This window comes from Alsobacter sp. P4_H11 (genome assembly GCF_056400925.1).
Genome location: NZ_JBFUKI010000010.1, coordinates 56,469 through 113,800, shown reverse-complemented (window position 1 = coordinate 113,800; position 57,332 = coordinate 56,469). Strand labels below are relative to the sequence as shown.

Below are 57,332 nucleotides of genomic sequence, written 5' to 3'. Positions count from 1 at the left end.
TGCTTCCGGCCGGGGTTGACCCGGACGGCGCGCTCACGCTCGCTGGCCGCGTTCTCTCGGGCGTGGCGCCCGGCGCCCAACTCGCAGGCGAGGCCGTGACGCTGGGCGTGCGGCCCGAGCATGTCGGCCTCTGCGCCGCCCCCGACGCCGACGCCACCGTGGCGGTGGATCTCGTCGAGCAGCTCGGCGGCGAGACGTTCCTGTACGCGTCCGGCCCGGACGATCTCAAGCTCACCATCCGCCTCGACGGCCAGGTCGGCGTCGGGCGCGGCGATATCCTGCCCGTGCGGTTCGACCGCGCGCGCCTGCACGTGTTCGACGCGGCCGGGCGCGCCCGGCCTCTCGTTGCCCCCCGGAGTCCCGCATGAAAGCCCTGACCCGCGCCCGCTATGCCGGGCGCGACGGCGTCTACGCCGTGTTCGCGCTCGACCATGGCGTCGAGATCCGCATCGGCCTTCTGGAGCCCGATCTCGGCCGCATGCTGATGCGCCGCAACGGCTTCTATCGGCTCGACCGCGGCTGGACGGTCGCGCCGGACGGCGGCGACGTGCCTTACGAGGGTCGGCCGCGCGATAACGTCTCCGGCTTCTCGTGCCCTGCCGCGAGCGTGACGGAACGCGACGGGGGCGTGGTGACGCTCGCAGGCGATCGGCTGCGCGCCGAGGTGACGCTGGAGCCCTTCGGCGTCGCCTGGTTCCGGGCCGGCGAAAGCGCACCCTTTCTGCAGGACCGCCGCACGCAGGCTTACTTCGTGTCGCGCAAGACCCACGCCTTCGTGCATCACGTGGAGCGCCATGAGCACGACCGGCATTACGGCCTAGGCGACAAGGCCGGGCCGCTGGACCGAACCGGCCGGCGCTTCCGCATCGACGCCGTCGACCCCTGCGGCTTCGACGCCGAGCTGAGCGACCCGCTCTACAAGATGATCCCCTTCGTGATCGTGGCCGGGCCGACAGGCGCGCACGGGATCTACTACGACAACGTCGCCACCGCCGAAGTCGACCTCGGGGCGACGCTCGACAACTACCACGGGCTGTTCCGCTCCTACCGCGCTGATGACGGCGACCTCGACGCCTATGTGTTCGCCGGGCCGGGCGTGCCGGACGTCGTGCAGGCCTTCTCGCGCCTCACCGGCGGCCACGCCTTCGGGCCGCTTTGGACGCTAGGCTTCGCCACCACCTCCATGGCGATCGCGGACGCGCCGGACGCGCATGCCCGCATCGCCGACTACATCGCCAAATGCGCCGAGCACAGCATACCCTGCGACAGCTTTCACTTCGGCTCCGGCTACACGATGATCGACGGCCGGCGCTACGCCTTCCACTGGAACCGGGACAAGTTCCCCGATCCCGAGGCGACGCTGAAGAGCCTCAACGACGCTGGGCTGCACCCGGTCACAAACCTGAAGCCCTGCCTGCTGGAGGATCATCCGCGCCTCGCCGAGTTGCGCGACGGCGGAGGGCTGGTGCTGGACGGCGAAACGCGCGAGCCGGCCGTGGCGCAGTTCTGGGACGGGCTCGGCTTCCACCTCGATTTCACCCACCCCAACGGCCGCGCCTGGTGGCGCGCCGGCATCAACAGCGCGCTGCTCAACAAAGGCGTCGTGACGGTCTGGAACGACAACAACGAATACGAGATCTGGGACGAGGACGCCGTTGCGCATGGCGACGGCAGGCCCTTCCCGCAGACGCTGGCGCGCCCGGCGCAGGCGCTGCTGATGACCAAGCTGTCGCGCGACGCGCAGGTCGCGCATGCGCCCGGCAAGCGCCCCTACGCGATCACGCGCGGCGGCGCGGCAGGCATCGGCCGCTATGGCCAGACCTGGTCCGGCGACAACGAGACCGCCTGGAAGACGCTCCGCTTCAACCTCACCCAGGGGCTCAACATGAGCCTCTCGGGCCTCTACGACATCGGCCACGACGTCGGCGGCTTCCACGGCCCCAGCCCCGGCCCGGAACTCCTCTGCCGCTTCGTCGAATTCTGCTCCTTCTGGCCTCGCTTCGTCATGAACTCCTGGAACACGGACGGTGTCACCACGCTGCCGTGGATGCACCCGGGCGTGATCCCGCCCATCCGCGAGGCCATCCGCCTGCGCTACCGGCTCGCGCCCTACCTGTACGCGTGCATGTGGCGCGCCGCGCTCACGGACGAGCCAGCCGTGCGCCCGCTCTTCTACGACTTCCCGCAGGATCCCGGCGCCGTCGCCACCGAGGACGCTTTCATGCTCGGCCCGGACCTCCTGGTCGCGCCAGTTCTGGAGGAAGGCGCCCAGACCCGCGCGGTGCGGCTGCCCGAACACGCCGACGGCTGGTACGCATTCCACGACGGCGCGCATCATGCGGGTGGGACGGTCGCGACCGTGGACGCATCGCTCGGCCGCGCGCCGCTCTTCGTGCGCGCCGGGGCCATGCTCCCGCTGGCTCAGCCGGGCGAACGCCTCGACCCCGCGCAGGATCGCGTCCGCGAGGTGGCGATCTATGGCGCGCCCACGGCTGCCGACGCGACGCTCTATGACGACGACGGCGACACAGCCGGCTGGCGAGACGGAGCCGGGAGGGTGACGCGGTTGAAGCTGCGGGACGGCAGCCTGTCCGCCACGGCCGAGGGCCGTTACGAGCCCGCCTGGCGCGAGATCCGCGTACGCTGCGTTGGCGGCGCCCTGCCGGAGCTGGCGCCGGATGGCCCCGTGCGCCTGATCCGCTGAGCGGCGCTCAGCCCTTGCTGGGCTGCTGCGTGGCGGCCAGCAGCACGAGGCCGTCGCTCATCAGCACCGGGCTCGTTTCGCCGACCTGCGCGATCAGCTCGCCCAGCGTGACCTCGAACGGCTCCGGCGCCGCCCTGAAATCCTCCAGGATGGCTTCGGCGGTCTCCTCGCCGATGGCCGCGCAACTCGTCAGGCCCTGGATGAACGGCCTCTCGTCGAGCAGGAACGGCAGGCTGCAGCACCAGACGTTGCGCATGGAATTGGGGCCGTCCACCAGCCTGAACGTCTCGTCGACCCGGATGGCGCGCCCGCCGGGATCGTCGCCGAGGTCGCGGTTGGCGAACAGCAGCGTCCGCAGCGTCGGGAAAGGAAACGCCTCGTCGCGCGCGGCCTCCTGGCCCGTGGCGTCGAAGATGCAGTCGAACGCCATGGCCGCGCCGCCCGAGACCACGCGCCCGCCCTGCGCCTTGCGCTCAAGGCGGTAGTCCGGATCGAGCTTCTCGAGATGGAGCACGCCGGCGTCACGCAGGGCGAGCAGCCGTTCCACCGAGCGCGGCGGAACGGCCGCGTAGTTGTCCACGAACACGCGCTTCAGCCCCATGTCGAAGCGGCGCATCTCGGTGTCGTCAAGCGCCGGAACGCACGCCCCGAACGCCTCGTGGCTGCGCAAGATCGCGTAGCGCCACGCCACAACGCGCTGGACCTTTGCGTTGCGGCGGACCTCTTCCAGGTTGCGCCGCGCCCACGCGAACGGGTCCGCCCCGTCGCGCTCGGCGAAATACGCGTCCGCGAAGCTGTCTGCATCCAGGCCGCCTAATCCGATGCGCTCGGCATAAGCCGGATCTTGCGCCGCCAGCATGGCCGCGAACGACCCGAACACGGCGTCCAGAACCTGCCCGGGCGGGCTGGCGTCCACCAAGCGGAGGACATCCGCCTCCGAGAAGCCTTCCGCCGGCGTGGTCGGCAGTGGGCAAAAGAAATCCGCCTCGGGCAGCCTGCCGCCACGCGACATCATCGTGACGCGCAGCGGCGCCGCATCCGGGAACGACTGGTAGCGCGCCCCCGCGAACAGGCCGCGCTGGCTCGCCATCGCGGTGGCGAGGTCGATCGCCGACAAGGACGACCCCAGGATCGCGACCTCCTGGACGTCGTCCTTCAGCGTCGTCAGCGCCTTGTGCGGATATTCCACGCTGAGATGCCCCGTCGCGATCACGAGCTTGTCGCAGGCGCAGCTCCAATGCGCGCCGTCCCGCTCGGCGACGATTCGGATCGCGGCCTCGAACGGAACGACGTCCTTGACCCGGGTGTTCGTAAGGACGCGCAAATCATGTCCCCGCGCCAGCGCCTCGTCCCGCAGCAGCGCCAGTTGCTCGGCGAAATAGGCGCCGAGCGCCACGCGGGGAAAGAAGTCCCGCTCGCCCAGGCGGTCGCGCTCCAGCCCCCACGCCGCGAGGGCTCCATCGGGGCGTCGCTTCATGTAGTCCAGCAGCGTCTCGACAACAGGCGGCAGCTCGACGCTGGCGATGTTGGCCAGCATCTCGACGGTGTTGAGCCGCGGATCATAGGGCGTCCCGACGCCGGCCTGCGGCCCCGCCTCGAACAGCAGCAGCGTCAACGGCCGCGGCTGCCGCACGAGGCTGCGCAGCGTGTAGATCGCCGTTGGCCCCGTACCGATGATCGCGACAGTCCGCACGCAACGCTCCACCCGGCCCTGAACCACGCGGAAACTATGCCGCTGAAGCTTGGTTCCAACCGAGGGGGTGCGGCCTTTTGGGCAAGCGCTACGCACAACATCACGCGGCGCGCCGAAGGCTCCGTGCAACTTGAACATGCTCAGGAAAATATGGCTGGGGCGGGAGGATTCGAACCTCCGCATGGTGGAATCAAAATCCACTGCCTTACCGCTTGGCGACGCCCCATCAGACTCATCGTCCGGCGCGGCGGACCATAGTGGGAGGCGCCATGGCGCGCAACGGGGGGAGGCGCGGTTTTGGCGCCGTTTGGGCGCGGCGAATGGGGCCGTGCGGGGCGGATCGTGACGGCCCATCGGCCGGCGGCGCTCGCGCTTGCTGCGGGCGCCCGCTCCGTTAGGGTCGCGCCCAGCCACGCCCACCATCCGGAGCACACGCCATGGCCGACGAACTCGTGTTCTACACCAACCCGATGTCGCGGGGGCGCATCGCCCGGTGGATGCTGGAGGAGGTGGGGCGGCCCTACCGCACCGAGATCCTGGACTACGGCACGACCATGAAGGCGGTTGAGTATCTCGCCGTGAACCCGATGGGTAAGGTTCCGGCCGTGCGCCACGGGCGGACGGTCGTGACCGAGGCGGCCGCGATCTGCGCCTATCTGGCGGACGTATTTCCGGGCTCGGGGCTCGCGCCGCCCCACGGCTCGCCGGAGCGCGGGCCATATTACCGTTGGATGTTCTTCGCCGCCGGTCCGGTCGAGGCGGCGGTGTCCAACAGGGCGCTGGGGTGGGCGGCGCCCGAGGGGCGCGAGCGCATGCTCGGCTATGGCCGTTTCGAGGACGCGATGACGGCGCTCGACTATGCGGTTTCGCAGAGCGACTACATCGCGGGCGATCGCTTCACGGCGGCGGACGTGTATGTCGGCTCACAGGTCGGGTGGGGGCTGGCCTTCGGGACCATCGAGAAGCGCCCCGCCTTCGAGCGCTACTGGGCGCGGGTGAGCGAGCGGGCAGCCTACCGGCGCGCGACCGAGATCGACGATGCGCTGATGCCGAAGGAGTAACCCGGCGCGCACGGGCTCCGGCTCTAGCGCCTCACGCCGAGCCGGCGCAGCGCGATGCGCTCCAGCGCCGTCATCGCATCGTAGATCAGCACCGCCATCACGCCCACCACCAGCCCGCCCTGCAGGATGAAGGCGGTGTTGTCCGACAACAGCCCGGCAATGATGACTTCGCCAAGCCCCTTGGCGGCCACCGTGGAGCCAATCGTGGCGGTGCCGATCGCGATCACGGTGGAAAGGCGCACACCCTCCAGGATCTGCGGCGCGGCGAGCGGCAGCTCGATTTTCAACAGGCGCTGCAAGCCGCTCATGCCCGCGCCTTTGGCCGATTCCACCACGGCCGCCGAAACCTGCTGCAGCCCGCTGAGGGTGTTTTCAAAAATCGGCAGCAACCCGTAGACGAACAGCGCGATCAGCGTCGGCGCCTGCCCGAAACCGACCAGCGGCGCCGCCACCGCCAGCACGGCGACGGGCGGAAAAGTCTGGCCGATATTCACGATGGCGCGCGACAGCGGCAGGAATTCGGCCCCCGCCCGGCGGGTCACCAGCACGCCCAGCGCGATCGCCACGGCGGCGCTCGCGACGGTGGCCACCGCAACGAGTTCGAGATGCGCGACCGCGAGGTCGAGCAAGGAGGCCTGGGCGTAGATCGGCGGCGCGCCGTTCTGCGTCAGCGGCGCGAACACGGGCGCGAAGCTTTGCGGCGCTAGCAAGAAGGCGAGCAGCAGCACGAGCGCGACGATGCGCGGCGCCAGCGCCAGCGCGCTCATGCGCCGCGCCCAAGCGCGAGAATGCGGCGCAGCGAGAGGCGCCCGGGCGGCGCCCCCGCCTCGCCGCTCACCGCCGCCGCATCGGCCCCCCGCCAGATCAGCTCCGCAAGAGCGTCGCGCAGGTTGGCGTCCGGCGCGATCGGGGGAAGGCCGGCCGTGTCGCCGGGCTCCGCGGCGTCGCGCGCGGTCTTGAGGGACAGCGCCCGCAGCGCCCGGTCGGAGGAGCCGATCAGCCGCGATACGTAATCGTTGGCCGGGCGCAGCAGCAGGTCCTCGGGCTTGCCATATTGCTGCAGCTTGCCGCCGCTCATCACCGCAATGGCGTCGCCGAGGTGAAACGCCTCCTCCATGTCGTGCGTCACGAGAAGGATGGTGGTTTCGAAGCGCCGCTGGATGGCCTTGACGTCGTCCTGCGCCTTGACGCGGATTATGGGATCCAGCGCGCCGAAGGGCTCGTCCATCAGCAGGATGTTGGGCCCGGCCGCCAGGGCGCGCGCCACGCCGACGCGCTGCTGCTCGCCGCCGGAAAGCTCGTCCGGGTATTTGCCCGCGAAAAGGGCGGGATCGAGCTGGAGAGCCTCCAGGAGCTCCGCCACGCGGGCGCGGATCCTGACTTTCGGCCAGCCGAGCAGCGTCGGTACGGTGGCGACGTTCTGCGCCACGGTGCGGTGCGGAAACAGGCCGTGGCCTTGGATGGCGTAGCCGATGCCGCGGCGCAGGATGGGGCCGGGAATGGACGCGACATCCCGCCCGTCGATCAGCACCCTCCCGGCCGTGGGCTCGACCAGGCGATTGACCATGCGCAGCAGCGTCGACTTGCCGGAGCCCGATTGGCCGACCACCACCGTGAAGGATCCCGGCTGGATCTGCATGGAGACGTCCGACACCACGTCGACTTCGCCGTAGCGCTTGGTGAGGTTTCCGAGCTCGATCATGCCGGGCGCCTGCCGAGTGCGTCGACAGCGGCATCCAGCAGCACCGCGGCCGCGAACGCCATCGCGACCGTGGGGGCTGCGCCGAGCAGCACGAGGTCGATGGCGGTCTGGCCGACGCCTTGGAAAACGAAGGTCCCGAGCCCGCCGCCGCCGATCAGCGCCGCGATGGTGGCGAGGCCGATGTTTTGCACCAGCACCACTCGCACGCCGGCGAGGATTACCGGCAGGGCGAGCGGGATTTCGATGCGGGCGAGGATCTGCCGACGCGTCATGCCCATACCGGCGGCGGCGTCCACCACGGTGGCGGGCACGCGGCCAAGTCCCAGCGCCGTGTTGGCCGTCACGGGCAGCAGCGCATAGAGGGTCAGGGCGAGCAGCGCCGGCGCGGCGCCGATGCCGCGGATGCTGAGCTCCGCCGCCCAGGGCTGCGTGCGGCCGAGCCAGGCGAGCGGCCCCATCAGGAGGCCGAACAGCGCGATGCTCGGGATCGTCTGCACGATGTTGAGGAACGGCAGCGCGACTCCGCGCAGGCGGGGCCGGAGGGCGCAAAGCGCGCCGAGCGGGGCACCGATCAGGATCGCGGCCGCCACGGAGCCGCCGGCGAGCAGCAGGTGCTGGCGCACTTCGCGCCCGAACACGTCCGCCCGAGACGCATATTCGCGCATCACCGAGAGCTGGTCGAAGAGGCCGGAGCGAAACGCCAGCACGGTCACGGCGGCGGCGCTCGCGAGGGCGGCCATGCGTACCAGCGGCGAAAGCCGCAATCGGGCCAGCGCGTCGGTGGCGAGAAGCGCCAGCGCGAGCAGCAGCAGCCAGGCGCCGCCCCCGGGCGCGACCCGGGCGAAGCGGTCGCCCGGAGGCGTCAGCCAGCCGGCCCCGAAGCCGAGCGCCAGCGCCACGGCGGCGACGCCCAGCAGCGCGGCGGAGAGCCGAACGGGTGGCCGCCGGTCCAGAAGCGCCACCGCGGCGACCAGCGCCAGCACGGCGAGAAACGCCGCCGCGAGGGCCGGCCCGAGCGCGTCGGCCAGCGTCTTGGTTGCGCCCGCCGCGATGCGGTTGGCCTTGAACACAAGAAAGGGCAGGGCCGCGAGCCCGCCGCCTCCCAGGGCGATTAGCAGGAGGCCGAGGCGGTCCAGGCGGGCCAGGACGCCTGTCCCATCCTGGTGCGATGGCGCCGCGGCGGCCCGTTGCGTCGCCATCGCGTCGCGCCTTACTTCTTCAGAAAGCCCTTGGATTTCAGGTATTCCTCCGCGACCGCCTTGGCGGGCTCGCCGCCCACCTGAATGCGGGCGTTCAGGTCCTGCAGCGTCTCGCGGGTGAAGCTCTCGAACACGGGCTTCAGCCACTCGGCGATCTTCGGGTTCTCCTTCAGCACGGCCTCGCGGATGATCGGGGCGGGCGCATAGACGGGCTGGTCGTTCTTGTCGTCGTCCATGACCACGAGCCCCGAGGCAGCGACGCCGCCGTCGGTGCCGTACGCCATGGCGGCGTTGACGCCGTTCGTCTGGTCGGCCGCCGCCTTGATGGTCGCGGCCGTGTCGCCGCCCGAGAGCACGACGAGTTGTTCGGGCTTCATCGTAAAGCCGTAGGTCTTGCCGAAGGAGGGCAGGGCCGCCGGCGAGTTCACAAATTCGGCCGAGCCCGCGAGCTTTGCGGCGCCGCCGCCCGAAACCCACTTGCCGAAGTCGCTCATGGTCTTCAGCTTGGCCTTGTCGGCCACATCCTTGCGCACCGCGATCGCCCAGGTGTTATTGGCCGGCGCGGGCGTGAGCCAGACGATTTTGTTGGCGTCGTAGTCGAGCTTCTTGGCCAGTTCGTAGCCCTTGGCGAGGTCTTTCCAGGCGCCGTCCTCGGCCTTGTTGAAGAAGAAGGCCGCGTTGCCGGTGTATTCCGGGTAGATGTCGATCTCGCCCGAAATGATCGCATTGCGCACCACCGGCGTGCCGCCCAATGTGAGGCGGTCCTGCGTCTTGACGCCATTCGCCTCCAGGACGATGCGAATGACGTTGCCGAGCAGCGTCGCCTCGGTGTCCAGCTTGGAGGACACGACGACGTCGGCCTTGGCTGCGCCGGCGGCGCCCATCGCCAGTCCGAACGCCACGGCGGCGATTGTGCTGAATTTGATCATGGAAGCCCTCGTTGTCGTAATCCGCCTCAGGCCCCCGCCGCCTCAAGTTTGGCTGGCCGAAACGATACGGGTCAAGAGCCGCGCTGGATTGGCGCTGGCCCGCTCGGGGCTGTGAACTCGGTCACACACGTAAAGGCTGCATCGTGGTCCAATGATTGCGCCGAAAGGCGATCTTCTCGACTTCCCTCCGAGGAGCTCTCTTCACTCCGAAGGCTCCGACTTCCCGCCGGCCCCGCGCCGGCGGGTTTTTTCGTGATCGTCACGGGGCCGCGCCCCTAGGCCACGGCGCTTTCCGGCCGGGGTTCGCCATCGGCGGCGCGCAGCCTGGCGGGCGTGCGCCTGCGGCGATGGATCTTATCCATCAGCAGGTAGATCACCGGCGTCGTGTAGAGCGTCAGCAACTGCGACACGATCAGCCCGCCCGCGATGGTGACGCCCAGCGGGCGGCGCAGTTCGGAACCCGGGCCGGTCGCCAGGATCAGCGGCACGGCGCCGAGCAGGGCGGCGAGCGTGGTCATCAGGATGGGCCGGAACCGCTCGAGGCAGGCCTCGTGAATGGCGTCCAGCGGCGCCAGCCCGCGCCGGCGCTCGGCGTCGAGCGCGAAGTCGACAAGCATGATGCCGTTCTTCTTCACGATGCCGATCAGCAGGATCACGCCGATGAAGGCGATCACGGACAGCTCCATCCCGGTGATCTTGAGCGCCAGCAGCGCCCCCAGTGCGGCAGATGGCAGCGTCGACAGGATGGTGAGCGGATGCGCGAGGTCCTCGTACAGGATGCCGAGCACGAGGTAGACGGCGATCAGCGCTATGCCGACCAGCACGGGCTGCGACCCGGCGCTCTGCGCGAAGGCCTTGGCGTCGCCCGCGAACTCGGCGTGCAGAGTGTCGGGTAAGTGCATCTCGGCGACCGCGGCCAGGATGCGGCTCTGCGCGTCGGCGGCCAGCACCCCCGGAGCCATGTCATACGTGATGGTGGCGGCCGGGAACTGGCCCTGGTGGTTGACGACCAGCGGGGCGAGGCCGCGCTCCACCGTGGCGACGGACGAGAGCGGCACGAGCCCGCCGCCGCTCGCCGGAACATAGATGGCCGACAGGTCCCCCGGATCGCGCTGGAAGCGCTGCTCCACCTCCATGACGATGCGGTATTGGTTGCGCTGCGAGTAAATGGTTGAGATCTGCCGCTGCGCGAAGGCGTTGTTCAGGGCGTTGTCGATGTCCTGGATCTTGACGCCAAGGCGCGAGGCGGTCGGCCGGTCGATCACCACATTGGCCTGCAGCCCGTTGGGCTGGCGGTCCGTGGACACGTCCACGAGGCCCTCAACGGCCTTGATCTTGTCCAGCACCCGCGGGGCCCAGGCGATCAGCTCGTCATAGTCCGGCGTCCACAGTGTGAACTGGTTGGGCGAGTTGCCCTGCCGCCCGCCCACGCGCACGTCCTGGCTGGCGAACAGGAACACGCGGATACCCGCGACCTCGGCGAGCTTCTTGCGCAGCCGATCGATCACCAGCGGGGTCGCCAACCCGTCGCGCTCGGCCTGCGGCTTCAGGCTCACATACATCTGGCCCTGGTTCACCGAGCCCGACCAGCCGCTCGCCCCGACCGAGGAGCCGATGCCCACCACGGCGGGGTCGGCCTGCACGATGGCGGCGACGCGCTCCTGCAGGTCCAGCATCGCCGGGAACGAGATGTCGGTCGACGCTTCCGTGAAGCCGAACAGGAGGCCGGTGTCGTCCTGCGGGAAAAAGCCCTTGGGCGTCTTGATGAACAGGTTCACGGAGGCCGCGATGGTGGCGAGCAGGATCAGCACCGCCAGGAACTTCTGCCGCAGCACCACCGCGAGCGTCGCCGCGTAAAAGCGCACCAGCCCGGCCAGCGCGCCTTCCACCACCCGGTCCACGAGCCTGCCCCGGTCCTGCGCGGGCGGGCTCTTGCTGCGCGCGCAGATCATCGGCGTGACGGTGAGCGACACCACGGTCGAGATCACGATCGTGAAGGCCAGCGTCATCGCGAACTCGCGGAACAGCTTGCCGAGTACGCCGCCCATCATGAACAGCGGCAGGAACGCGGCCAGCAGCGACACGCTGATCGACACCACCGTGAACCCGATCTGCCGCGCCCCCTCGATGGCGGCCTGCAGCGCCGAGAGCCCGGCCGCGCGGTTGCGGTCGTAGTTCTCGATCATCACGATGGCGTCGTCGACCACGAACCCCACCGACACCGCCAGCGCCATAAGCGAGATGTTGTCGAGCGAAAAACCCGCCGCCCACATGCACGCGCAGGCTCCGGCCAACGAGAGAGGCACCGTCACGCCGGCCGCCATGGTCGGCGTGAGCCTGCGCAGGAACACGAGCACCACCAGCATCACGAGGCCCACCGTGGCCGCGAGCGTCCACTGCATGTCGTCCACGCTGGCGCGGATCGTCACCGTGCGGTCGGACAGGATGTCGACCTTGATGCCCGCCGGCACCCAGCGGCCGAGCTCCGGCAGCAGCGCCTTGATCTGGTCCACGGTCGCGATGACGTTGGCGTCGGCCTGCTTGGTGATGTTGAGCAGCACGGCGGGCTTGCCGTTGTAGCTCGCCGCCGAGCGCCGGTTGCGCGTGCCGGCCTCCACGGTCGCGATATCGCCGAGCCGCACGCTGACGCCGTTGAGCGTCTTCACCAGCAGCCGCGCGACGTCGTCGGGCTTGGCGAGTTGCGCATTGGTCGCGATAGCCAGCATGCGCTCGTCGCCATCAATGGAGCCGATCGGCGCCAGTGCATTTGCCGCCACGATGGCGCTACGCACGGTCTCCATCGAGACCCCCATGGCGGCGAGCCGCGACGGATCGATCCGCACCCGGATCGCCGGCTGCTCGGCGCCCGACACGCTGACGTCGCCGACCCCGCTCACCTGCGCGATGCGCTGCGCGATCACGCTGTCGGCCGCGTCGTAGACGGCGCTGGGCGCCATGGTGTCGGAGGTCAGCGCCAGGATCAGGATCGGCGCGGCCGCCGGGTTCATCTTGCGAAAGGTCGGGAGCGTCGGCAGGTCGCCCGGCAGGTCCGTGGCGGCCGCGTTCAGCGCCGCCTGCACGTCGCGCGCCGCTCCGTCCACGCTGCGGTTGGCGTCGAACTGCACCACGATGCTGGTCTGCCCCAGCGACGAGCGCGACGTGATCTCGGTGACGCCCGCGATCTCGCCCAGCCGCCGCTCCAGCGGGGCCGCCACGGTCGCCGCCATCGTGGTCGGGTCCGCGCCGGGCCGGCTCGACGCCACCCGGATGGTCGGCAGGTCCACGGTGGGCAGGCTGGACACGGGCAGCAGGTGGTAGGCCGCCAGCCCGGCGATCAGCAGCCCGAGCGCCATGAGTGTCGTGCCGACCGGCCGCCGGATGAAGGGTTCGGAGATGCTGAAGCCGCTCATGACCGGGCTTCCCGGGTCGCCAGCGGCGCCCCGCCGAGCCGCAGCCGCAGGCGCTCCAGCGCCAGATAGATCACCGGCGTGGTGTAGAGCGTGATCAGCTGGCTGAGCAGCAGGCCGCCGACGATGCTGATGCCCAGCGGATTGCGCAGCTCGGAGCCGACGCCGCTCTCCAGCGCCAGCGGCAGGGCGCCGAACAGGGCCGCCAGCGTGGTCATCATGATCGGCCGGAAGCGCAGCAGGCACGCCTTGGTGATGGCCTCGCGCGGCGAGAGCCCGTCCTGGCGCTCGGCGTCCAGCGCGAAGTCGATCATCATGATCGCGTTCTTCTTCACGATGCCCATCAAGAGCACGATGCCGATCAGCGCGACGATGGAGAGATCCTGCCCGGTGAGGCGCAGCGCCAGCAGCGCGCCGACGCCCGCGGAAGGGAGCGTCGACAGGATCGTGATCGGGTGAATGGCGCTCTCGTAGAGCACGCCCAGCACGATGTAGATCGTCACCACGGCGGCCAGGATCAGCCAGGGCTGCCCGGCCAGCGAGCGCGCGAACTCGGCCGCCTCGCCCGAATAGCGGCCGGAAACGCCGGCCGGGGCGCCGAGCTCAACTTCCACCCGCCCGATCGCCGCCACGGCGTCGCTGAGCGACGAGCCGGGCGCGAGATCGAAGCTGATGGTCTCGGCCGGGAACTGCTCCTCGTGCTGCACCACCAGCGGCGCAGTGCGCTGGCGGACGGTCGCGATGGCGGACATCGGCACCTGTGCGCCCGCGCTCGTGGAGAGGTAGAGCTTGCCGATCGACGCGCTGTCTTGCTGGTAGCGCGGCTGCGCCTCCAGGATTACGCGGTACTGGTTGGACTGGGCGTAGATGGTGGAGATCTGCCGCTGCCCGAAGGCGCTGTTCAGCGTGTCGTTGACGGTCTGCATCGAGACGCCAAGCCGGGCGGCGGCGTCGCGGTCGACCTCCACGAACAACTGCCCGCCGCCTTCGCCGCCCTCCGTCGCGACATCGCGCAGCGCCGGCTCGTCGCGCAGCCGCCCGGCCAGCCGCGCCGCCCAGCCGGTCACCTCGGCCGGGTCCGCGCCCGTGAGGGTGTACTGGTAGGCCGCCCGGCTGGCGCGCGTGGTGATCTGCACGTCCTGCACGAGCTGGAACGACACCCGCGCGCCCGGGATGGACGCAGTACGCGCCTTCAGCCGCTCGATGATCGCCTCGGCGTCCGCGCTGCGCCGGTCGCGGGGCTTCAGCGTGACGGTGAGCCGGCCAGTGTTGGGTGTCAGGTTGGAGGGACCGACGCCTGCCACGGCGGCCACGCCGGAGACGTCGGGGTCGGCCCGGATCGCCTCCGCGGCCAGGATCTGGGCCCGCTGGATGGCCGCGAAGGAGGCCGTCGGCTCGCCCTGCGCGATCGCGGTGACCAGCCCGGTGTCCTGCTGCGGCAGGAAGCCCTTGGGCATGGCCACGTAGAGCCACAAGGTTGCGCCCAGCGTCGCGAAGGTGATGAGCAGCATCAACCCCGACCGGCGCAGCGCCCATTCGAGGCTGCGGCCATAGCCGGCCGTCACGCCATCGAACAGCGCGTTGAACCCGGCCGCGATCCGTCCTGGCCGCCGCGCGGTCTCGTGTCCGCTCGAAGGCCTTAGCAGCCGCGCGCACATCATCGGCGTCAGCGTCAGCGACACGATCGCGGAGGCCACCACCGCAACCGTGAGCGTGAGCGCGAACTCGCGGAACATGCGCCCGACAATGCCGGTCATGAACAGCAGCGGGATGAACACCGCGATCAGCGACAGCGTCAGCGACACCACCGTGAAGCCGATCTCTCGCGCGCCCTCCAGCGCCGCCTCGAAGGGCGGCTCGCCCCGCTCGATATGGCGCACGATGTTCTCGATCATCACGATTGCATCGTCGACCACGAAGCCGGTGCCGATCGTGAGCGCCATCAAGGACAGGTTGTCGAGGCTGAAGCCCGCGAACCACATCACCCCGAACGTCGCGATCAAAGACAGCGGCAGCGCGACGCCCGCGATGATGGTGGCCCGCACGGTGCGCAGAAACAGCAGCACCACGAGCACCACGAGCCCGACGCTGAGCGCCAGCGTGAACTGCACGTCCTTGATGGACGCCCGGATCGTGCCGGTGCGGTCGTGGATCACGGCCAGCGTCACGTCCGCGGGCAGCACGCGCTGCAGACGCGGCAACTCCGCCTGCAGCCGCCGCACGGTCTCGACCACATTGGCCCCCGGCTGGCGCTGGATGTCGATAATGATCGCCGGCTGGCCGTTGCTCCAGCCCGCCACCTTGGCGTTTTCCAGCCCGTCCACCACCTCGGCGACGTCGCGCAGCAGCACCGGGGCGGCGTTGCGATAGGCGATCACGACGTCCCGGTAGGCCGCCGCGCTGGTCACCTGGTCGTTGGCCGCGATGGTGTAGGACTGGTGCGCGCCATCCAGCGAGCCCTTCGGGCCGGCCACGTTAGCGTTCACGATGGCGACCCGCAGGTCGTCCATGCCGATGCCATAGGACGCGAGGCGCTGCAGGTCCGCCTGGATGCGGATCGCCGGCCGGACGCCGCCCTGCACAGAGACGTGGCCGACGCCCGTGATCTCGCTGAGGCGCTGCGAAAGCAGCGTATCCGCCATGTCGCTGAGCTGGCGCACGCCGTAAGTGGGCGAACTCAGCGTCAACGTCAGAATCGGTGCGTCGGCGGGGTTCACCTTGGAATAGACCGGCGGGTAGGGAAGCGTCTTGGGCAGCGTCGACGCGGCGGCGTTGATGGCCGCCTGAACGTCCTGTGCGGCGGCGTCGATGTCGCGGTCGAGGCTGAACTGCAGTGTCACCTGGCTGATGCCGAACGCCGAAGACGACGTCATGGTGGAGAGCGACGGGATCTGCCCCATCTGCCGCTCCAGCGGCGCCGTCACCAGCGCCGCCACGGTCTCGGGATTTGCGCCCGGCACCTGCGTGGTGACCTGGATGGTAGGAAAATCCACCTGCGGCAGCGATGACACCGGCAGGCTGAAATAGCCCATTACGCCGCCGATCAGCACCGCCAACCCCAACAGCGAGGTCGCAATCGGCCGCCGAATGAAGGGCGACGAGATGCTCACGGCGCCGGATCCCACGCGCTCATAGGCCCGCCTCCAAACCCCTCATCCTGAGGAGTAGGCCCGCTTGGGCCTGCGTCTCGAAGGACGAGGGATTCCAGAAAGCTCAGCCGTGGAGCGCTCTGGATTCCCTCGTCCTTCGAGACGCCATGCGAAGACGCATGGCTCCTCAGGATGAGGGGCTGTGAGCTGCCCGCAGCAAACCGGGGTGACCGGCTCATGGCGTTGCGGCCGTTGCCGGCGCCGGTTGCCCGGCTGCTTCGCGCCTTGGCCTTTGCCCCGGCGATGCCGGAGCGCCGTCCGCCCCAGCAGCCGGCGCCCCCTCGCGCCGCCTTCGGCCTTCGCCGCCCGCACCCGGCGTCCGGCCGCGCATATCCTGGTGGATGGCGGGCGCGGCGGCGTCGGCCGGAGCATCGGGCGCGGAAACCGCCACCCGGGCGCCTTCGGCGAGGCGGGCGAAGCCGGTGGTGACCACCCGCTCGCCGGCCTGCAGGCCCGTGGCGATCACGGCCTGCGCGTCGTCCTGCGTGGCCACCGTCACGTCGCGCAGCGCGACGGTGTCGTCGGCCTTCACGATGTAGACGAAGGTGCCCTTGGGCCCGCGCTGCACAGCGGCCGTCGGCGTGACCACCACCTGTTGCAGCGTCTCCACGAGCAGCCGGACATTCACGAAGGCGCCCGGCCACAGCGCCAGCTGCGCGTTGGGGAACTCGGCCTTGAGCCTGACCGTGCCGGTGGTGATGTCGACCTGGTTGTCCACCACCTGGAGCGCGCCCGCATCCACCACGGCCTTGCCATCGGGCGCCACGGCCTCGGCCCGCAACGGTGCGGCGCTCTGCGCCTTGATGACGCGCGCTAGCTGCTGCTGCGGCAGGTTGAACAGAACCGCGATCGGCTGGATCTGCGAGACCGTCACGATGCCCACCGCATCGCCCTGCTTGACGATGTTGCCCTCGTCGACGTTGCGCAGGCCCGTGCGACCGTCGAGCGGCGACACAATGGTGGTGTAGGCCAGGGTCGCCCTGGCGCTGTCGATGGCGGCCTGGTCGGATTTCAGCTGCGCCTCGAGCTGCGCCACCGTGGAGCGCTGTGTGTCGGCCTGCTGGCGCGTGCCGGCGTTGGTTTCGGCAAGCCGCACGTAACGCTCGAGGTCGCGCCGGGCGTTTTCGAGAAGCGCCTGGTCCTGCGCCTTCTTGGCCGTCGCCTGGTCGAGTTGGGCCTGGTACGGGGTCGGATCGATGCGGGCGAGCACGTCGCCCTTCTTGACCTCCTGCCCCTCTCGGAAGCGGATTTCAATCAGCTGGCCGTCGACCTGCGGGCGAACCGTGACACTGTTCAGCGGCCGGGCGGTGCCGACGCTCTCCAGGTAGATCGGCACGTCGGCGAGCTTCGCCGGAACCGCGATCACGGCCGCGGGCGGCTGGCCCTCGCCGCCGCCGGCCCCGCCGCGCCGGCGTCCACCGCCGCCCCCAGCGCCACGCTCGCGCACGCCCTGGTTTTCCGAGCCGGGCCAGAAATGGTCGACCGCCATCGGGCTCACGAGGGCCGCCACGATGGCGATCATCGCGAGCGGGACGCCGACTCGCCAAACCTTGCTCATTGGATGAGCCTTGCCCTTTCGCTTCCGCCGGTCAGAGCCGGCCGCCCCGCGGGGCGAGGTCCCATCCGCCGCCGAGCGCCTGATACAGCGCCACGATGGCCTGAAGCCGCGCGAGACGCACCTGCGCCAACGAATCCTGGCTGCCGAACAGGCTCGACTGCGTGTTGAGCACCGTCACGATGTCGACCGTGCCCTCGCGCAGGCGCTGCTCCGATATCTGGTATGCGCGGCGCGAACTTTCGACGGCTTGCGCCTGTAATTCTTCCTGCCGGGCGAGTTGCCGCACCGCCACCAGCGCCCGCTCCACGTCCGCGAAGGCCGAGATCACGGCTTTGCGATAGGTTTCGAGCAGTTCGCTCTCGCGTCCCCGGGCCTGGTCGAGTTGCCCCTGCAGCCGTCCGCCCTGGAAGATCGGTTGCGTCAGCCCGGCCGCCAGCGTGTAGAAGCCCGCGCCGGGGCCGAACAGGCTGCTCAGCGCCGTGCTTTCGTACCCGCCCTGCGCGGTGAGCCGGATGGAGGGGAAGAACTGCGCCCGCGCCACCGTGACGTCGGCGCTGGCGGAGGCGAGCTGTTCCTCGGCCGAGCCCACATCCGGGCGCCGGGCCAGCAGCTCGGAGGGCAGGCCGGGATTGATGCGCGGCAGCCTCACGCCGGCCGTGCCGCCGCCCCGGATCGCGATGCGCTCGGGCGCGCGGCCGAGAAGCACCGCCAGCGTGGCCTTGTTCTGCTCGATCTGCTGCTCCAGCGGCGGAATGGCGGCGCGAAGCTGCGCCACTACGGTTTCCTGCTGCGCCTGGTCGAGCGACGTCCCGGTGCCTACCGTAACGCGCTGCTTGATGAGATCCAGCACGCGCGTCGAGCTCGCGAGGCTCTCGCGCGCGATCCGCAGGCGATCCTGCGCGCCGAGGATCTCGAAATAGGTCGTCGCCGTGCTGGCCAGCGTCGATAATGCCACCGTGTCGCGGTCGAAGCGGCTGGCCGCCGCCAGGCGTTCGGCGGCGATCTGGGCCGCGCGGTTCTTGCCCCAGAAATCGATCTCGTAGCTGGCGCTGAGCCCGATATTGAGCGCGCGCCGGTCCAGCCCGCTCTGCCGGCCGCGGCTGGCGTCGCTGGACGCATCCAGCGTGGGCAGCAGGGCAGCGCCGGCGATGCGCGCCTGCGCGTCCGCCTGCTGGATGCGATACACCGCCGCGCTGATGTCGAAGTTGTCGGTCTCCACCGCCTCCATGATCCGCGTCAGCTCGGCGGAGCCGAACGACCGCCACCACGCGATGCGAGACGGCGCCCCGCCCGGCGCGCCCTTGGCGGCCCGGTATTGCGGCGGAACGTCCAGCGCCGCGTCGGGCTTCTCGACGGGCAGGCACCCCGCGAGCACAAGCGCCGCCAGCGCCGCCGGGAGGGCGAGCCGAGGTGCGGCGAAGCGGGAACGTGGCGCCTTCAAGCCGGGTCCTTGCGATAAATCGGGGAGGCCGGGCCGAGCGGCCGGGCAGGGGAGCCTTCGCCCCTGCGCACTTGTACAGAGGCTACCGTCCAAGACTATGGGATCGCGGCGAAAAGACGGTGCTTTCCCCTTCTGTTTGCGCTCGCGCGGTTCTGGCCGTCGGCCGGCTGGCGCGATGCTTGCCTCCCTGATCGCAGGTCCAAGCTGGAACGCCCCTCGTCCATGCCGAAGTCGCCGCGCATCGTGATCATCGACCAGAGCCCGGTTCGCCGGGCGATTCTCGCCGAAGGTTTGCGCGAGGGCGGCTACACGGACGTGATCCACCTCGAAGGCACGGACCGCATCATGGACCGGATCGTCGCAGCCGAGCCTGACGTGATCGTGATCGATCTGGAGAGCCCCAGCCGCGACGTTCTAGAGCAGATGTTCCAGGTGAGTCGCGCGGTGCCGCGCCCTGTGGCCATGTTCGTGGACCAGTCCGACACCGCCATGATCAACGCCGCCATCGACGCCGGCGTCTCGGCCTATGTGGTGGACGGGCTACGCAAGGACCGGGTGAAGCCGATCCTCGACATGTGCATCAGCCGGTTCAACGCCTTCTCGCGCCTCAGGGGCGAGCTCGAGCAGGCGAAGTCGCAACTCGCCGACCGCAAGGTGATCGACCGCGCCAAGGGCATCCTGATGAAGGCAAAGGGGGTGACCGAGGAGGAGGCCTACGCGCTGCTGCGCAAGACGGCCATGAACGAGAAGAAGAAGCTCGCCGAGATCGCCCAGTCGGTGGTCACCGCCGCGGAGCTGCTGCAATGACCACGCGCCTGCGCATCGGCTACATCCCGCTCGTGGACGCCACGCTGCTGCTGGTCGCCGACAAGTTCGGCTTCGCGGCCGAGGAAGGGCTGGAGCTCGAGCTCGTTCCCGAGGTGTCCTGGGCCAACATCCGCGACAAGCTCAACCTCGGCATCTTCGACGCCGCCCACATGCTGGCCCCCGCCGCCATCGCGGCCAGCTTCGGGCTCGGGCAGGTGAAGTCGGCGCTGGTCGCCCCGGTGGCGCTCAACCTCAACGGCAACGCCATCACGATCTCGACCTCGCTCCGGGCCGAGATGGAGGATGTGCTGGACGGCGACGCCGCCGACCCGGCCGCCACCGCCGCCGCGCTGGGGCGGATTGCGCGGGGCCGGCATCGCAACGGCCTGCCGCAAATCACGCTCGGCCACGTCTTCCCGTTCTCCACGCACCACTACCAGCTGCGCGCCTGGCTGCGCTCCGGCGGCGTCGATCCGGACCAGGACGTCAACCTGGTGGTGCTGCCGCCGCCGTTCATGGCCGACAGCCTGAAAAATGGGCAACTCGAAGGTTTCTGTGTCGGCGCGCCCTGGAACAGCATCGCGGTGGCGTCCGGCCACGCGGTGATGCTGCATCTGGGCTGCGACATTGTCCCGGACGCGCCCGAGAAGGTGCTGGCGCTCCGCGCCGAATGGCAGGCGCGCAACGCCGAGGCCATCGCCAAGCTCATCCGCGCCATCGTCCGCAGCGCCCGGTGGCTGACGCAGCCCGACGCCAAGCGCCCGGTCGCCGCCATGCTGGCCGAAACCGGGCTATTCGGCGCCTCGGAGGAACTGCTGCTCGCGATCCTCCGCGGCTCGATTGTCATGGCGCCCGGCGGCGACGCCCGCGCCGCGCCTGACTACATCCGCCTGGGCCCGGACGTGCTGGCGCCCGATCCCGGCCACGCCGCCTGGCTGGTCGACCGCATGGTGGAGGCCGGCCAGATGGCGGATGCGCCCGAGTTGCGCGAAGCCGCGGCCGCGACCTACCGCCCGGATCTCTACGCCGCCGCGATGCGCGACTAAGGCGCGCCGTCTTATTGCAGTGCACAAAATTGCAGCGGATACGTGCTCAACGAGGCATCGCCGTCGGCTGGTTGAATCTCTGCATGAATGGGAGCCGCCGCCCGCAAGTCTCTGCGCCGCAGCGTCTTTCGCCCGGCCATCTCCACTTGGCACGCCGCTTGTATCTCTAATTCAAAGCCGCCAACGCCGACGGTTTGATCAGAGGCCCTCGCGGGCCGCCCAGCAGCGCCGCTGACCAGCCTTCCCGGGCCACACGGGGAGGGCTCGTCAGCGGCGCTTTTCGTTTCACCGGAGCCGAGCATGACCGAGCGCAAGATCCCTGATCAAAGCCCAGCCGGCGTGAGCCACCGCGGCGTGAGCCGCCGCAACCTGCTCCTGCGCAGCGGAAGCGCGCTAGGCGCATCGGCGCTGCTGAGCGCGGTCGGGATCAGCCTGCCGGGCGGCGCCTTCGCGCAGGCGGCGGGACCGGAAGTCACCGGCGTGAAGCTCGGCTACATCGCGCTCACGGACGCCGCGCCGCTGATCGTCGCCAAGGAAAAGGGCATTTTCGCCAAGCACGGCATGCCGGACGTCGACGTCGCCAAGCAGGCCTCCTGGGGCGCGACGCGCGACAACCTCGTGCTCGGCGGCGCCTCCAATGGCATCGACGGCGCACATATCCTGACGCCGCTGCCCTACCTGATGTCGGCCGGCAAGGTGACGCAGAACAACGTTCCGGTGCCGATGGTGATCCTGGCCCGCCTCAACCTGGACTGCCAGGGCCTGTCGGTTTCCAACGAGTACAAGGACCTCAAGGTCGGCCTCGACGCCTCGCCGCTGAAGGCCGCTTTCGAGAAAAAGAAGGCCGACGGCAAGGACGTGAAGGTCGCGATGACCTTCCCGGGCGGCACGCACGACCTCTGGATCCGCTACTGGCTCGCCGCCGGCGGCGTCGACCCGGACAAGGACGTCTCCACCATCGTGGTGCCGCCGCCCCAGATGGTCGCCAACATGAAGGTCGGCAACATGGACGCCTTCTGCGTGGGCGAGCCGTGGAACGAACAGCTTGTCAACCAGGGCATCGGCTTCACGGCCGCCACCACGGGCGAGCTCTGGAAGGGTCACCCCGAAAAGGCGCTCGGCATGCGCGCCGACTGGGTGGAGAAGAACCCGAAGGCGACGCGCGCGCTGCTCATGGCCGTCATGGAGGCACAGCAATGGTGCGAGGCCATGGCCAACAAGGACGAGCTCTCGCAGATCCTTGGCCGCCGGCAGTGGTTCAACGTGCCGCCCGCCGACGTGCTCGGCCGCCTCAAGGGCGACGTGAACTACGGCAACGGCCGCAACGCCAAGGCCACCGACCTCTACATGAAGTTCTGGGCCGGCCACGCATCCTACCCGTTCCGGTCGCATGACGCCTGGTTCCTCGCCGAGAACGTCCGTTGGGGTAAGTTCGAGCCCACCACCGACATCGGCGCGATGGTCGCCAAGGTGAACCGCGAGGATCTCTGGCGCGACGCCGCCAAGACGCTGGGCGTCGCCGCGGCCGACATCCCGACCACGTCCTCACGCGGCAAGGAGACCTTCTTCGACGGCAAGGTCTTCGACCCCGAGAACCCCTCCGCTTACCTCGCCAGCCTCGGCATCAAGCGCGTGGCGTGAGGGGCGAGCAGATCTGCACGCCACAACGCCCCTCATCCTGAGGAGCCTCGCACCGCGAGGCGTCTCGAAGGACGAGGGACTCCAGCAAGCTCAGCCCCGCCGCCCTCTGGATCCCCTCGTCCTTCGAGACGCGGGCCCCAACGGGCCCGCTCCTCAGGATGAGGGGCAGGGCGGCGGCGAGGATCACGAAGGAGCGCCGACCATGGGTCTCGCATTGCTTAAATCCGACGCAACGGCGCAAGCCGCGGCGGCCAGCGCCAAGCCGGCGGCGGCCGCCGCCGTGGTGGCCTTCGCGCCGCCCGGCAAGAGCCTCGCCGATCGGGTCCGTCCGGTCGCCCGCTGGATCGGCTTCAACGTCGTGCCGCCGCTGGTGACGCTCGCCGTCATGCTGCTGGTCTGGCAGATCCTGTGCGACAGGCCCGGCGCCACGCTGCCGGCTCCGTCCGTGATCTGGAAGGAAGCGCGCGATCTCATCGTGTCGCCGTTCTTCGATCTCGGCAGCCAGGACATCGGGCTCGGCTGGCGCGTGCTGGTGTCGCTGCAGCGCGTCGCCATCGGCTTCGGGCTGGCGGCGATCGCCGGCATCCTCATGGGCTCGCTGATCGGCCAGTCCGAATGGGCGATGCGGGGCCTCGACCCCATCTTCCAGGTGCTCCGCACCGTGCCGCCGCTTGCCTGGCTGCCCATCGCGCTGGCGGCGTTCCGCGACAGCCGCCCCTCGGCGATCTTCGTGATCTTCATCACGGCGATCTGGCCGATCATCATCAACACGGCGGTCGGCATCCGCAACATTCCGGTCGACTACCGCAACGTCGCGGCCGTGCTGCGGCTGAACTCCTTCGAGTTCTTCTGGACGATCATGCTGCCTTCCGCGGCGCCGTACATCTTCACGGGGCTTCGCATCGGCGTCGGCCTGTCCTGGCTCGCCATCGTGGCGGCCGAGATGCTCACCGGCGGCGTCGGCATCGGCTTCTTCATCTGGGACGCCTGGAACTCGTCCCGCCTGCCCGACATCATCGTCGCGCTCGCCTATATCGGCCTGGTCGGCTTCGCGCTGGACCGGCTGGTCGGGGCGCTCGGCTCCCTCGTCACCCGCGGCGCGTCCGCCAGCTGAGGAGCCGCCATCATGACGAACGCCTCCGACAAGCCCTATCTCAAGCTCGATCACGTCGGGAAAAGCTTCACCCGCGGCGGTGTCACCTCCGAGGTGCTGAAGGACGTCAGCCTGACGATCGACCGCAACGAGTTTGTGTCGATCATCGGTCATTCCGGCTGTGGCAAGTCCACGCTGCTGAACCTCGTGGCCGGCCTCACGCAGGTCTCCAGCGGCGCGGTGCTGCTGGAGGAGCGCGAGGTCAACAGCCCCGGCCCGGACCGCGCCGTGGTGTTCCAGAACCACTCGCTGCTGCCCTGGCTCAGCGTCTACGCCAACGTCCGGCTCGGCGTCGACAAGGTGTTCGGCTCGGCCAAGAACCGCGCCGAGCGGCATGACTGGACGATGCACAATCTCGAGCTCGTCCAGATGGCGCACGCCAAGGACAAGCGACCCTCCGAGATCTCCGGCGGCATGAAGCAGCGCGTCGGCATCGCCCGCGCGCTCGCGATGGAGCCCAAGGTGCTGCTGCTGGACGAGCCCTTTGGCGCGCTCGACGCCCTGACGCGTGCGCATCTGCAGGACTCGCTGATGCAGATCCACGCGTCGCTCGGCAACACCGTGATCATGATCACGCATGACGTCGACGAGGCAGTGCTGCTCTCCGACCGCATCGTGATGATGACCAACGGCCCCTCCGCCCGCATCGGCGAGGTGCTGACCGTTGATCTGCCCCGCCCGCGCAAGCGGCTCGAGATGGCCGGCCATCCCACCTACCTCAAAGCCCGCGAATCCGTCCTGCGCTTCCTCTACGAGCGCACCCGCTTCGTGGAAGCGGCGTGAGCGCGATGGCCTTTTCCGCCAAGGCGCCGCCTGAACCCTTCTCCCCAGTACGGGGAGAAGGTGGGGCGAAGCGCCGGATGAGGGGAGCGCTGTCCCAGGGCCCTCACCCCGACTCTCTCCCTTTGTCGGGGAGAGGGGGCGCATGCAGCGCTTTCCAAGATGCGGGAGACCTCTCATGAGCGAACCCCTCGTCGTCGTCGGCAACGGCATGGTGGCGGCGCGCTTCGTGGAGGAGCTCTCCACTCGCGCGCTCGGCCGCTACTCGATCCTGGTCGTCGGCGAGGAGCCGCGCCCGGCCTACAACCGCGTGCTGCTGTCGTCCCTGCTGGCCGACGAGATCGCGGATGCCGACCTGGAGCTGAAGCCGGCCGCCTGGTGGCGCGCCAAGGGCGTGAGCACCCTGTTCGGCCGCGCCGTCACGGCGGTCGACCGCGGGGCGAAGACCGTCGCGCTGAGCGACGGTCGCACGCTCCCTTATGGCAAGCTCGTGCTGGCGACGGGCTCGCGACCGATCCGCCTGCCAAAACCCGGCATGGACCTGCCGGGCGTCATCAGCTTCCGCGACGTCGCCGACGTGGACGCCATGCGGGCCGCCGCCCGCCGGGGATGCCGCGCCGTGGTGATCGGCGGCGGGCTGCTGGGCCTGGAGGCCGCCTACGGCCTCGCCAAGGCGGGCGCGCCCGTCACCCTCATCCACATCATGGATCGCCTCATGGAGCGCCAGCTCGACGCGCCCGCGGCGGCGTTGCTGGCCGACGCGATGCGCCGGAACGGCGTCGAGATCGTGCTGCAGGCCGACACCGCCCGGGTTATGGGCTCGGACCGCGCCGAAGGCGTCGAGCTCACCGACGGCCGCGTGCTGCCGGCCGACCTCGTGGTCTGCGCCGTGGGGGTGCGCCCCAACGCCGATCTCGCCCGGGCGGCGGGGCTCGACGTGGGCCGCGGCGTCCTGGTCAACGACGGTCTCATCACGTCCGATCCCGCCATCCACGCGATCGGCGAATGCGCCGAGCATCGCGGCGCCTGCTATGGCCTCGTGGAGCCCGGCTACGAGATGGCGGCTGCCCTGGCGCGGCGCTTTTCGGGCGACGCCTGGGCGGCTTACCCCGGCTCCGTGCTCTCCACCAACCTCAAGGTCTCGGGCGTGCCGGTATTCTCGGCCGGAGACTTCTCGGGCGGCGAGGGGACGCAGGACCTCGTTTTCTCGGACGCGGCGGCCGGTGTCTATCGCCGCCTCGTTCTGAAGGGCTCCGCCCTGATCGGGGCCGTGCTGGTCGGCGACGCTGCCGACGCCCTCTGGTACCGCGACCTCATCCGCTCCGGCGAAAGCGTCGCGGCTCTGCGCCATTCCCTCGTGTTCGGCCGCGCTTTCTGCCCCTCCGCCGAACCCCTCCCTAAAGCCGCCTGAGGTTCCCCATGGGCGATGATTTCACCCCAGACCAGAAGCGCTACCTCGAAGGCTTCGTGTCGGGCGTCCAGGCGTCGCGCGCCTCCAAGGGCCTCGCTACGATCGGCGGCGCGGGCGCGCCGGCGTCCGGCAAGGCCGGCCACGACGGTCCGGACGCGATCCACCTCGAGGCGCAGGACCGCACCACGGCGGCCGGCAAGAAGCTGGTCGACCAGGAGAAGTGGAAACGCGAGGAGCATCCTTTCGACGCCTATCCGCGTCTACGGGAGCAGGCCAAGGCGGATCAGTTCCCCAAGCCCGCCGACAACTTTCGCTGGCGCTACTACGGCCTGTTTTATGTCGCGCCCGCGCAGGACAGCTACATGTGCCGCCTGCGCATCCCCAACGGAATCCTCAAGGCGCACCAGATCGAGGGCGTCGCCGACCTGGCCGAGGTTTGCGGCGGCGGCTATGCGCACGCCACCACGCGCGGCAACCTGCAGTTTCGCGACATTCCGGCCCGGCGCGCCATCGACGTCGTGGAGGGGCTGATCGATCTTGGCCTCACGGCCCGGGGCTCGGGCGCGGACAACATCCGCAACGTCACCGGCGACGCCACGGCCGGCATCGACCCGCAGGCGCTGCTGGATACCCGCCCCTACGCCCGCGAGTGGCATTTCCACATCATCAACGACCGCGCGCTCTACGGATTGCCGCGCAAGTTCAACGTGTCGTTCGACGGCGGCGGCCGCGTGCCGACGCTGGAGGACACCAACGATATCGGCTTCCAGGCCGTGCGGGTGCTCGACGGCGCGGGAGTCGAGCCCGGAGTCTGGTTCCGGCTGATCCTCGGCGGCATCACGGGCCACCGCGACCTCGCCCGCGACACGGGCGTGCTGGTGCGGCCGGAGGACGCCACCAAGGTGGCTGACGCCATCGTGCGGGTGTTCATCCGCGAAGGCGACCGCACCAACCGGGCGAAGTCGCGCCTGAAATACGTGTTGGATTCATGGGGCTTCGACAAGTTTCTTGCTGCGGTTGAATCAGAACTTCAGCTGCAGCTCCCGCGCGTGGACGCCGCCTTCGTGGCGCCCCGGCCGGCGCAGGATCGCCAGGCCCATATCGGTGTGCACCCGCAGGCTCAAGCGGGCCTGAACTGGATCGGCGTCGTGCTGCCCGTCGGCAAGATGACGTGCGAGCAGATGCGCGGCCTCGCCGCCCTTGCGCGGGAGATGGGCGACGGCGACATCCGCCTGACCGTCTGGCAGAACCTGCTGATCTCCGGCGTGCCGGATGCGCGCGTGCCGGACGCGCAGGCCCGCATCGAAGCGCTCGGCCTCGGCTGGCGGGCGACGTCGGTCCGCGCCGGCCTTGTCGCCTGCACGGGCAGCAAGGGCTGCCGCTTCGCCGGCGCCGACACCAAGGGCACGGCCGAGGACATTGCGGCCTGGTGCGAGGAGCGCTTAACGCTCGACCAGCCGGTCAACATCCACGTCACGGGCTGCCATCACTCCTGCGCCCAGCACTACATCGGCGATATCGGCCTCATCGGCGCGCGTGTCGCCGTCAACGAGGACGGCGACACGGTGGACGGTTACCACCTTGTGGTCGGGGGCGGCTTCGGCCAGGCCGGCGCGATCGGCCGCGAGGTGCTGCGCGACGTGAAAGCCACGGACGCGCCCGCAACCGTGGAACGCCTGCTGCGCGCCTGGACGGACCATCGCGTCGATCCGGCGGAAAGCTTCCAGTCATTCACGGGCCGCCACGCACCCGAGGCGCTGGCTGCCTTCGCGCAAGGAGACGCCGCATGAGCATCACCATGCCGACGACCTTCGCGGCCCCGGTGCTGCCCGACAGCGCGCCGTTTTCGCCCGAGCAGCGCTCCTGGCTGAATGGGTTCTTTGCGGGCCTTCTGTCGCTCGATAGCGCCGGCGTCGCGGCGCTGTCGCCCGCGGAAGGCGCGAGCCTGATGGGAGCATCGCCCGCCGCCGATGAGGACGACGCGCCCTGGCACGACCAGACCCTCCCGATCGCCGAGCGCATGACGCTCGCCGAAGGCAAGCCGCTGCCCCGGCGCATGATGGCCGCCATGGCGCAGCAGGATTGTGGGCAGTGCGGCTATGTCTGCGAGACCTACGCCAAGGCGCTGGCCGAAGGCGCCGAGAAGCGCCTGAACCTCTGCGCGCCGGGCGGCAAGGAGACCAACCGCATGCTGAAGAAGCTTGCGGAGGAACTGGGCGACGCTCCGTCCTTGGCGGCTCCCGCCGTGATCGCGGGCGCAGCGGCCCCGGCCGGGGAGCCGCGCGGCTATTCGCGCGATGCGCCGGCGCCGGCGGTGTTCCTGTCTCGCCGCAGGCTGAACGCGGAAAGCTCGGCCAAGGAAACCCACCACATCGAGTTTGACCTCAGCCGCTCTGGCGTCACCTACGAGCCCGGCGACGCCTTCGGGATCTATCCCAACAACCCGGTCGCTCTGGTGAAGAGCATCGGCCGCCACCTCGGCATCCCGCTTGGCGAGCCGATCAGCGCCGAGGGCCAGACCCGCAGCCTCGGCGACTGGCTCACGCACGTGAAGGCGCTGTCGCCGGCGCCCGATGCGTTGTTCGCGGTGCTGGCCACCGAGGCCGCCGACCCGGGCGAGAAGGCGCGCCTGGGGCGCATGGCCGAAGGCGAGGGGGCCGACGGCTACGACGTGCTGGCGGCGCTGCTGGCCTTCCCGCATCTCGCCCCGTCGCCCTACCGGCTGATCGAGGCGCTCGATCCGCTGGCCCCGCGGCTCTACTCCATCTCCTCGTCGCCCCGCGCCAACCCCGGGCGGGTGAGCCTCACCGTGGACGTCGTGCGCTACGCCGTCGACGAGCGCGTGCGCTTCGGCGTCGCCTCCACGTTCCTGGGCGCGCGCGTGCGCGAGGGCGACCCCGTGCGCGTCTACATCCAGAAGGCGCACGCCTTCGCGCTGCCGCAGGACCCCGCGACCCCCATCATCATGGTCGGCCCCGGCACCGGCATCGCGCCGTTCCGGGCCTTCCTGCAGGACAGGCTCGTGTCGCGCGCCAAGGGCGACGCCTGGCTGTTCTTCGGTCACCAGCGCGAGGCGTCGGATTTCTTCTACCGGGACGAGCTGGAGGAGTTCCAGGCCAAGGGCGCACTGACGCGCCTCTCCACCGCCTGGTCGCGCGATGCCGGCCCCAAGACCTACGTGCAGGACCGCATGCGCGAGCAGGGCGCCGACCTCGCCGACTGGCTCGACCGGGGCGCGCACTTCTACATCTGCGGCGACGCCAGTCGCATGGCCAAGGATGTCGAGACCGCGCTCGCCGACATCCTGGTCGCCCACCGAGGTCTGGACGAACCCGCCGCCCGCGCCGCCATCGCGGCCCTGAAGGCGCAAGGGCGCTACCAGGCGGACGTGTATTGATGGCCGCTACACGCACCACCTGCCCCTATTGCGGCGTCGGCTGCGGCGTGCTGGCCACGCCGGACGGGAGTGGCGGCGCCGCCATCGCGGGCGATCCGGAGCATCCGGCGAATTTCGGGCGGCTCTGCTCCAAGGGTTCGGCGCTGGGCGAGACGCTCGGCCTCGAGACGCGCCTGCTCCATCCCATGATGCGCGGCGCGGACGGCGCCCTTCGCCGGACCGGCTGGGACGAGGCCCTGGACCGCGTCGCCGAGGGCTTCGCAACCGCAATCCGCCGCCATGGCCCAGACAGCGTCGCCTTCTACCTCTCAGGCCAGTTGCTGACGGAGGACTACTACGTCGCCAACAAGCTGATGAAGGGCTTCATCGGCTCGGCCAATGTGGACACCAACTCGCGGCTCTGCATGGCGTCGTCGGTGGCCGGCCACAAGCGCGCCTTCGGGTCGGACACCGTGCCGGGCTGCTACGAGGACCTCGACGAGGCAGACCTGCTGGTGCTGGTCGGCTCCAACGCGGCCTGGTGCCACCCGGTGCTGTGGCAACGCATGCAGAAGGCCCGCGAGCGCGGCGCCCGCATGGTGGTGATCGACCCGCGCGGAACCGCGACCGGGGAGGGGGCCGACCTCCATCTCGCCATCCGCCACGGAACCGACGCCGTGCTCTTCGCCGGGCTGCTCGTACATCTGGCAGATGCGCGCGCCGCCGCGCTGCCCTTTATCGCTGACCACACGTCCGGCTTCGCGCAAGCCCTGGCGGCGGCGCGGGCGCTCGCTCCCAACCTTGTCGCGGTCGCGGCCCAGACCGGACTCGAAGCTGACGACCTGCGCGCCTTCTATGCCGAATGGGCCGCCACCGAGCGCGTCGTCACGCTCTATTCGCAGGGCGTCAACCAGGCCGCGGCTGGGACCGACAAGGTCAACGCCATCATCAACTGCCACCTTGCGACTGGCCGCATCGGTCGGCCCGGGATGGGGCCGTTCTCGCTCACGGGCCAGCCCAACGCCATGGGCGGCCGCGAGGTCGGCGGCCTCGCCAACCAGCTCGCCGCGCATATGGGCTTCTCGCCCAGCGAGGTGGACCGCGTCGGCCGCTTCTGGGGCGCGCCCGCCATGGCGACCCGCGAGGGGCTCAAGGCCGTCGACCTGTTCGACGCCATCGAGCGCGGCGCAGTGAAGGCGCTCTGGGTCATGGGCACCAACCCGGCCGTCAGCCTGCCCCGCGCCGACGCGGCGCGCGCCGCCATGGCGAAGCTCGACCTGCTGGTCGTGTCCGAAAACGTCCTGTCCACCGACTCCACCGCCGCCGCGCACGTGCTGCTGCCCGCCGCCGCATGGGGCGAGAAGGACGGCACGGTCACGAACTCCGAGCGGCGCATGTCCCGCCAGCGCCCCTTCCTGCCGACGCCCGGCGAGGTCCGGCCGGATTGGCAGGCCCTGTCCAGCGTCGCGGCTCGGCTCGGGTGGGGCGAAGCTTTCGCGTTCGATGGCCCCGCCGCCATCTTCCGCGAGCATGCGGCGCTGTCCGCTTTCGAAAACCACGGCGCGCGCGATTTCGACATCGGCGGCCTGGCGAGGCTCCCGGACGCCGCCTACGATGCCTTCGAGCCGACGCAATGGCCCGTGCGCCGCGCCTTCCCTCCCCTTCACGGGGAGGGTGGGGCTGCGGCCTTGCAGGCGCCATTCAGCGGCACGGCCCGCTTATTCGCCAACGGCCGGTTCTTCACGCCCGACGGTCGCGCCCGTTTCATCGCGATCGGGGCCGCCCAGGGGCCGCGCGTCGCGCCGGACTTCCCGCTCGTGCTCAACACGGGCCGCGTTCGCGACCAGTGGCACACGATGATGCGCACGGGGCTTTCGCCCCGCCTCGGCGGGCATCGGCCCGAGCCGACGCTGGAGGTCCATCCCGACGACGCGGACCGCTTCGGCCTGCAGGACGGCGGGCTCTGCCGCGTCTCCTCCGTTCACGGCGCTGCCACGCTCCGCCTCGCGGTCTCGATGGCGCAAACCCCCGGGACGGTGTTCGCGCCCATTCACTGGAACGACGAGACGGCCGCGGACGCCCGCGTGGGCGCGCTGGTGCACGCGGTCGTGGATCCGTTCTCCGGCCAGCCGGACGCCAAGGCGACAGCCTGCGCGGTCGCGCCCATTGCGTCGACGCTGAGCGGCTTCGTTCTGTCGCGTCACCGGATCACGCTGCCCCGACGCTTGTTCTGGGCCTGGAGCGCCATCGCGGGCGGATACGTCGCGCGCCTTGCGGGTGACGGAGCGGCGGCCGAGATCCTCGCCGCCCTGGAAGCCGCGCTGCCGGGATGCGAAATGGCCCGCTACATCGACGCCGAGCACGACGTCGCGCGCGCGGCCCTGATCGTCGACGGGCGTCTGGAAGCGGTCGTCTACACGGCCCCGGCCGGCCAGGAACCCGGCTGGGCCGGCCTGCTCGACCTCTGGGCGAAGCCGAAACTCGAGCGGCAGGACCGGCTCGCGGTGCTTTCGGGCGCGGCCGCGCCTGCCGGCTCCGACGAGGGCGCGCTCGTGTGCGCCTGCTTCGGCGTCGGCGAAAACCGCATCCGCGCCGCGGTCGCGGGCGGCTGCCGCGACCCAGCCTCGCTCGGAGCGGCCTTGAAGGCGGGCACGAATTGTGGCTCCTGCATCCCGGAACTGAAGCGCCTCGTCGCGGCCGAAAACCGACCGATGGCGCTCGCCGGAGAGTGAGCAAATGACCGCGCGTCCGCGTCGCCCGACGCCGACAGCCCCCGCCCGCATCGCCGCGCTCGCGGCCTTGCCGCTGTTCCACAAGCTGGAAGGGCGCCGGGTCGTGCTGGCCGGTGGCGGCGATGGCGCGGCCTGGAAGGCTGAGTTGCTGGCAGCCGCCGGCGCGGTCGTGGAGGTCTATTCCGCCGATCCGGGCGAGGCCATGCGCAGCATGGCGGAGCGCGAGCATCCGGGGCGGGTGGTCCTGATGGGCCGCCCCTGGACGCCCGACGTGCTGCGCGCCGCCGCGATGGCGATCGCCGACGTGGAAGGCGACGCCGAGGCGCAAGCCTTTCGCTGCGCCGGCCGGTTTGCGGGCGTACCCGTGAACGTCGTCGACAAGCCGGCCTTCTGCGATTTCCAGTTCGGCTCCATCGTCAACCGCTCGCCGCTGGTGATCGGCATCTCGACGGACGGCGCCGCGCCGGTGTTCGGCCAGGCGATCCGGGCCCGCATCGAGGCGCTGTTGCCCGACGGCCTGAAAGCCTGGGCTGAGGCCGCCAAGGCGTGGCGCCCCTTCGTGCAGCAGCGCGAGCTGCCGTTCCGCTTGCGCCGCGCTTTTTGGGAGCGCTTCACCGATCGCGCGCTCGCCCGGCCCGACGCCGCGCCGCAGGACGCCGATCGGGACGCCATGATGCAGGTGCTGGAGACTATTGCGACCGAGCGCACGTCGCCGGTGGGCTCGGCCGTGTTCGTCGGCGCCGGACCGGGGGATCCGGAGCTTTTGACCCTCAAGGCCGTCCGTGCGCTGCAGTCCGCCGACGTGGTTCTCTTCGACGATCTCGTGGACGGCCGCATCCTCGATCTCGCCCGGCGCGAGGCCGAGCGCATTGGGGTCGGCAAGCGCGGCCACCGGCCATCCTGCAAGCAGGACGAGATCACCGCGCTGATCGTCGAGCTGGCGCTTGCGGGCCGGCGCGTCGTTCGGCTCAAGGGCGGCGACCCGGCCGTGTTCGGGCGCCTCACCGAGGAGCTCGACGCCTGCCGGGATGCCGGCGTTCCCACCGAGGTGGTGCCCGGCATCACGGCAGCATTCGGGGCCGCGGCCTCGCTGGGCGTGTCGTTGACGGAGCGCAGCGCCGCCCGCCGCCTCCAGTTCGTCACGGCGCACAGCCAGGACGGATCGCTGCCGCAGGATCTCGACTGGAAGGCGCTGGCCGATCCGCGCGCGTCCACTGTGGTGTATATGGGCGTGCGCACTGCGCCCGCGCTGGTCGAGCGGCTGCTGGCCGAAGGCTTGCCGGCGGCGTCCCGCGTTTTGTTGGTGGAGCGCGCCACGACCGAGACGCAGGCGGTGCGCTCCTGCGCGCTCGCCGAATTGCCCGGCGTCCTCGCCGCGGACCCGCCGAGCGGGCCGTGTCTGATCATCCTCGGCGCCCCGGCCGCCCAATATGCGGCGCTGGCCACCCTCGGAGCGTAACGCGCTCCGCTCTTTCGGCGAACCTCCCCGGCCTCCCGGCGTTGACCCGCGTGCTTCAGCCCCAAGGAGGATCGCCATGCGGATTTCAGAGGTGATGACCCGCGACCCCGTCGCCATCGCGCCGGAGCGCAGCCTGCGCGAGGCCGCGCGGCTCATGGACGATCTGAATGTCGGCTCCTTGCCGGTGCAGCATCGCGGCCAGGTGGTCGGCCTGATCACCGACCGCGACATCGTGGTGCGCGCCATCGCGACGGGCCGCGACCCGAACGACACGCCCGTATTCGAGGTCATGACCGAGCAGCCGCATTGCTGCTTCGAGGACGAGGACATCTCGCACGTCGTGGACGTCATGGAGGAGCTGCAGGTCCGCCGCGTCCCCGTGCTCGACCGAAGCCGCCGCCTGATCGGCATGGTGGCGCTGGGCGACCTCGTCGAGGACAATGCGCCCGGCGCGGAGGAAGCGCTGGGCCGCATCTCCTCGCCGGCGCAGCCGGACCGGTCCGGGACGCCGTCCAGCGGCCGCGCCCGTGGCGAGCAGCGCGAGGCTCCGCTTTCCGAGGACGAGCGGCGCGAACTCGCCCGCCGGGCGCAACGCTGGGAGCGTGACGCCCCGCGCCGCGATCGGCAGCAGCGCGACGAATTCCGCACCCGCGACGACAACGGCGCCGACCTTGACCAGTTCGAGCGCCGTGACCGCCAGGACGGCCGTTTACGGATGCGCGACGAAGACGACGTCCGCTCGAGCTTCGGCTCTGCGGGATCCGTGCCAGGGGAGGGCCGGCGGACCGAGGAGCCGCGCGGCGCAGGCCAGGAGGGCTATGACACGTTCGGGGAGGATTACGGCCGCGGGGCCCGTTTCTTCCGCGACGACGCCGGGCGCGCCTCCGCGGCGCAGTACGGCTTCGGCGACGAAGACCGCGAGAACCGCGGCATTCGCACGGTCTCGGTCCGCACCCGCCATCTCTCCGAGCAGGAGCGCGACCCGGACTACAACCGCCGCCGCGACCAGGAAGGCCAGGACGACCCCTGGATGAGCACCGTCCGGCGCATGCACCAGCAGCGGCGCGCCTGAGGCTAGGCGCCGGATAGGTAGCGACCGAACAGCAGGTCGGCGCAGATCAGGTCGAGGTGACCACCGCCGGCGTTCTTGTAGAGCGTGACGTCGTCCGGCCCGGTTCGGCCCCGGACGGCGCCCTGCGCGAGATCGGCCAGCTCGCCGCGGATATGGTCGGCCGTGATCGCTCCCGAGGCGATCGGCCCGGCGATGTCGCCCGATTCCAGCGCGAAGCGGCGGGTGTCCACGAACACGCGCGATCGGCGCACGGCCTCGTCATCAGCCTCGCGCATGCCGGGCGTGAACGAACCGACGAGATCCACATGGCCCCCCGGGCGCAGCCATTCGCCTTTCAGCAACGGCTGCTGCGCGGAGGTTGCGCAACTGATGATGTCGGCGTTGAATACAGCATCGCGGGGCGTCGGCGCCGCAATGGCGTCCAGGCCTTCGCCCCGAAGGGTTGCGGCCAGCGCCTCGGCGCGTTCGTGCGTGCGATTCCAGATCGCGACCGCCGTGATGGGGCGGACGGCGCACATCGCGCGGATTTGCCAGACGGCCTGCCCGCCGGAGCCCAGCATCGCGAGCCGCCGGGCGTCAGGTCGCGCCAGCAGCGAAGCGCCGGCCGCTGAATCCGCAGCTGTCTTTCGGAAGGTCAGCGCCGGACCATCGATGAGGCAGACAGGGCTGCCATCCTCGCCGTCGAACAGGACGTAGAGGCCGCCTATCGCGGCTTTGCCCGTGTGTGCGTTGCCGGGAAAAACCGTCACAAGCTTGATGCCGAGCGATCGGCCCGGACGCCAGGCCGGCCAGACCAGGAAATGCTCCTGTTCGCCGTTCGGCCCGGAATGGCTCATCAGCAAGCGCTCGGCCCGCGGCAAGGCGCTGCGGTGAGCGGCAAGCAGGCCGTCCACCAACGCCCCGAAAGGCAGAAGCCGATGGACCTCGTCGGCTTGGATATGCGGGACCGATCGCACCGTTCCCTCCACGACTGGCGAAGCTACACCACCTCGTCCGGCGCAAACCGGCACGGATGGGCAGGATCGCCTGCTTCCACCTGCAGTGTCACGTGATGGATGCTGAACCGATCCCGCAGCGCGGTCGTGGCGTCGCTGAGTAGCGCGTCGTCGAGACCGGCGCCGGGCCGCACGAGGTGCGCCGTCATGGCGTTCTCGGTGGTGCTCATGGCCCAGATATGAACGTCGTGCACCTCGGACACCCCCGGCAGGGCGCCGAGATAGGCCTCGATCTTGCGGCGGTCCACGCCGCGCGGAACGGCGTCCATGGCGAGGTTCACGGCCTGCCGGCCCAGGTCCCAGCTGCCGAACAGGATCACTCCCGCGATCAGCAGGCTCACGGCGGGGTCGATCCAGAACCAGCCGGTGAGGCCGACCAGGAAAGCGCTGATCACGACCCCGAGCGATACGCCCGCATCGGCCGCCATGTGGAGAAAGGCGCCACGGACGTTGAGATCGTGCGAGCCGCCCATGAACAGCAGCGCCGTGCCGCCATTCACCAGAATGCCGATGCCTGACACCACCATCACGGTCGTGGTCGCGACCGGCGCGGGATATGAGAGCCGCATCAGCGCCTCATAGGCGATCGCCCCGACCGCAACGAGCAGAAACGCCGCGTTGCCGAGAGCGGCCAGAATGGACGCCCGGCGATAGCCGTAGGTGCGGGAGTGGGTGGGCAGCCGCCGGCCCAGCGCCAGGGCGCCCCAGGCGATCAGCAGCCCGGCGACGTCCGACAGATTGTGCAGGCCGTCGGCAAGCAGAGCGAGCGAATTCGCCGCAAAGCCATATCCGAGCTCCACCAGGACGAAGACGAAGTTCAGCGCGGTGCCGATCGCGAAGGCGGGGCCGAAATCCTTTGGAGCATGATGATGCCCGCCGCCATGATGGTGGCCATGGGCTTCGTGGTCGTGATCATGGTCGTGATCGTGATCGTGATCGTGGCCTTGGCCGTGGCTGCTTGCGTGTGATGTGGCGTGGGTCGACGGCGCCATGCGGATCTCGATTCTCGTCGGGTCAGGGCTGACTGGAGGGCGCACGCGCCGCTCAGACTGGCCAACGCGCCGGGCTAGCGTTGGTTTGCGCCCGAACCTAGGCGCTTCGCCGCCGAGACGCCATCGCGCAGCCAATTCCGGCATCGCGCGTTATCGCTTCCGGGTGACAGCCATGACGCCGATCCACGCATTTCTGAACGGAACGGGCCGCGACGACCGGGGGCGCAGGATCGCCGCAATCCTTGCGATGGACGACGCCGCGCTCGAGTTCACGCATGACTACATCCAATGGCTGTTTCCGCTCGCGACGCCCAGCATGGCGCAACCAGGCAGCCCCGTGCTGGCGGCGGGGGACATCCCGGCCATCCGCGCCGACCCGCTTGCGCAGGCGAACCTGGCGCGCGCGACCGTGCTGATGAGCGATTTTTACGCCCGCAGCCAGGATTGGCTCAATGCTTACGACCACAATCACCTGCGCATCACCCGCATCGTCACCAGCCTGAAACTGCTCGTCGGGCGCGACGCGGCGGCGAGCTTCCTCGCCTCCATCGAGGACCGCTGCCGGGCCGCCGGGGATCCGGTCAACGCTCGCAGCCGCCGCTACTGGCGCGAAGCGCTGGACGGCTGACGCCGGGCAGGGCGGCGACGGCCGCATGCCGATTGCGGCGAAGCTCCCGGCGCGCGACAGTGCCGGCGCGCAGCTGTCGAGACCTTTCATGACACCCCCTGTTCCCGTGATCGCGATCGACGGGCTGACTAAAAGCTACGGCAAGGTCCGGGCGCTCGACGGCGTTTCGCTGAGCCTCGAGCCGGGACGGTTCACGGCGTTGCTGGGGCCGAACGGGGCCGGCAAGAGCACGCTGTTTCAGATCCTCACCGGGCTCTTCGTCGCCGACTCAGGCTCGGTGCGCGTTCTGGGTGCTGATCTCGCGGCCGACCCGACCGCGGCGCTGGCCCGCCTTGGCATCGTTTTCCAGCAGCCCTCGCTGGATCTCGACCTCACGGTGGAGCAGAACCTCGCCTACCATGCGGGCCTGCACGGCATCGGCGGCCGCCGGCGCCGGGACGCCATCGAGGAGGCGCTCGCCCTGTTCGGGCAGAGCGAAACGCGGCGCCAGCGCGTGCGCACCCTGTCGGGCGGCAATCGTCGCAAGATCGAGATGGCTCGCGCGCTGATGTCGGCCCCGGCGCTGCTGCTCCTCGACGAGCCGACGCAGGGGCTCGACCCGGCCAGCCGCCGCGACCTCGTGCTGCACGTCTCGCGCCTCGTGCGCGAACGCGACCTCGGCGTGCTCTGGGCCACCCACATCGTCTCGGAGGTCGAAGCCGCCGACCGCGTTGTCGTGCTTCACCGCGGACGCGTGATCGAGGACGGCGCGCCGGCCGACGTCGTCGCCCGCTCCGGCGCAGCCACCCTCGAAGGCGCGTTCCTCGCGCTCACGCAGGGGAGGGCGGCATGACTGGATCGCATTCCGGCGCGCTCGCCCATGCGGGCCTCGCGCTCGCCGCCATCCTGCGGCGGGAGATCACGAAGTTTCTCCGGCAGACCGGCCGGCTGGTGTCGGCGGTGGTTCGCCCGACCTTGTGGCTCGTGGTGTTCTCTGCAGGCTTCCAGAACGTGCTCGGGGTGTCGATCACGCCGCCCTATGAGAACTACATCACCTACGACGTCTACATGGCGCCGGGCCTGATCGGCATGGTGCTGCTGTTCCAGGGCATGCAATCCTCGCTTGCCCTGGTGTTCGACCGGGAAGTCGGCACCTTGCGGCTGCTGCTGACCGCGCCGCTGCCACGCTGGTACCTGCTGCTCTGCAAGCTCGTCGCCGGAACGCTGCTCGGGGTCGCGCAGGCCTATGCGTTCCTGCTGGTGGCGCTCGCCTTCGACGTCGACCTGCCGCGGTGGGGTTGGATCAGCGTGCTGCCCGCGCTGGCGCTGGGCGGATTTTCGCTCGCCGCGCTCGGGCTTCTGCTGTCCGTCTATGTACGGCGGCTGGAGAATTTCGCCGGCACGATGAACTTCGTCATCTTCCCGGCCTTCTTTTTCTCGACCGCGCTCTACCCGCTCTGGAAGTTGCGGGAAAGCGGCTCCGAGTGGATCGCCTGGGCGGCCCGCGTCAATCCGTTCACCCACGTGGTGGAGATGATCCGTTTCGCCCTCTATGGCCAGTTCGCGGCGCTTTCCACGGGGCTCACGCTACTGTTCGGCCTCCTGGCCTTTGGGCTGGCGGTGCGGGGTTATGATCCGCAAAGCGGCGTTCTCGGCCGGGCGCCGCGGGACGACTGACCGCTCGCGGCGTCAGCCCAGGGCGGCCCGACCACGCTCGAAGCGCTCTCGTGAACGATCCGGGGTTGAGCCCACCGCCGTCTTCCCCGATGCTCGCGGGACGTGATCACCCTCGGAGGCCTCGATGACCAGCCACGCCATCCCACCCGTCGCGCTGTCGCATGACGTGAAGCTCGACCGCCTGGGAGAGATCGCCGTGAAGGTGGGGCTGGGGCTCGCGCCCGGGCAGGAACTCGTGATGACCGCCCCGATCGACGCGCTGCCGCTGGTGCGGCGCATCACCGAGCACGCCTACAATGCCGGGGCCTCACTGGTGACCACGCTGTTCGCCGACGAGGAAACCACCCTGGCGCGCTACCGTTTCGCGCCGGACGGAGCCTTCGACGTCGCCAGCGGCTGGCTCTATGACGGCATGGCGTCGGCCTTCAAGGCGGGCGCGGCGCGTCTCGCCATCGCGGGAGAGAACCCGTCGCTTCTCGCCGGCCAGGACCCCGACAAGGTGTCCCGCGCAAACCGGGCGCGGTCCAAGGCCTACATGCCGGCCCTGGAGATGATCGCCGGCTTCGCGACGAACTGGACCATCGTCAGCTATGCGAGTCCGTCCTGGGCCAGGGCGATGTTCCCGGAGGATCCGGAAGACATCGCGGTCGCGCGCCTCTGGCACGCGATCTTCGCAGCCTCCCGCGTCGACGGGCCGGATCCCGTGGCCGCCTGGGCGGAGCACAATGCCGAACTGCAGCGCCGGACCGTGTTGCTGAACGCATCCCGCTTCGCGGCTCTGCATTTCCGCGGCCCCGGCACGGACCTCACCGTCGGGCTGGCCGACGACCACGAATGGAATGGCGGCTCCACCACGGCCGGAAACGGGCTGATCTGCAATGCCAACATTCCGACCGAGGAAGTCTTCACGACGCCGCACAAGTTCCGCGTCGACGGCCGGGTCCGCAGCACCAAGCCGCTCTCCTACAACGGCACGTTGATCGAGGACATCGCGGTACGTTTCGAGGGCGGCGCGATCGTCGACGCACAGGCGCGAACCGGCCAGGACGTGCTCCTGAAGGTGCTGGACACTGATGAGGGATCGCGCCGGCTGGGGGAGGTCGCGCTCGTGCCCTTCTCGTCGCCGATCTCGCAAAGCGGACTGCTGTTCTACAACACACTCTACGACGAGAACGCCGCCAGCCACATCGCGCTCGGCCAATCCTACAGCAAGTGCATCCAGAACGGCGTAAGCCGTCCCAAGGACGAGCTTGTGGCCCGCGGCGCGAATGACAGCCTGATCCACATCGACTGGATGATCGGCTCTGGCGAGGTGGACGTCGATGGATTGCGCGCGGACGGCTCGGCCGAGCCGCTGATGCGCAAGGGCGACTGGGTTTCTTGATCGCCGGAATGGCAAAGTCGGCGGATCGCAAGCTATCTGCCGAAGTAGAGGGCCGGACCAGCAACCTTAATCGAGGTTAATGCACGCCTGCTCTGTGGTACCTAGCTTGATAAACGTAACCCGTCACGACCAAAGGTCGGGCGGGGCAAGTATACAAAATACAAAAAAAGAGTATCCTGGAGAGGAAAAGCGCCCATGTTGTCTGCCGTCTTGATGTACGGAAGTTTGGTCGCGCCGCGAACTACAGCTTCTGAAGGAAGGACCATCTCTGGATTTGCTTCGCTTGCAAGCGCTGGCGTGTGCGTTCAATGAGGAGCGCCATCGACCCTGACAACATCTTCGACCGAGAGCGTCTCGACGATCGCTCCACCGTTGAAGTCCACGCGCGGATAAAAGCGCCGCGGATCCTTCCAACCCGCCAAGACGACCAGAGCCGCGGCGAAACAGGAGCGCCATCGACCGGTGCTGCCGCCCGGATGCTCGGGGAGGGCCGTCTCCGAACTCAATTTCCGGAACGCCAAGCTTCCGCCACCGGGGTGGCGTGGGCGCAATTAACCCCGTCGTCGAAGTCACATCGAGAGAATGTTATGTATAATTTCACCGCAGACAGGCTGGACCTGGATCATGGACAGGGCGTCACCGCGGTGGTGCACGACGACGGGGCCGACGTCACGATCGCGTTCGGGGACGGCGACACGGTTCAGATCCCGGGATTGACCCTGGGCGTTGCCGGCGGCCTGAGCGGGGTCGTCGCTATAACGGATTGTCTCCGCTGCAGTTTTCGGCGCGAGGGGCGCTGACGCGAAGCGCCGTGGGCCGGACTCTGAAAACACCCGCGCTAACCCGCATAGAACTAATCCATTCGGACTAGTCCAAAGGTGAACCCGTTCGGCGTGCGGCGCTTACCTCATAAGGGCAATTGCAACCCAGAGTAGTATGCTTCAAACTTTTTTAATCGAATGCCGCATTCGAAAGTATATGGATTAAACAACAGATGTTGAAACGTGGTTTGGCTCGTTGTACGGCCGCTCGGTCTGGGGGGCGCTAAATGACGGCGGAAATCGTAAGATCCACGCTTCATCAGAAAGAAGGCGCTCCCTTCTCGCCCGATGAGCTGCCGACCTTGTGCGGTCGCCCCGCGGTTCTGCGGCAACTCAACCCCGGCGAAGAGTTGTTTGCGCCCGGCGAGCGCAGCGATGACATCTACGGCATCGTTTCAGGCTGGGCTTATTCGTACCGCCTGTTCGACGACGGCCGGCGCCAGATCAACACCATCGAACTGCCGGGCAGCCTCATCGGCGTCGCCAGCGCGGCACGTGACGGCGCGGCCGTCGGCTGCGCATGCCTCACCCGCGTGGTCTATTGCGTCTACCCCCGGGCGGCGCTGTTTGGTCGTGTGATGAGCGAGCCGGCGCTCGGTCTTCGGATCGTCGCCGAAGTCGTGCGCCAGGAAGTCTTGATTCGCGAACGCCTGTCTGACGTTGCCCGGCGTCCGGCGCGCGAGCGCATCGCCAATTTTCTGCACGAACTCTACTGCCGCCGGCAGATCACCGGCCGCATGGACCGCCCGTTCAGCATTCCGCTGACGCAGACCCATATCGCTGACGCCCTGGGCCTCACGCCCATCCACGTGAGCCGCACCCTGCGCGAATTCAAACGCGACGGCGTCGCCAACTATGTGGGGCACGACCTGCAGATCATCGATGCAGGCAAACTCGCCCGGATCAGCACGTTGGACGAATCCTATGCCCGCTGGCTCGGCGGCGGCGCTGACGCGCAGATCGCGACCGCAGATACGCGCCCCGCGATGGCGGCCCGCCTGGCCTGATCGGCCACTTTAGTCCATTAGCGGATCGGCCGGCCGACCTTATCGGTCGGCGCGGCTTTCCGAATTCGACGCCTCCGACGCCTGAGGCTGGGACGCATAGACCGCCACCTCGGTTCGGTTACGAGCATTAAGCTTCCGCATCAAGCTCCGGACATGCACCTTAACGGTGCCCTCGCGCAGCTTGAGCTCAGACGCGATCGCCTTGTTGGCTTTTCCATGCCGTAGCAAAGCCAAAACGTCGCTTTCCCGCCGGCTGAACGTCGCCTGCGGGGCGGCGGGGCGCGATTGATCCAGTTGCCGGGGGCTTCGGTTGGCCCGCTCGGCCGCAAGGCGCACCAGAACGGCCGAAGGCACGAACTCGCCGCCCGCCAGCAGGATCCGGAGCGCATGCGCGAGGGCGTCGGACGCCATCGACATGGGCAGGTAGCCCTCCACGCCGGCCCTGACCGCCTCCGAGACCACGCGTGGGTCGTCGCAGTCCGAAATCACCGCCACCGAGGTGCCGGGGTACAAGGCGCGGACGGAGTCGAGATCCCGCAGGAAGCCGGGCAACTCGCCTTCATTCAAGATGAAGACCATCAATTCAGGAAGCGACGAGCCATTCTCCGGCGCGGTCGGGCGCTCCGTGCAAGTGATGGTCAGATCGGGCGCTTCGCGAGCAAGATGAGCAGCCAGGAGGTCCCGCCAGATTGTCTTGGCCGCAACCAGAAGAACGCGGCGGACCGGGTGCGTAGGCATGACTGCTCCCCTGCTTGGACGTGAGGGCTCCCCCTCACGGATCGATTAATTAAACGTTACCCTATAAATTACAACCATATACCTTATGGTGCATGGAGGTCGCCTGGAGCCACACAGCGCCACGACAGCCCGCCTGTTTGGCCTAGGACGACTGCGTGCTTGTTCCACCTCTGGAGCTTACCGCCTTCTGCTTACCGCTTTCGACTCAGTTTGCCGAGCAGAACGCGCGATCGAGGCACAAACGAGACGGCTGGACCCGGGACAGTCGATCACCGGAATTCTGCAAGCATCTGTTTACGCTCGTGATCGTCAAAGCTCGTTTCAAGTGTCGTTTCGCGTAGAACAATTTAACGCGGATTGAACGCAATCTAATCTACCCCGTTGGGTGGAGCGCCCCCCGGCGCGAGGCTTGGCGTAAGCCTCTCAGGCATCTTGGTCCACGGGAGGGCTCGCAGCACGGTGGGCTGCGGCCTTCCTCCTTTTTCCATCGCCGCTCGCGAGGATCTGTTTTCTTGAGCGTTCCCCTCAAACCCCGCATGACCGGTCCGGCCCTCGTGGTCGACGACCTGCGAGTCCCGCAGCCGAGCCCGGCTCCCATCACCAGGCCCCAGCGCGTCGCGATCGTGCACGACTGGTGCCCGTCGTTCCGCGGCGGCGAGCGCGTCCTGGCGGAGCTCTGCGCGATGTTTCCGAACAGCGAGGTGTTCACGCTGTTCGACTTCTTCAGCGACGACATCAAGAAGCGCTATTTCCCGAACGTGGTTTTCCACACGTCACCGGCGAACAAGCTTCCTGGCGTTCGCAAATACTATCGCGGACTGTTCTTCGCGTGCCCGTTCCTGATCGAGCAGTTCGACGTGACCGGCTTCGACGCCGTGGTCTCGTCGTCGGCCGCCTTCGCGCGCGGCGTGCTGACCCGGCCGGACCAGCCGCATGTCAGCTATATCCACAGCCCGATCCGCTACGCCTGGGACGAGCAGTTCTCCTATCTGCAGCAAGGCAAGCTGGGCTTCGGGCCCGTCGGATTGTTGTACCGGTATCTCCTGCATGGTCTGCGGACCTGGGATACCCGCACGGCGCACGGGCCGGACGTGATGCTCGCCAATTCGAGCTTCGTGCGCTCCAGGATCAAGCGGGTCTACGGCCGTGACGCCACCGTCGTGCATCCGCCTGTGGATCTCGACACGTTCACGATGTCGACCGAGAAGGACGACTACTACATCACGGCGTCGTTCATGGCGCCGTACAAGCGCACCGACCTCGTGATCGAAGCCTTCAACGCCATGCCGGATCGACGCTTGCTGGTGGTCGGAGAGGGCCAGCAGTCCGCCGCGCTCCGCAACATGGCGGGCCCGAACATCGAGTTTAGCGGGTTCCTTCCCCAGGCCGACTATGTTCGCGCCGTGGCGCGCGCCCGGGCGCTCGTCTTCGCCGGATGCGAAGATTTCGGCATCGCCCTCGCGGAAGCGCAGGCCTGTGGAACGCCGCTGATCGCTTTCGGCCGCGGCGGAGCCCGCGACATCGTTCGTCCGCTTGGAACGGAAAATCCTACCGGCCTGCTGTTCAAGGAACAGACCGTGGGCTCGTTGACCGACGCCGTCATGCGGTTCGAGCGCGACGGATCGGCGATCACCGCCCAGGCCTGCGCCGAAAATGCACAGCGGTTCTCGGCGGAGCGTTTCCGCCGCGAGGTCGCGCAAGCGTTTGACGCCGTCTGGGCTTCTCACCAGAACGACTGAGAACGATCCGAAAGCGGCGGCCGATCAGGCCGCCGCCGGTATCCTGACCTCGGAAGTGCGACCGTCGATCGCCGCCATTTGCTCGAGATAGAGCTCGGCCGTCCGGCGCCAGCTGAAAAGCGGCAGGCGCTCCCGCCCGCGGGCGATGCAGCCTTGCCGCAGAACAGGGTCGTTGCGCAGCTGCAAAATCGCGGCCCGCCAGTCCTCCACCGACATTGGCGACGCATAGAGCGCGGCGTCTCCGCAGATTTCCGGCATGCTGGCCCGGTCGGATGAGACCACCGGGCACCCGCGCGCCATGGCCTCAAGCGGCGGCAGCCCAAACCCCTCTGTGAATGACGGAAAGGCGAGGCAGCAACTGTCGCGCAGCAGCGCCGCGAGTTCGCCGTCGCTGACCCGGCCGAGCAGCACGACATTGTCTGCGCTCGCGCTTGCTCCTTGCGCGTGGACGCGTGAGTCCAGCCCGCCGCACAAGGCGAACCGCACCCCATCAGCCGCCATCGCGCGGGCGAGTTCGAAGATGAGGTTGATGTTCTTGTGAGGCGCGCGGCTTCCGATCACCACGACGGTGTCGGGCCCCGCCGCCGCGCCGGTCGCCGACGAATGCGCCGGGGTCCAGCGCAAGGCGTGCTCATGGCCGTCCGGAGCTACGAAGATCTTGTTTTTGGACGCCACCCCGAAATGGGCCAGCTGCTCGGCCGCGAAATGCGAAACAGTGGCTACCCGGGCGGCGCTGAAGCCCAAGGTTGGCAGCAGGACGCGATACAGCGCCCGAAAGGCGCGCGAATAGCTTTCGGGCGCGAGCCGCGTGTTCATGTCATGAATGCAGACGATCTGCTTGCGCACCGTCAGCGGACCGGTGTTGCAGAGGCTCAGCAGCCCACCTTGGACGACCCGTGGCAGCGCGATCTGCTCCCAGGCATGGCCCGACCCGCCTGGCGCGGTCACGAAACGGACGGATTTCAGGCTTGAACTCGGCTCGCACCCCGGCGGCGCCGCGAGCGTGAGCGTCAACCCCGCCGTGTTCGGAGCTCGCTCGGCGAGAAGCTCGTCCAGCGCAGTCACGATTTCCCAGCCATAGCGCTGGACGCCGGTGAGCGATTGGCTGAGGAAGCGGCCGTTAATGGTCCAGTTGCGATTCACGACCATTCTCCACGCGCAGGCCCGCTCCGGCCCACCTCGCTTACAGACAGGGGGGAGTGGCGGACCGCTCGTTTTTCGCTCAAGCTGAAAGACGGCAGCCGATTCCGCCCCGCCCGCGCGATCGCGGTTTGGGGGGCGTCGCGAACCGAGGAAGCAAAAGGCGTGTTCCTGGCGGTGATCGTCACAGGCTTAGCCGGCTTGGTTCTCGGATTCCGGTTCCGGGCGCCAGCTCTCCTGATGGCGACCGCGCTCGTCCTGGCGGCGGCCGTGGCGGTGGGCATGGTCTCGCGCTGGCCGTCATCCAAGACAGTGCTGTTTGCTGTCGTGGCTATCATCGTCCTGCAGTTCAGCTTCGGAGTTGGCGTGAGCGTGGTGGTCTGGCTGGACGCCAGACGCAACCGGCGATCGGCCCGTGAGGCCCTTCGCACGCGCGGCGCAGACTCAATACGCTGAAACGGTCAGGAGGTCTCGCCGAAACTGATCACCGCAGGCACGGTTTTCAGGAGTATCAGCACGTCGCCCCATAGCGTCCAATGCTGGACGTAGTGGCAGTCCAGCGCCACCCGCTCGTCATAGGTGCGCAGGTTCCGACCGCTGGTCTGCCACAACCCGGTGAGTCCGGGACGCACGCGGGCATAGTCGCGCGCATGCGGGCCATAGCGCTCCAGCTCGTCCTCGAGCACCGGGCGAGGACCCACGCAGCTCATGTCGCCGCGCAGCACATTGAGGAGCTGCGGGAGCTCATCGAGGCTCGTCTTGCGCAGGATGGAGCCGATCCGCGTCACGCGGGGATCGCGCCGGAGCTTGCGGAACTCCCGCCATTCCTGCGCGGCCTGTGGATCGCTGGCCAGGTACTGCCGCAGCGCGGCGTCCGAATCCTGCACCATGGTGCGGAACTTGAAGCACCGGAACGGCCGGCGGCCCTGACCGATGCGAAGCTGCGAGAAGATGACGGGGCCGCCCATCGTGAGCTTGATCGCAAGCGCGACCATCATGAAGATCGGCAGCAGCAGGATCAGCGCCGTGCACGCCACCACGATGTCGATGCTGCGCTTGCGCCAGCCCCCGATCGGCGCGAACGATCCATCGGCGCTGTCGAGCCGACGCGGCTGCATGGTGACCGGCTGCGAGCCTCCGTCGAGAGCGCTCGCGGACGGATAGGACGCCGCCCCGGCGGTCGCCTCCTCGGCTCGGGCGAAGGCTCGGACCGGAGCCGTCATCGGCGCAGTCCGGGCGTCCCGCTCACCGGGCCGGAAAGGTGAGATGCTCGGTTCGAAATCAAGTCGTCTCATTACCATGCGCCAAGTTCTTCCAGGGGCTTATGCATCATCCTCATGCGATTCCCGCGACGCGCATAGGCGAGCAAAAGGGGTAGGCAAGGCGCGCGGTGCGCCCCCTTCGAGTGAGTTCTGAGAGGAACATCACAGAAGAGGCTGCCACCTCACCTCGGCCGTGCGGCTGCGCGCGACCGGGCGAGCTCCGAGCGGGGGCACAGCGTCCGGCCCCGCAGGGGCGGCTGCGCCTTGATCGCCCCGCCTGATCGCTTTAGGCTCTGCCTCTGTTGACGCCATGTCAGGCTGGACCGCATGCGGCGTGTTCGCGCATGGCCGACCTAGGAGAGCGCTTGCTCGCACGCTTTAGATCTGCAGAGCGCGACCAGGAGACCGATGCGCAGCGGCGCAAGCGGATCCGTCAGGTTCTGCTGGACACGGTCGCGACGCTTCCGGGCGGCCGCACGAACAGCGCGGAACCCGAGGCAGACGAGCGCGATTTTTACCTTCGGCTGATCGCCAAGCTCGATAAGCCGTTCTAAACCGTCGAGACTAACGCCTTTCGGCCAAGTTGAGCCGGTTCGCATCAGCGCAGATGCTGCAGCGGACGGAGGACTCCTGGATGAACCTGCGCACGCTCTTCTCGCGTGAGAATGCCAGCAAGCCGGATCAGCGCGGCAGGCTGGCTGCTGTCGGCTCGGCTTTCGCCGAAGCGATCAGCGACGCCACGCGCGAGCTGGAAGGTTTGTCCCGGCGCTATGAGCAGGGGATCGCGCGCGCCTGTGTTTTGTCAGATTCCGAAAGCTTCGCCCTGGAAGACCCGCAAACGAGCGAGCCTCAGCTCAGGGCTGTCGAGCAAACAGTGATGCGCGTCCGCGCCCGCATGCGGCAATTGCAGGCGGAGATCGCCCACCTGCAAGAACTCGAAAGCGAGCTGAACGCCTTCAGCGCCCGGATGGTCGCGAAGCCCAATTAGGTCTCGCACCGAAATTCGGTGTGATCTGAAGACAGTTGATTCATCACGCGTACCTCTTTCGAGCGAGCGATTTGCTTTGGGCCTGGCTCGCCAACGCGCTGTTCTTAAATTCGCCCGCTTAATCGCTTCCTGCTGCGGGTCCCGAGATCGGGAGCATTCCGCAATCTTATGCGGAAGTTCGATATGTCGCTGACAAGGGATTCTATGGTTTTGGGTCGTTCTTCACTTGATCACCTGGATGTCTCTGTTGTGCTCGCCACTTTCAATGGCGCTCGATTTTTGTCGGCCTTCTTGGAATCCATCGAAGCCCAAACGGTCGCTCCCGCCGAGATGATCGTCTGCGACGACCAATCGACGGATGAGACGCTGCAGATCGTCCAAGCCTTCGCCGAGCGGTCCCGGTTCCCGGTTCACGTGACGGTCAATAGCGAACGCAGGGGCTATCGCGACAATTTCCTACATGCCGCCCTGCAGGCGCGCGGCGCCCTCGTGAGCTTCGCCGATCAGGATGATGTCTGGGCCCCCGAGAAGTTGGCGCGCTGCGTGCCGGCTTTCCTGGACGAGAGCGTCCTGCTTTGCGCTCATGCGGCCACGATCACTGATGCGGACCTGAAACCCATCGGGCGATTAGGCAATGAGATCGAAGGCGAGGCGGTGATCGAACCGCGTACGTTGCCGCCTTGGGCCGTGTTTTTCGGATTTACGCAAGTCTTTCGTCGCTCTCTGCTCGGGGTGGCCGCCCTCGATAGGCGGCCGCCGGACAACATCGATCCGAGCTACGCAATGGCGCACGATCGTTGGATCACGATGCTTGCGGGTGGGCTCGGGCGCGTCGCGCTCATTCCCTCCGAGCTCGCATTGTTCAGGCAACACGGCGGAAACGCCAGCAGTCATCTGAGTCACGGGATCTCGATCGAACGCATCCTGTCGACGACCGCCGCCGATCACCATTTGCATGCCGGGATAGCGCGCCGCATGGCGGAGGTGTTTGCGGATATTGCGCAGAAATACGGGCCGCATGCCGAGGAGGCCGGACAAACTGTCGCTTACTGGCGCAGGTTCGAGCGGCTTTATGAGCTGAGGGCCGAGGTCTACGCCAAACACACCTTCACGGGGCGGGTCGCCGCATTCTCGGCTTTGACGATGGAGAGTGGATACGGCGGCGGCAAAGCCACGAGCCTCGGGCGCAAGGCGCAGATCAAGGACCTCGTGCTTGGGGCCGTCGCGTCCGGTTTGCGGACAAGGGCGACCGCCAGCCGTTGAGAGGTGCGAAAGCGCACGTTCCAGAATTTTTCCGCGCTCTACGTTTTGGCTCAATGGGCGCGCTCGGTTCGCGGAAGCCGCGAAAACCCAAGGCCGTCAGCCAGAAAGGCCGCTCGTTCCTCAACGAGGTAAACAAATAGAGGTACGAAAGGGCAACTACTGAGGCCAGAAGTGCAACTTGGAATTGAGAGCTCGCAGGTCTCAATCTGCTGCAGTCTTAGGAGATGGGCAATGAAAGCGGTCATCCTCGCTGGCGGATTGGGAACGCGGATTTCGGAAGAAACCGGCGTGCGCCCGAAGCCAATGGTCGAAATCGGCAGTCAGCCGATTCTCTGGCACATTATGAAGATCTACGCCGCGCATGGCGTGAACGAGTTCATCGTGTGCTGCGGGTACAAAGGCCACGTCATCAAGGAATACTTCGCGAACTACGCGATGCAGACCGCCGACGTGTGCTTTGACCTGAGCACGAACCAGATGACGCTGCTTGGCCGGCGAACTGAACCCTGGAAGGTGACGCTGGTCGACACGGGGCCGAACACGATGACGGGCGGCCGCCTGAAGCGGGTGCGCGACTACGTCGGCGACGACACGTTCTGCATGACGTATGGCGACGGTGTTTCAGACGTCAACATCAGCGAGGCGATCCGCTTCCACACCGCGCATCGGCGCAAGGCCACCCTCACGGCCGTGCAGCCGCCCGGCCGCTTCGGGACGTTTTCGCTCGGCCGCGACAATCCCTCCGTGCGCGCATTCGTGGAAAAGCCGAAGGGCGGCGACGGCGCCTGGATCAATGGCGGCTTCTTCGTGTTGGAGCCCAGCGTGATCGACTACATCGAGGGCGACCACATCTCCTTCGAGCATGGGCCCCTGGATGGGCTGGCGCGCGATGGCGAATTGATGGCGTTCACGCATGACGGCTTCTGGCACCCCATGGACACGCTGCGTGACAAGGGGGTGTTGAACGACCTTTGGGCCGCCGGCAAGGCCCCCTGGATGGTTTGGGACGGAGCTGATCGCTGATCCCAAGCGCATTCGATTTGGAGATTTAGGATGATTATCGTCGATAAGGCGCTCGCTCGACGCGAGGCTCAGAACCGTCCCGTGAAGGTCGGAATGGTTGGGGCGGGCGTGCAGGGCAGGGCGATTACCCGGACCATCGTGAACTCGACGCCGGGGATGCGCATGAGCGTCATCGCCAACCGGACGATCGAGCACGCCGAGCGCGCCTTCTCGGAACTCGGGCTAACGGCAGTCCGCTGCGAGACGGTGGCGGCGCTTCAGGACGCCCTGGCGAATGACCGCCCGGCCGTAACCTCTAATCCGCTGCTCCTCGGCCAGGCGTCGGGTCTGGACGCCGTCATCGAGGCGACCGGCACCATGGAGTATGCGGCTCGCGCGGTCCTGGCGGCGATCCAGGGCGGCAAGCATGTCGTGATGGTCAACGCCGAACTGGACGGCACCGTCGGGCCAATCTTGAAGAAGAAGGCCGACACGGCCGGCGTGGTCTACACCGCCGGCGACGGCGACCAGCCCGGCGCCCAGATGAACCTCGTCAGGTTCGTGCAGGGGATCGGCCTCAAGGTAGTGCTCTGCGGCAACATGAAGGGGCTCTACGACCCCTACCGCAATCCAAAGACGCAGGAGAGCTTCGCGGCCAAGTGGGGACTGGACCCCGCCATGGTGGCGTCCTTCGCGGATGGAACCAAGATTTCGTTCGAGCAGGCGGTGATCGCCAACGGCCTCGGCATGAAGGTCGCAAAGCGCGGCATGCTGGGCGTCGACGTCTCCGAGGGCAATCCCTACAAGCCCCTCGTGCCGCTCGACCAGACCGTCGAGGGCTTCCACGCCGCGCTCGACGCGCATCTCGCCGCCGGCGGTCCTGGCATTGTCGATTACGTCATGGGCGCCGCGCCCGGGCCCGGCATCTTCGTGCTCGCGACCTGCGACGACCCCGCCCAGAAGCACTTCCTGAACTACTACAAGATGGGCCCGGGGCCTTATTACACCTTCTACACGCCCTACCACCTCTGCCACTTCGAGGTGCCGGGCTGCGTGGCCCGCGCAGTGTTGTTCGAGGACGCGACCGTGACGCCGTTGGACGGCCCGTCAGTGGGCGTGATCGCGCTCGCCAAGAAGGACCTCCAACCGGGCGATCTCATCGACCAGCTCGGAGGTTTCGAGGTCTACGGCATGCTCGAGAACATCGAGACTGTCCGCGCGGAAAACCTGGTGCCGATCGGCCTGGCTGTCGGCTCGCGCGTGACCCGCTCCATCTCGAAGGACCAGCCTCTCACTTTCGCGGACGTGACCCCTCCGGAGGACAGGCTCGTCGACAAGCTCTATGCCGAACAGGAATCCATGTTCTCGTCGGAGCGGAGCCCGGAAGGACGTCGGCCGTGATCTTCAAGTCAACGACGCTGGAAGGCGCGTTCATTGTCGAGATGGAGCCGCGGGGCGACGACCGCGGCTTCTTCGCCCGCGTGATGTGCCGGGACGAATTCGAGGCTCATGGGCTGATCGGCGATTTTCCGCAGATCAACATGTCCTACTCCGTCCATAAAGGCACGCTCCGGGGGCTGCACTATCAGGTCGAGCCCCATGGCGAGGCCAAGCTGGTGCGGTGCCTTCGCGGGGCGGTGATGGACGTGATTGTCGACATGCGTCCGAACTCGCCGACCTTTCGCAAGCACGAGCAATTTGAACTCACGGCCGACAACCGGCGACAGCTCTATGTCCCGCCGGGCTTCGCGCACGGGTTCCTTACGCTGGTCGACGATGCGGAAGTGACCTATCCTGTTTCGGCACGGTACGAGCCTTCGGCCGAGCGTGGCGTGCGGTACGATGATCCGGCGCTTGGCATCAAATGGCCGGTTCCCGTGGTCCACGTCTCCCCCAAGGATGCAACCTGGCCATTGTTGTCGAACGCGTCTGGCGACACCCGGCAACCATGACAAGAACAGCGAGAGGGAGGCTGGCCATGGCCAACCCATCGAACAGAAAATTCCTGGTGATCGGGCGGGTGGGCGACAAGAGCCTCCACAAGCAATGGCTTGAACCAGCCTCAACCGAGCGCAACTGGGACTTGCTGCTGAATTCCTACGGCAAGGATCAGACGCGCGTCCAGGACGGCGATCTCCCGACCGTGGTCGATCCCGGCACCAAATGGGACAGTATCGCGAGGCACCTCCTCGCAAATCCCGAGTTGCTCGAGCAGTACACGCACGTGATGCTGCCCGACGACGACGTGCTGATGACGGCCGGCGACATCAACCGCATGTTCGAGATCGTGGTCGAGCACGGGCTGACGATAGCGCAGCCTTCACTGACCTATGACAGCTACATTACGTGGCCGATCCTGTTGCACGTGCCCGGCTTCAAGCTGCGTTACTGCAACTATCTGGAGTCGATGGCCTGCGTGGTCGAGTCCCAGTATCTGAAGTCGCTGCTTCCCATGTTCGAGCAGCACTACACCGGGTGGGGCACGGACCTGATCTGGACGATGCTGATGAGCGATCCGGCTTATCAGGCCGCCATTATCGACGAAGTCCAGATGACGCACACGCGTCCGCTTTACTCCGGCCCGATCTACAACACCTTCGCGGACCGGCACGTCGATCCGCATGAGGAAGTGCGGAAGCTGACGGGAAGTTTTGATAATTACCCGGACGCCATGATCGTCTATGGCGGCATCCTGGAGGACGGATCGGCCCTGGACGCCAGCCAGGCGATGCGCAAGAACGCCGCCTACCTGCTGGAAAACGTCTACCGGTCCCCGTCCAAGAAGAATTCGCTTCGCATGGCGATGGCGATGCTTCTGCGCAGCGTATCGATGTCGGATTATCGGCCTCAGCAACTGAAGCCGATCCCCGGCTCCGTTTTCGACAAGCTCGGGATCGCCCAGCGCGATCTCGACTTCGGCAAGCCGCACAAGGTCACGCCGATCCACCGCTTGGCCAGCTAGGGCTCGCGCCTGCTCGAGAGCGGCCTGCCTTAAGAGGCAGGCCCGTTCGGCGGGTGCCATGTCACCGGCATTGCGACCGACCGGCGGGAGCCGGCCGGCATCGCGTCGGTTCAAGTCACCATTTAGCGCTTCAGGAAGCGGATCGTGGACTGGATCACCGGCCGAAGCGCTTTCGGCGCGTGGCTCGTGATCATCTCGATTTGCGACAGGTCCTGCGGCGGTACGGCCCTGGTGAACCTCAAAGCGAGAACATACGTGATTGCGCCCGCCAGGATCGCCACGGGCAGCATCAGCAGCGACGCGTTGATGTTCATGACAAGTCGCGCCGCCACCGCGCAGAACACGGCCGAAACGAAGAGCCGGAACAGATCGGCATAAGGCGTCGGGCATTTCAGGACCCGGTCCAGAAACCAGAGGCCGGTCGCCACGAGCGCGATCTGCGTGGCCGCACGCGACAGCGCCGCGCCGATGATGCCGTATTCCGGGATGATGATGAGCCCGGCCAGCGAGGCCAGGATCGCGCCCGCAATGCCCGTGTAGAATTCGAAGTCGCTCCGCTCCATCACCCAGGTGACGATGGCCCCGATCGTCGCGCAGGCGCCGACCGCGCTTGCGCAGACGAGGATGATCGAAGCCGGAATTGCGTCGCGGAACGCCTCGCCATACAGCATCGGCACCACCTCGGGGGCCAGCGCCGCAAGGCCGAAGCAGCACGGCAGAACCATCAGGGCCATGATCCGGATGCTCGTCGCATAGCCGGCGCGCAGCTTGTCGAAGGCGCCAAGGCCATATTGCTCGCTGAAATAGGCCATGAGCCCGCGCGTGAGCAGCTGAGGGCCCTGCACGGCGATGCTGGCCAGCATCAGGCCGGCCGTGAACAATCCAACGGCGTGAGTTCCATGCGAGATCTCCAGAAAGAAGACCTCCATGCGAGCCCAGACGAACGCCGCCGTGATGGCCGCCGCCCAGCGGAAGGCCGAGTATCGGAGCACGCGCTTGCGCAGGCTCTTGTCGACGGGGCCTCGGGCCGCGCCCGCCTGGAAGGCGCAAATCGCCGGAATGAGGCTCGCGCTCACATAACCGAGAACGGCTCCGACGGAGCCCGCCAGAAACGAACCAGCCAGCACCAGCACGATCTGGAGCACGAACGAGATCGACGTGATCTTCGCGACCTGGTCGAAACGTTGCAGCCCTTGCAGGTAAGCGATGCCGAACTCCGCCAGCAGCTGGCAGCTCGCCCATAGACCGATCACGAGCCACACGCGCCGGTCGGCGCTGGCGTTCGCCACGTCGGCGCCGGACACGTCCAGCGTCAGGCCGTATGTCACAAAGGCCCCGCCCGCGATGACGCTGGCCAGCAGCGAGGGCCAGAACAGGAGATTGGACAGCCTTGAGGCTGTCTTGTCGTCGCCTTGGGCCGTAAGCTCCGGGACATACCGCTGCAGGCTGGCCGGGAGGCCGAAGCCGCCCACCGCGACCGCCATCGTGACGACCCACATCACGAAGGCGACGACGCCCGAACCCTCGACGCCGAGAACGCGGGCGACGATAAGGCCGGCGAAGAAGTTACCGAGCGTGATCGCAAATCCAGCGATGGTGCCGAAAAACGAGTTCCTGACGAACTTAGACATCTTGGGCTGCGCCGGCTGTGACACGCTTGGCCCCACGTTCAGCCCAGGAGCCGTCGCGGCGGCGTCCGGGATCGTTGATGCAGTGTCCGTCATACGCACTTTGCTCCGCGACGACATACCATAGCCGTCATGACGAAATGGAGCGCAGCATTCCGCCGCGCTCCCTTAACGCTAAGTATTGCCGGCGCATGAAACGGCCGCCGGTGATGTTCAACCGGCTTTCAGGGCCAGTTCGGCCTGCGGCGCCGGCTTGGCGGCCGCGCCCCGCTGCCAGCGGAGGTCCTTCGACAAAAGGCCCTTGTCCATCAGCCGTTCGAGGGTCCGCAGGCGGACGAGCCTCGCGCTGCGCAGGTCCTCGGCCTTGACGTTGATCTGCTGCAGCCCTTCGCGCAACGCCCGGATGCTGTCGGACAGCATCACCTGCGGCTGGTGGTCGGGCGCCAGCCGCTCGAACAGCGAGAAGTTGACCCGGTACGAGCGCTTGTCCGGCGGAGCGTTGGGGTTCGTGTTCACGCGTGTGCCGGGGACGGCCTCGGCCACGGCCTTGGACAGCTCCGAAACCTGCAGGTTCCAATGGTTGGACCCGACATTGATCGCGAGGTGACGCCCGCCGGTCTCCTTCGGGCGCGTGATGGCCCATTCGATCGCGCGGGCCATGTCCTTCACGTCGATCATCGGGCGCCAAGGCGTGCCGTCGCTCAGCACATTGATCTCGCCTGTGGCGAGCGCCGTCGCGACGAAGTCGTTCAGCACGAGGTCGAGCCGCAGCCGGTCGGACATCCCGCACGCCGTAGCGAACCGCAGGCAGGTGACCGTCATGTCCCAGGAGTTCTTCTCGGCGAGCGCCCTTTCGGTCGCGATCTTCGAGCGCGCATAAGCGGTCAGTGGATTGAGCGCGTCGCTCTCGGTCCGGGGGCCGCCCTCCGCGAAGCCGTAGATGCTGCAGCTGGAGGCGAAGACGAAGTTCTTGACGCCCGCCTCTTCGGCAAGGCCCGCCAGGCGGGCGCTCGCGAGATAGTTGATGTCGTTGGTCTGCGCCTCATAGGCGTTGCCGATAGGATCGTTCGACACGGCTGCGAGATGCACGACGGCGTCGACGCCCGCCAGCAGCGCCGGCGGGAACTCGCGGACGTCGCCATAATGCTGCTGGTCCAGCAGCGTTTCGGGGAACTGCTCGGCGCTGGACAGGCAGTCCGCGAAGAAGCCGGCGTCGAAGCCGATCAGTTCAGCCTGGGGCCAACGGCTCCGAAGATGGCGAACAACCATGGGGCCGACATAGCCCATGTTGCCGGTGATCAGGATTTTCATGCAGCGACCCCGTTGGTGCGTTTATGGGCGAACATTGGCTCACGAGCTAAACCCCGGCAATTCAGTCAATTGACGGCGTTGGGAGTCCCATGGGACGCTTTCCGAGGGCCGGATTCAGCACGGCAGGCCGCGAGCAAACAGGGTTCGTGTGAATTCGGTGTAAACGGACTATATGGCCTACCTCTTTCGGCCGATAAGGTTCTGTTAACGGCAGGGTCGCGGGGCGCCGCGTCCCGGCGCATTCGGCAGCTGCACGGGACCAATCGGCGGGCTTTTTCGCACTGCGGGAGCGTGGGGGCGCGAAAGTCTGTTCTTTCAGACTCTCTGAACGATACGAGCCTTTTCCTCGGGAAAACGCTGGGCTAGGCCCGCTTGCCGATAACCTTATTCGATTGAGTAGGGCGCGCTTAACGAGGACCTTTGCTATTGGTAGTGCGCCATGGAAGCAGTGGCGGTCTCCGCGCGCCTGCTCGGGTGTGGATCGCCGCAGCTGCAGGGACGGCGAAGGATGAGTGTGAATGATGAGAGAAGTCCCGTCGAAGCTCAGCTTCGCCCTGGATGACGAGGCGCTCAAGCCAGGTCAGGTCCGGGGTATCGACTTCAAGGATGTCACAGCGTTCCTGCGCCGCAACGCGATTTGGACCGGAGCATGGCTCCTGGCCATGCTGTCGATAGCCTTCGTTTACATCGCGACCACGAAGCCGACATTCATGGCGACCGCTCAGGTCATCATCGATCCGAAGCGGCCGCAGATTTCCAGTCAGATGACTGACTACGGGATCATGCAGGTCACGCTCGACAGCTCGCAGCTCGAGAGCCAGATCCAGATCCTGCGGTCGGAGCGCATCTCGCGCCCGGTCATCACCGATCTGAATCTCGCCTCTGATCCCGAGTTCGATGGAGCGGGATCGTTCTCTCCTGTGGCGTACATCAAGGGCCTTTTCTCCGGGCCCGCATCGCCGACTGATTCCAAGCTCACCAAGATCTTCACGGCGTTCAACGATCGCATGAACGTGCGGCGCCTTGGGCAGTCCTACGTGCTCGAGGTGTCGTTCTCGTCGACCGACCCCGACAAATCCGCCCGTATCGCCAACTCTGTCGTCGCCTCCTACATCCGCGACCAGCTGAGCTCGCGCGCGGAATCGGCAGCGCGTGGCGAGTGGCTGCAGGGACGCCTCACCGACCTGAAGGCCGAGATCGATGCAGCCTCGCGCGCGGTCCGCACCGGCGATCTCCAGGCCACTGTGTTTCCAAGTTCCGACTCTAAGGTGATCACGTCCGCGACTGCGCCGCTGGGCAAGAGCGCCCCCCAGATCGGCTTGGTGCTGATCTTCTCGACCTGCCTCGGCCTGCTTCTCGGCGTCGGCACCGCCGGACTTCGGCAGCGTTTCGACCACACCGTTCGCAAGGCCGAACAGATCGAGGCGCTGGGCGTGGAATGCCTCTCGGTGCTCCCGCGCCTGGGCGCGAAAGCGGATTCGGCGACGCGCCTCTTC

General features: G+C 68.1%; 46 protein-coding genes and 1 tRNA gene (2 of these 47 cut by a window edge). 30 read left to right on the top strand and 17 right to left on the bottom strand.

Features of this window, described 5'->3' with window-relative positions:
• Positions 1-368, top strand: partial view of an ABC transporter ATP-binding protein gene (locus AC1DSZ_RS18070; RefSeq protein WP_476839741.1) — the 3' end only. It extends 721 nt beyond the left edge of the window; the window shows 368 of its 1,089 coding nt (coding positions 722-1,089); the start codon falls outside the window, past its left edge; it ends in the stop codon at positions 366-368.
• The gene (locus AC1DSZ_RS18065; protein WP_476839740.1) at positions 365-2,704 is read left to right on the top strand and encodes a glycoside hydrolase family 31 protein; all 2,340 of its coding nucleotides are present in this window, start codon (positions 365-367) and stop codon (positions 2,702-2,704) included. The genes AC1DSZ_RS18070 and AC1DSZ_RS18065 overlap by 4 nt, the downstream gene beginning before the upstream one ends.
• Positions 2,705-2,711: 7 nt before the next feature.
• Here AC1DSZ_RS18065 and AC1DSZ_RS18060 read toward each other — a convergent pair whose 3' ends face one another.
• Together AC1DSZ_RS18060 and AC1DSZ_RS18055 are read right to left on the bottom strand one after the other, a co-directional pair.
• Positions 2,712-4,397: an FAD/NAD(P)-binding protein gene (locus AC1DSZ_RS18060; RefSeq protein ID WP_476839739.1), complete on the bottom strand. Its 1,686-nt coding sequence runs from the start codon at positions 4,395-4,397 to the stop codon at positions 2,712-2,714.
• Between the two features lie 151 nt (positions 4,398-4,548).
• Positions 4,549-4,623: transfer RNA gene (locus AC1DSZ_RS18055), tRNA-Gln, on the bottom strand.
• Between the two features lie 211 nt (positions 4,624-4,834).
• On the opposite strand from AC1DSZ_RS18055, the gene AC1DSZ_RS18050 reads away from it, so the two are divergent.
• Positions 4,835-5,458, top strand: a complete 624-nt coding sequence (locus AC1DSZ_RS18050) for a glutathione S-transferase family protein (protein ID WP_476839738.1) — start codon at positions 4,835-4,837, stop codon at positions 5,456-5,458.
• Positions 5,459-5,481: 23 nt separating this feature from the next.
• Here AC1DSZ_RS18050 and AC1DSZ_RS18045 read toward each other — a convergent pair whose 3' ends face one another.
• The 8 genes from AC1DSZ_RS18045 to AC1DSZ_RS18010 all read right to left on the bottom strand — a co-directional run bounded on the left by AC1DSZ_RS18045 (position 5,482) and on the right by AC1DSZ_RS18010 (position 18,843).
• Positions 5,482-6,225, bottom strand: coding sequence for an ABC transporter permease (locus AC1DSZ_RS18045; protein ID WP_476839737.1), 744 nt, complete (start codon positions 6,223-6,225; stop codon positions 5,482-5,484).
• The gene (locus AC1DSZ_RS18040; RefSeq protein WP_476839736.1) at positions 6,222-7,160 is read right to left on the bottom strand and encodes an ABC transporter ATP-binding protein; all 939 of its coding nucleotides are present in this window, start codon (positions 7,158-7,160) and stop codon (positions 6,222-6,224) included. Before AC1DSZ_RS18040 ends, AC1DSZ_RS18045 begins: the two co-directional genes overlap by 4 nt.
• Positions 7,157-8,359 (bottom strand): ABC transporter permease, encoded by a 1,203-nt coding sequence (locus AC1DSZ_RS18035; RefSeq protein WP_476839735.1) that lies wholly within the window; start codon positions 8,357-8,359, stop codon positions 7,157-7,159. The genes AC1DSZ_RS18040 and AC1DSZ_RS18035 overlap by 4 nt, the downstream gene beginning before the upstream one ends.
• Before the next feature lie 11 nt (positions 8,360-8,370).
• The gene (gene osmF / locus AC1DSZ_RS18030; protein ID WP_476839844.1) at positions 8,371-9,243 is read right to left on the bottom strand and encodes a glycine betaine ABC transporter substrate-binding protein OsmF; all 873 of its coding nucleotides are present in this window, start codon (positions 9,241-9,243) and stop codon (positions 8,371-8,373) included.
• 320 nt (positions 9,244-9,563) lie between these two features.
• Positions 9,564-12,698: an efflux RND transporter permease subunit gene (locus AC1DSZ_RS18025; protein ID WP_476839734.1), complete on the bottom strand. Its 3,135-nt coding sequence runs from the start codon at positions 12,696-12,698 to the stop codon at positions 9,564-9,566.
• Positions 12,695-15,805: an efflux RND transporter permease subunit gene (locus AC1DSZ_RS18020; protein WP_476839733.1), complete on the bottom strand. Its 3,111-nt coding sequence runs from the start codon at positions 15,803-15,805 to the stop codon at positions 12,695-12,697. Before AC1DSZ_RS18020 ends, AC1DSZ_RS18025 begins: the two co-directional genes overlap by 4 nt.
• Positions 15,806-16,019: 214 nt before the next feature.
• Positions 16,020-17,402 carry an efflux RND transporter periplasmic adaptor subunit gene (locus AC1DSZ_RS18015; protein WP_476839732.1) on the bottom strand — a complete coding sequence of 461 codons (1,383 nt, stop codon included), beginning with the start codon at positions 17,400-17,402 and terminating at the stop codon, positions 16,020-16,022.
• Between the two features lie 31 nt (positions 17,403-17,433).
• Positions 17,434-18,843, bottom strand: a complete 1,410-nt coding sequence (locus AC1DSZ_RS18010) for an efflux transporter outer membrane subunit (protein WP_476839731.1) — start codon at positions 18,841-18,843, stop codon at positions 17,434-17,436.
• Positions 18,844-19,065: 222 nt separating this feature from the next.
• Between AC1DSZ_RS18010 and AC1DSZ_RS18005 the strand changes: the two genes are divergently transcribed.
• From AC1DSZ_RS18005 to AC1DSZ_RS17955, 11 genes are all read left to right on the top strand, one after another.
• The gene (locus AC1DSZ_RS18005) at positions 19,066-19,650 is read left to right on the top strand and encodes an ANTAR domain-containing response regulator (RefSeq protein WP_476839730.1); all 585 of its coding nucleotides are present in this window, start codon (positions 19,066-19,068) and stop codon (positions 19,648-19,650) included.
• Positions 19,647-20,696 (top strand): CmpA/NrtA family ABC transporter substrate-binding protein, encoded by a 1,050-nt coding sequence (locus AC1DSZ_RS18000; RefSeq protein WP_476839729.1) that lies wholly within the window; start codon positions 19,647-19,649, stop codon positions 20,694-20,696. Before AC1DSZ_RS18005 ends, AC1DSZ_RS18000 begins: the two co-directional genes overlap by 4 nt.
• A 300-nt stretch (positions 20,697-20,996) precedes the next feature.
• A complete protein-coding gene (locus tag AC1DSZ_RS17995; protein WP_476839728.1) occupies positions 20,997-22,337 on the top strand; it encodes a CmpA/NrtA family ABC transporter substrate-binding protein in 1,341 nt (446 codons plus the stop codon).
• A 202-nt stretch (positions 22,338-22,539) separates the two neighbouring features.
• Positions 22,540-23,451, top strand: a complete 912-nt coding sequence (gene ntrB / locus AC1DSZ_RS17990; protein ID WP_476839727.1) for a nitrate ABC transporter permease — start codon at positions 22,540-22,542, stop codon at positions 23,449-23,451.
• Positions 23,452-23,463: 12 nt separating this feature from the next.
• On the top strand, positions 23,464-24,273 hold the full coding sequence (locus AC1DSZ_RS17985; protein WP_476839726.1) for an ABC transporter ATP-binding protein: 810 nt from the start codon (positions 23,464-23,466) through the stop codon (positions 24,271-24,273).
• Positions 24,274-24,448: 175 nt separating this feature from the next.
• Positions 24,449-25,681, top strand: coding sequence for an NAD(P)/FAD-dependent oxidoreductase (locus AC1DSZ_RS17980; RefSeq protein ID WP_476839725.1), 1,233 nt, complete (start codon positions 24,449-24,451; stop codon positions 25,679-25,681).
• A gap of 8 nt (positions 25,682-25,689) precedes the next feature.
• Positions 25,690-27,471, top strand: coding sequence for a NirA family protein (locus tag AC1DSZ_RS17975; RefSeq protein ID WP_476839724.1), 1,782 nt, complete (start codon positions 25,690-25,692; stop codon positions 27,469-27,471).
• Complete coding sequence (locus tag AC1DSZ_RS17970; protein ID WP_476839723.1) at positions 27,468-29,078, top strand: sulfite reductase subunit alpha; 1,611 nt, start codon at positions 27,468-27,470, stop codon at positions 29,076-29,078. Before AC1DSZ_RS17975 ends, AC1DSZ_RS17970 begins: the two co-directional genes overlap by 4 nt.
• Complete coding sequence (locus AC1DSZ_RS17965; RefSeq protein ID WP_476839722.1) at positions 29,078-31,789, top strand: nitrate reductase; 2,712 nt, start codon at positions 29,078-29,080, stop codon at positions 31,787-31,789. The genes AC1DSZ_RS17970 and AC1DSZ_RS17965 overlap by 1 nt, the downstream gene beginning before the upstream one ends.
• Before the next feature lie 4 nt (positions 31,790-31,793).
• Positions 31,794-33,248: a siroheme synthase CysG gene (gene cysG, locus AC1DSZ_RS17960; RefSeq protein ID WP_476839721.1), complete on the top strand. Its 1,455-nt coding sequence runs from the start codon at positions 31,794-31,796 to the stop codon at positions 33,246-33,248.
• Positions 33,249-33,324: 76 nt separating this feature from the next.
• Entirely contained in the window at positions 33,325-34,320 is a 996-nt protein-coding gene (locus AC1DSZ_RS17955; RefSeq protein ID WP_476839720.1) for a CBS domain-containing protein, read from the top strand.
• Positions 34,321-34,322: 2 nt separating this feature from the next.
• On the opposite strand, the gene AC1DSZ_RS17950 is transcribed toward AC1DSZ_RS17955, so the two are convergent.
• On the bottom strand, positions 34,323-35,156 hold the full coding sequence (locus AC1DSZ_RS17950; RefSeq protein ID WP_476839719.1) for an ornithine cyclodeaminase family protein: 834 nt from the start codon (positions 35,154-35,156) through the stop codon (positions 34,323-34,325).
• Positions 35,157-35,299: 143 nt separating this feature from the next.
• Positions 35,300-36,307, bottom strand: coding sequence for a cation diffusion facilitator family transporter (locus tag AC1DSZ_RS17945; RefSeq protein WP_476839718.1), 1,008 nt, complete (start codon positions 36,305-36,307; stop codon positions 35,300-35,302).
• Here AC1DSZ_RS17945 and AC1DSZ_RS17940 point away from each other — a divergent pair.
• From AC1DSZ_RS17940 to AC1DSZ_RS17915, 6 genes are all read left to right on the top strand, one after another.
• Positions 36,306-36,935, top strand: coding sequence for an opioid growth factor receptor-related protein (locus AC1DSZ_RS17940; protein ID WP_476839717.1), 630 nt, complete (start codon positions 36,306-36,308; stop codon positions 36,933-36,935). The genes AC1DSZ_RS17945 and AC1DSZ_RS17940 overlap by 2 nt on opposite strands.
• An 88-nt stretch (positions 36,936-37,023) precedes the next feature.
• Positions 37,024-37,767, top strand: coding sequence for an ABC transporter ATP-binding protein (locus AC1DSZ_RS17935; protein WP_476839716.1), 744 nt, complete (start codon positions 37,024-37,026; stop codon positions 37,765-37,767).
• On the top strand, positions 37,764-38,591 hold the full coding sequence (locus AC1DSZ_RS17930) for an ABC transporter permease (RefSeq protein WP_476839715.1): 828 nt from the start codon (positions 37,764-37,766) through the stop codon (positions 38,589-38,591). The genes AC1DSZ_RS17935 and AC1DSZ_RS17930 overlap by 4 nt, the downstream gene beginning before the upstream one ends.
• A gap of 124 nt (positions 38,592-38,715) precedes the next feature.
• Positions 38,716-39,975: an aminopeptidase gene (locus AC1DSZ_RS17925; protein WP_476839714.1), complete on the top strand. Its 1,260-nt coding sequence runs from the start codon at positions 38,716-38,718 to the stop codon at positions 39,973-39,975.
• Positions 39,976-40,562: 587 nt separating this feature from the next.
• Positions 40,563-40,775: a hypothetical protein gene (locus AC1DSZ_RS17920; RefSeq protein ID WP_476839713.1), complete on the top strand. Its 213-nt coding sequence runs from the start codon at positions 40,563-40,565 to the stop codon at positions 40,773-40,775.
• A 248-nt stretch (positions 40,776-41,023) separates the two neighbouring features.
• A complete protein-coding gene (locus tag AC1DSZ_RS17915; protein WP_476839712.1) occupies positions 41,024-41,803 on the top strand; it encodes a Crp/Fnr family transcriptional regulator in 780 nt (259 codons plus the stop codon).
• A 39-nt stretch (positions 41,804-41,842) separates the two neighbouring features.
• Here AC1DSZ_RS17915 and AC1DSZ_RS17910 read toward each other — a convergent pair whose 3' ends face one another.
• Entirely contained in the window at positions 41,843-42,541 is a 699-nt protein-coding gene (locus tag AC1DSZ_RS17910) for a LuxR C-terminal-related transcriptional regulator (protein ID WP_476839711.1), read from the bottom strand.
• A 536-nt stretch (positions 42,542-43,077) separates the two neighbouring features.
• On the opposite strand from AC1DSZ_RS17910, the gene AC1DSZ_RS17905 reads away from it, so the two are divergent.
• Positions 43,078-44,280 (top strand): glycosyltransferase, encoded by a 1,203-nt coding sequence (locus tag AC1DSZ_RS17905; protein ID WP_476839843.1) that lies wholly within the window; start codon positions 43,078-43,080, stop codon positions 44,278-44,280.
• Between the two features lie 24 nt (positions 44,281-44,304).
• On the opposite strand, the gene AC1DSZ_RS17900 is transcribed toward AC1DSZ_RS17905, so the two are convergent.
• Positions 44,305-45,429 carry a glycosyltransferase family 4 protein gene (locus AC1DSZ_RS17900; RefSeq protein ID WP_476839710.1) on the bottom strand — a complete coding sequence of 375 codons (1,125 nt, stop codon included), beginning with the start codon at positions 45,427-45,429 and terminating at the stop codon, positions 44,305-44,307.
• Between the two features lie 156 nt (positions 45,430-45,585).
• Between AC1DSZ_RS17900 and AC1DSZ_RS17895 the strand changes: the two genes are divergently transcribed.
• A complete protein-coding gene (locus AC1DSZ_RS17895; protein WP_476839709.1) occupies positions 45,586-45,876 on the top strand; it encodes a hypothetical protein in 291 nt (96 codons plus the stop codon).
• Positions 45,877-45,881: 5 nt separating this feature from the next.
• On the opposite strand, the gene AC1DSZ_RS17890 is transcribed toward AC1DSZ_RS17895, so the two are convergent.
• On the bottom strand, positions 45,882-46,643 hold the full coding sequence (locus AC1DSZ_RS17890; protein ID WP_476839708.1) for a sugar transferase: 762 nt from the start codon (positions 46,641-46,643) through the stop codon (positions 45,882-45,884).
• A 404-nt stretch (positions 46,644-47,047) separates the two neighbouring features.
• Between AC1DSZ_RS17890 and AC1DSZ_RS17885 the strand changes: the two genes are divergently transcribed.
• The 7 genes from AC1DSZ_RS17885 (at position 47,048) to AC1DSZ_RS17855 (ending at position 52,897) form a co-directional block, all read left to right on the top strand.
• Positions 47,048-47,236: a hypothetical protein gene (locus AC1DSZ_RS17885; RefSeq protein WP_476839707.1), complete on the top strand. Its 189-nt coding sequence runs from the start codon at positions 47,048-47,050 to the stop codon at positions 47,234-47,236.
• Between the two features lie 80 nt (positions 47,237-47,316).
• Positions 47,317-47,670, top strand: coding sequence for a hypothetical protein (locus tag AC1DSZ_RS17880; RefSeq protein WP_476839706.1), 354 nt, complete (start codon positions 47,317-47,319; stop codon positions 47,668-47,670).
• Between the two features lie 183 nt (positions 47,671-47,853).
• The gene (locus AC1DSZ_RS17875) at positions 47,854-48,933 is read left to right on the top strand and encodes a glycosyltransferase (RefSeq protein ID WP_476839705.1); all 1,080 of its coding nucleotides are present in this window, start codon (positions 47,854-47,856) and stop codon (positions 48,931-48,933) included.
• Positions 48,934-49,164: 231 nt separating this feature from the next.
• Entirely contained in the window at positions 49,165-49,956 is a 792-nt protein-coding gene (gene rfbF, locus AC1DSZ_RS17870) for a glucose-1-phosphate cytidylyltransferase (RefSeq protein WP_476839704.1), read from the top strand.
• A gap of 30 nt (positions 49,957-49,986) precedes the next feature.
• Positions 49,987-51,336, top strand: coding sequence for an NAD(P)H-dependent oxidoreductase (locus AC1DSZ_RS17865; RefSeq protein WP_476839703.1), 1,350 nt, complete (start codon positions 49,987-49,989; stop codon positions 51,334-51,336).
• The gene (gene rfbC, locus AC1DSZ_RS17860; protein WP_476839702.1) at positions 51,333-51,887 is read left to right on the top strand and encodes a dTDP-4-dehydrorhamnose 3,5-epimerase; all 555 of its coding nucleotides are present in this window, start codon (positions 51,333-51,335) and stop codon (positions 51,885-51,887) included. Before AC1DSZ_RS17865 ends, rfbC begins: the two co-directional genes overlap by 4 nt.
• Before the next feature lie 26 nt (positions 51,888-51,913).
• Positions 51,914-52,897: a DUF707 domain-containing protein gene (locus AC1DSZ_RS17855; protein ID WP_476839701.1), complete on the top strand. Its 984-nt coding sequence runs from the start codon at positions 51,914-51,916 to the stop codon at positions 52,895-52,897.
• Between the two features lie 122 nt (positions 52,898-53,019).
• Here AC1DSZ_RS17855 and AC1DSZ_RS17850 read toward each other — a convergent pair whose 3' ends face one another.
• Complete coding sequence (locus tag AC1DSZ_RS17850) at positions 53,020-54,528, bottom strand: oligosaccharide flippase family protein (RefSeq protein WP_476839700.1); 1,509 nt, start codon at positions 54,526-54,528, stop codon at positions 53,020-53,022.
• Between the two features lie 210 nt (positions 54,529-54,738).
• A complete protein-coding gene (locus tag AC1DSZ_RS17845) occupies positions 54,739-55,836 on the bottom strand; it encodes an NAD-dependent epimerase/dehydratase family protein (RefSeq protein WP_476839699.1) in 1,098 nt (365 codons plus the stop codon).
• A gap of 518 nt (positions 55,837-56,354) precedes the next feature.
• On the opposite strand from AC1DSZ_RS17845, the gene AC1DSZ_RS17840 reads away from it, so the two are divergent.
• Positions 56,355-57,332, top strand: partial view of a polysaccharide biosynthesis tyrosine autokinase gene (locus AC1DSZ_RS17840; RefSeq protein WP_476839698.1) — the 5' portion only. The gene runs 642 nt beyond the window's last position; only the first 978 of its 1,620 coding nucleotides appear in the window; the start codon lies at positions 56,355-56,357; the stop codon falls past the right edge of the window.

Excerpts from the sequence above, each read along its gene's own strand:
- AC1DSZ_RS17915 (WP_476839712.1), top strand. The coding sequence starts at position 41,024 with ATGACGGCGGAAATCGTAAGATCCACGCTTCATCAGAAAGAAGGCGCT.
- AC1DSZ_RS17910 (WP_476839711.1), bottom strand. The coding sequence starts at position 42,541 with ATGCCTACGCACCCGGTCCGCCGCGTTCTTCTGGTTGCGGCCAAGACA.
- AC1DSZ_RS17970 (WP_476839723.1), top strand. The coding sequence starts at position 27,468 with ATGAGCATCACCATGCCGACGACCTTCGCGGCCCCGGTGCTGCCCGAC.
- AC1DSZ_RS18015 (WP_476839732.1), bottom strand. The coding sequence starts at position 17,402 with ATGAGCAAGGTTTGGCGAGTCGGCGTCCCGCTCGCGATGATCGCCATC.
- AC1DSZ_RS17955 (WP_476839720.1), top strand. The coding sequence starts at position 33,325 with ATGCGGATTTCAGAGGTGATGACCCGCGACCCCGTCGCCATCGCGCCG.
- cysG (WP_476839721.1), top strand. The coding sequence starts at position 31,794 with ATGACCGCGCGTCCGCGTCGCCCGACGCCGACAGCCCCCGCCCGCATC.
- AC1DSZ_RS17865 (WP_476839703.1), top strand. The coding sequence starts at position 49,987 with ATGATTATCGTCGATAAGGCGCTCGCTCGACGCGAGGCTCAGAACCGT.
- AC1DSZ_RS17940 (WP_476839717.1), top strand. The coding sequence starts at position 36,306 with ATGCGGATCTCGATTCTCGTCGGGTCAGGGCTGACTGGAGGGCGCACG.
- AC1DSZ_RS17875 (WP_476839705.1), top strand. The coding sequence starts at position 47,854 with ATGTCGCTGACAAGGGATTCTATGGTTTTGGGTCGTTCTTCACTTGAT.
- AC1DSZ_RS17965 (WP_476839722.1), top strand. The coding sequence starts at position 29,078 with ATGGCCGCTACACGCACCACCTGCCCCTATTGCGGCGTCGGCTGCGGC.
- AC1DSZ_RS18040 (WP_476839736.1), bottom strand. The coding sequence starts at position 7,160 with ATGATCGAGCTCGGAAACCTCACCAAGCGCTACGGCGAAGTCGACGTG.
- AC1DSZ_RS18005 (WP_476839730.1), top strand. The coding sequence starts at position 19,066 with ATGCCGAAGTCGCCGCGCATCGTGATCATCGACCAGAGCCCGGTTCGC.
- AC1DSZ_RS17890 (WP_476839708.1), bottom strand. The coding sequence starts at position 46,643 with ATGACGGCTCCGGTCCGAGCCTTCGCCCGAGCCGAGGAGGCGACCGCC.
- AC1DSZ_RS17930 (WP_476839715.1), top strand. The coding sequence starts at position 37,764 with ATGACTGGATCGCATTCCGGCGCGCTCGCCCATGCGGGCCTCGCGCTC.
- AC1DSZ_RS18025 (WP_476839734.1), bottom strand. The coding sequence starts at position 12,698 with ATGAGCGGCTTCAGCATCTCCGAACCCTTCATCCGGCGGCCGGTCGGC.
- AC1DSZ_RS17850 (WP_476839700.1), bottom strand. The coding sequence starts at position 54,528 with ATGTCTAAGTTCGTCAGGAACTCGTTTTTCGGCACCATCGCTGGATTT.
- AC1DSZ_RS17950 (WP_476839719.1), bottom strand. The coding sequence starts at position 35,156 with ATGAGCCATTCCGGGCCGAACGGCGAACAGGAGCATTTCCTGGTCTGG.
- AC1DSZ_RS17845 (WP_476839699.1), bottom strand. The coding sequence starts at position 55,836 with ATGAAAATCCTGATCACCGGCAACATGGGCTATGTCGGCCCCATGGTT.
- AC1DSZ_RS17855 (WP_476839701.1), top strand. The coding sequence starts at position 51,914 with ATGGCCAACCCATCGAACAGAAAATTCCTGGTGATCGGGCGGGTGGGC.
- AC1DSZ_RS17985 (WP_476839726.1), top strand. The coding sequence starts at position 23,464 with ATGACGAACGCCTCCGACAAGCCCTATCTCAAGCTCGATCACGTCGGG.
- ntrB (WP_476839727.1), top strand. The coding sequence starts at position 22,540 with ATGGGTCTCGCATTGCTTAAATCCGACGCAACGGCGCAAGCCGCGGCG.
- AC1DSZ_RS18050 (WP_476839738.1), top strand. The coding sequence starts at position 4,835 with ATGGCCGACGAACTCGTGTTCTACACCAACCCGATGTCGCGGGGGCGC.
- AC1DSZ_RS17925 (WP_476839714.1), top strand. The coding sequence starts at position 38,716 with ATGACCAGCCACGCCATCCCACCCGTCGCGCTGTCGCATGACGTGAAG.
- AC1DSZ_RS17900 (WP_476839710.1), bottom strand. The coding sequence starts at position 45,429 with ATGGTCGTGAATCGCAACTGGACCATTAACGGCCGCTTCCTCAGCCAA.
- osmF (WP_476839844.1), bottom strand. The coding sequence starts at position 9,243 with ATGGGCGCCGCCGGCGCAGCCAAGGCCGACGTCGTCGTGTCCTCCAAG.
- AC1DSZ_RS17975 (WP_476839724.1), top strand. The coding sequence starts at position 25,690 with ATGGGCGATGATTTCACCCCAGACCAGAAGCGCTACCTCGAAGGCTTC.
- AC1DSZ_RS17995 (WP_476839728.1), top strand. The coding sequence starts at position 20,997 with ATGACCGAGCGCAAGATCCCTGATCAAAGCCCAGCCGGCGTGAGCCAC.
- AC1DSZ_RS18000 (WP_476839729.1), top strand. The coding sequence starts at position 19,647 with ATGACCACGCGCCTGCGCATCGGCTACATCCCGCTCGTGGACGCCACG.
- AC1DSZ_RS17935 (WP_476839716.1), top strand. The coding sequence starts at position 37,024 with ATGACACCCCCTGTTCCCGTGATCGCGATCGACGGGCTGACTAAAAGC.
- AC1DSZ_RS17945 (WP_476839718.1), bottom strand. The coding sequence starts at position 36,307 with ATGGCGCCGTCGACCCACGCCACATCACACGCAAGCAGCCACGGCCAA.
- AC1DSZ_RS17905 (WP_476839843.1), top strand. The coding sequence starts at position 43,078 with ATGACCGGTCCGGCCCTCGTGGTCGACGACCTGCGAGTCCCGCAGCCG.
- AC1DSZ_RS18045 (WP_476839737.1), bottom strand. The coding sequence starts at position 6,225 with ATGAGCGCGCTGGCGCTGGCGCCGCGCATCGTCGCGCTCGTGCTGCTG.
- AC1DSZ_RS17880 (WP_476839706.1), top strand. The coding sequence starts at position 47,317 with ATGAACCTGCGCACGCTCTTCTCGCGTGAGAATGCCAGCAAGCCGGAT.
- AC1DSZ_RS18035 (WP_476839735.1), bottom strand. The coding sequence starts at position 8,359 with ATGGCGACGCAACGGGCCGCCGCGGCGCCATCGCACCAGGATGGGACA.
- AC1DSZ_RS17920 (WP_476839713.1), top strand. The coding sequence starts at position 40,563 with ATGTATAATTTCACCGCAGACAGGCTGGACCTGGATCATGGACAGGGC.
- AC1DSZ_RS18065 (WP_476839740.1), top strand. The coding sequence starts at position 365 with ATGAAAGCCCTGACCCGCGCCCGCTATGCCGGGCGCGACGGCGTCTAC.
- AC1DSZ_RS17980 (WP_476839725.1), top strand. The coding sequence starts at position 24,449 with ATGAGCGAACCCCTCGTCGTCGTCGGCAACGGCATGGTGGCGGCGCGC.
- rfbF (WP_476839704.1), top strand. The coding sequence starts at position 49,165 with ATGAAAGCGGTCATCCTCGCTGGCGGATTGGGAACGCGGATTTCGGAA.